Below are 57,671 nucleotides of genomic sequence, written 5' to 3'. Positions count from 1 at the left end.
TCGAGCGCGCCGTCTTGCCGATCGGCGACTGGTCGACGAACACCACTTCGTTCACCTGCTCCGCGCCGACGAGACGCCGGAACGCGCCGGGCGATTCGGTGGCGACGCCCAGGTGGCGCGCCAGCGCCGGATAGAGCACGTCCTGCACCAGCGTCGACTTGCCCGAGCCTGACACGCCCGTGACGCAGACGAGACGCTGCAGCGGAATCTCGACGGTCACGTCCCGCAGATTGTGTTCGCTCGCGCCTTCCAGCACGATGCGCGGCGTGTCCTTCTTCACCGGCCGGCTCGACCAGTGCGAGACGTCGGCCACGTGACGGCGTCCGCCGAGATATTCGCCGGTGAGGGTGCCGGAGGAACGGATGTCGTCCGGCACGCCGTCGTAAATGATCGTGCCGCCACGCTCGCCGGGACCGGGACCCATGTCGATCAGGCGGTCCGCCGCGAGCATCACGGAAGGATCGTGCTCGACCACCACCAGCGTATTGCCCGCATCGCGCAGGCGATGCATCGCCTCGACGATGCGGTTCAGGTCGCGCGGATGCAGCCCGATGCTCGGCTCGTCGAGCACGAACAGCGTTTTGGTGAGCGAGGTGCCGAGCGCCGTGGTGAGGTTGATCCGCTGCACCTCGCCGCCCGACAACGTACGGCTTTGGCGGTCCAGCGTCAGATAGCCGAGCCCGACGTCGCACAGATACTTCAGGCGCGTGCGCACCTCCGCCAGCAGCAGCTTCAGCGCGTCGTCGAGCAGCGCGCTGGGCAGGCTCAGGTCGTCGAAGAAACGGCGGATGCGCTCGATGGGCAGCAGCATCAGATCGTGCACCGTCAGGCCCGCCAGCGCTTCGAGCTGCGTGCGGTTCCAGTCCACGCCGCGCGGCATGAAACGCAGCGCCGGCTCGAGCACGGCATCTGCATTGGACTTCGTGCCGAGGCGCCACAGCAGCGATTCGGTCTTCAGACGCGCGCCGCCACAGGTCTCGCACGGCGTGTAGCTGCGGTACTTCGACAGCAGCACGCGAATGTGCATCTTGTACGCTTTCGATTCGAGGTATTCGAAGAAGCGCTTCACCCCGTACCAGTGGCTCTGCCACTTGCCGTTCCAGTCGGGCGAGCCGTTGATGACCCAGTCGCGCTGCGCCTGGGTCAGCTCCGCCCAGGCGGTATCGCGCGGGATGCCGGCCTTGGCCGCGTAGCGCATCAGGTCGTCCTGGCACTCCTTCCAGGCGGGCGTCTGCATGGGCTTGATGGCGCCGCCGCGCAAGGTCTTGCGCCCGTCCGGAATCACGAGGCCGAGGTCGACGCCGATCACGCGCCCAAATCCGCGGCAGGTCTCGCACGCACCGTAGGCGGAGTTGAACGAGAACAGCGCGGGCTGCGGATCGGCGTAGCGCAGGTCGCTGTCCGGGTTGTGCAAGCCGGTGGAGAAGCGCCAGATCTGCGGTTCGGCGGACGGTTCGACCAATGACGCGGCGGACGGCTCGGCGGACGGCGCTTGCGGCAGCACGTAAACGTTGACGCGGCCGGCGCCGCGCTTCAAGGACGCCTCAATGGCTTCGACCGCGCGCCCTTTGTCCACCGCGCTCAGGCGGAAGCGGTCCGCGACCACGTCGAGCAGCTTGCGCGGGCCGGTGGGCGACTGCACCTCGCGCTGCGCCTGCACGCGCGTGTAGCCGCTCGCCGACAGCCATTGCTCGACCTCCTGTTCGCTCGCGGACTCGGGCAGTTCGACCGGGAACGTGACCGCGAGGCGCGGATCGTCCTGCGCGGTGCGCGCCACCAGTTCGGCGTAGATGGTCTCCGGCGAGTCGTGCCGCACGGCCTGCGCCGTCTTGCGGTCGAACAGCTCGGCCGCGCGCGCGTAGAGCAGCTTCAGATGATCGTTGAGCTCGGTCATCGTGCCGACCGTGGAGCGCGAACTGCGCACCGGATTGGTCTGGTCGATCGCGATGGCGGGCGGCACGCCGTCCACACGGTCCACCTGCGGGCGGTCCATCCGGTCGAGGAACTGCCGGGCGTAGGCGCTGAACGTTTCGACGTAGCGCCGCTGCCCTTCCGCGTACAAGGTGTCGAACACCAGGCTGGATTTGCCAGACCCCGACGGGCCGGTGACGACCGTCATCTCGCCTGTGCGCAGGTCGAGATCGAGGTTCTTGAGGTTGTGCTGACGCGCTCCGCGAATGCGGATTTTTCCTGTAGATGACAATTTGTCCGACCGTCTGAATGAGTTGGCCATATCTTACGGCCGCTTGACGACCGTACAGATTCACCGCGCCCGACCATACGGATCAATCGCCGCAGGGCGGATTTGAAGGGAACACTATACTGTATATTTATACAGTTTTCCATCGACGCTGCAAGCGCGAACTGCCGGCACCGCGAGATCACGGCGTAAGGCCCCGATAGTTTTGGAAAGCCCCATCAAGACAAGGACTTGCTACGATGCGCGCGATAAACACGGGGGACCACAACCATGAGTCGCGTGATCAAGGTGCTAGTGCTGGCGGGGTTGCTCAATCTGCAGGGCTGTGCGTCGTCGGTCGAGACGTTTGCGACCGGCGTCGTGCTCGGAGCCGTGGCCGGCGTGACCGCCATGACCTGCGCGGTTGTTTGTCACTGAGCGGGCACTGAAAGGGCACTGAGAGGACACCGGGCGCTCAAAGCGCCTCATCGGGATCGCCGCCGTCCTGTTCCGCCGGCTGTCCGGTCATCACCGAACGCTTGCGCCGCACGTCATAGGCCGTCAACAGCCCATGCGCCACCATATCGAGCGCGGGCTTCACGAGCCCGTTCTTGTCGGTCCACACCTTCGGCGTGAGCGCGCCGCTCAACGCCACGCTATCGGCATCGCTCAACGCGAGCAAACCGGTCTGCACGTCGTCGTCGAAAGCGATCACATTGACGAACAGCGTGTCGCCGTCGCCGGTGGTCGCCCGTACCTTGCATGTCACAAAACGCTTGCCGTTCTGTCCCGTGCGGATCTGGGCTTCGCCGTAGAGCCGCCCACCTACCAGTCCATCGATCATCTCATCCGCTCCGTGTTGGCTTTGCCTGGTCTCGCCTGATTTCGTTCGGCACGCGAGGCGTCGGCGCCTCGCGAAAGCCGTATGATCCCACGAGCGGATACGGAACCTGCGTTAAAACGCGCTCTTCACGACGCCGCCATCGGCGCGCAACGCGGCTCCGGTCGTCCCAGAGGCCAGCGGACTCGCCACGTAGGCGACCAGCGAAGCGATTTCCTCGGTCGATTCGAAGCGCTTGATGAGCGAAGTCGGCCGCACCTGCTCGAAGAATTCCCGCTCGACCTGCTCAACCGATTTACCATCGGCCTTCGCCAGACTCTCGACGAAGTCGCCCACGCCGCGCGACCGGGTCGGCCCCGGCAGCACACTATTGACGGTGATTCCAGTGCCCGCGACGGACTCGGCAATGCCGCGCGCCACCGCAATCTGCGCGGTCTTCGTCACGCCGTAGTGGACCATTTCCGCCGGAATCTGCAGGCCGCTTTCACTCGAAATGAAAATGATGCGCCCCCAGTTGGCGCGCTTCATGGACGGCAGAAAGAGACGCGCCAGACGCACACCGCTTAATACGTTGACATCGAAAAAGCGCAGCCAGTCTTCATCCGGAATCTCTTCGAAGGGTTTCGGCTCGAAAATGCCGAGGTTGTTGACGAGAATCTCCACGTCCGGATAGCGTCGTGCGAGTTCGTTGGCCGTCCCGGCCTGGCTCAGATCGCCCGCGAACCCCAGCGCGTCCGCGCCGGTCTGCGCTTTCACCTGCGCGAGCGCCTTATCCACGGCCTGTTGCGAGCGGCCATTGACGATCACGCGTGCGCCTTCCTGCGCCAACGTCGTAGCGATAGCCAGTCCGATGCCCGCGGTACTGCCGCTCACCAGCGCCAGCTTGTCTTTCAGTTGCAGATCCATGCTCTTTCCTCTCTATCGGTTAGCCGCGGACAAGCCGCCATTCAATCGCGGGTGGACAGTGTGCCGCAGGACGGCAACATGCGTGCAAGGCGTGACGGGATCAGCCCCGGTGCCAATTTACAGCAGGACGCCAACCTCGACAGCGGAGCGCGCACGCCAAACCCCTCGCGAAGGTCCGGCGAGCATGCCATGATGGGAGACGAAGCAGCGGCGGCATCCGCCTGCCGCTGCACCCAACCGAGGCACTGGAGTTGTCCATGACCGAACGCGAGACGCTGCATCCGTTGCGCCCCATGCTGAAGAACTTCGTGTGGGAGCATGGCCGAATCGGCACGCGCTATCTCGACTGCAGCAACGGCGAAGTGAAGTTCGACGACGGCAAGAAGTCGCGCTTCGCTGCTGAAAAATACGTGTACGTCCCGCTCGGCAAAGATGCCGTGGACGATCCCAAGGTCGAAGGCCCCACCATCCGGGAAGCCGCGCTCGACCGTTTCCTGCGCGCGGCGCAGTTGGGCAAGCCGGAGGAAGCGGGATCGCCCGCGGACGTGCAGCGTGCGGCGCAAGACTGCATGGAGCTCGCAGTGTTCAGCGCCTATCAGCAGGACGCCCTGGACGCGCAAGCCCGCTATGCGGAAGAGGCGATGTTCGACGATGAGATCCGCGCCGCGGTGGTCGCCGATATCCGCCGCATGTATGCAGGCATGCGCGAACACCTCGCGCTGTACGACTTCACCGTCCTGTACGGCCTGCCCGCGCCGCTGCTGTTCAGCGACATGCCCTTCGTCGACTGGCGGGTGCGCGTGAAGCCCGCGCTGCCGCTCGTCTCGCTGCCGCTTGGTCCTTACGCCTTGCTGGTCGGCACACCGTCGGGCAGAACCAGCCGCGTGGCGCCGGTGGCCTGGAAAACCGCCGTGTCGATGGGCTCGCTGAAGGACCATAATCGCCTGCAGGTGGAGCGTGCCCGTCTGTGGCTGGTAGCCACCTCCGACGATCAGCTCGTGGCGGTGCAGCCGCGCTTTCTGCCGCCGGAGCCCGACGCCCCGCAACCGTAACGTCTGTCTCCGCGCACTCTTCCATCCGCACGCCGTTGCCGCTTCAGCCGGCCCCTGACGCTCACCCTGCCTGGGCCTCAGGGGCGAGACGCCTCCTTATTACCTGCGATGTAATTGAACTCCTGCGTACGATCGCTACCATGGCAGTCATCTCCTCTCGACGCCGGTGCAAAAACGCACCGCCACGGAGATACCCATGCAGTCATGTTCGATTCGTTCATCAAGGAGTTAGGAATGCCAACTTTTACCGTTCACACCATCGAATCGGCCCCGGAACAGTCCAGGCCGACCCTGCAGGCGCTCACGCAGAAATTCGGTTTCCTGCCCAACGTCATGGCGACCATGGCCGCCAACCCCGTTCTGCTGAACGGATTCGCCGGCAGCTTCGGCAGTTTCCACGGCGGCAGTCTCGACGAATGCGAGAAGCAGGCGCTGCTGCTTACCAACGCGGTCACCATCAAGTGCCCGTGGACCGTGGCGGCGCACTCGACCTTTGCCCTTGAGGACGGCATGGCCGAGAGCGACGTCAAGGCCATGCGCGAGGGAAGGTTGCCCGCCCACCCGAAGTACGCGGCGCTGTCGGCCCTCACCCGTGCCCTGATCGAAAAGCGCGGCAATGTAAGCGGCGCGGAACTCGAACGCTTCACGTCGGCGGGCTATTCGCAGAGCCAGATCTTCGAGGTGATCGCCAGCATCGGCATTTCCACGATGGCCGCCACCACGACTAATATGGCAGGCACGCCGGTCGAGGACCGCTTCAAGGCGCAAGCCTGGAACGCCGCTTAAGGGAAACCAGGCCGAACGCGCGCGCAGGATTCGTTTCACGCCGGATCCTGCGCGCGCCCCTCTGCCGGACTAAAGATGCACGGCCCATGAGCCGAACCCTCTTGCGAAGAAAAACGCGATGACTGTACCGAGCCTCAATGCCAAACTGCCGGCCGGCGAACTGGGCGTGCTGCTGCGCCACTGGCGCGACACGCGCGGCAGGAGCCAGATCGACCTTTCGCTCGATGCGGGCGTGTCGCAACGGCACATCAGCTTCATCGAAAGCGGGCGCAGCGTGCCGAGCCGCCAGATGTTGCTGGACCTGGCGCAGGCGCTCGACGTGCCGCTGCGCGAACGCAACACCTTGCTGCTCGCGGCGGGCTACGCCCCCCTCTACGCGGAAAGCGCATGGAACGCGCAGGACATGCAGAGCGTCACCCGCGCACTTGAACGCATCCTGCGCCAGCACGAACCGTTTCCGGCCCTGGTGATGGACCGCTACTGGAACGTGCTGATGACCAACGATGCCACGCCGCGCTTTTTCAACTGCTTCATCGACATGGCGGCCCGCACCGGGCCGCGCAACATGCTGCACCTGATGTTCGATCCGCACGGCATGCGCCCGTTCGTCGCCAACTGGGAAGCGGTCGCGCAAAGCCTGCTCCAGCGGGTGTACCGCGAATCCGTCGGGCGCGCGATCGACGGGAAAACCCAGGAACTCCTAAGCGCCCTGCTCGCCTACCCGGATGTGCAAAGCGAGTGGACAAGCCCCAAGGTGCTGGGCGCGATACCGGTGACGCCGGTGCTGCCCGTCATCCCGCTCAGCTTTACCAAAGACGGTCAGGTGCTGAACTACTTCTCGATGGTCACGACGGTCGGAACGCCGCAGACGATCGCCGCGCAGGAACTGCGCGTCGAATGCATGTTCCCGGCGGACGACCAGACGGAAGCGCAGCATGCGCGCATGATCGGCGGCGCTGCGCGCAGCGGCGAGCAAAGCTAGCCGCATCCGCGATCACGGCTCGATGACCGTGATGCGGAACGGGCCGCCATGTTCCGCCGCGTGCACGACCGCCTCGTTGGTTTGCTCGAGCGGAAAAGCGCTGACCTCGAAGCTCTCCAGCGACAGCAGCCCGGACCGGATCAACGCGGCGAGCCGCGCCGGCGCATCGCGGGGGTACATGTACTGGCCACGCACGGTGATGCCATTGCGCATCAGATGCACGTACGGCAATTCCAGACCCACGCGGATACCGCCCATCAGGACGACGGTGCCTTGCGGCCGCACCGTCATGGCCGCGGCGCGGGCCGGCGCCGCGTCGGGCAGCGGCGGCATCAGATCGAGCACCTTGTCGATCGGGCCCGGCGCGGCGGCGCGCATGCGAACGGTGTCCTCGCTCTCGCTGCCGGTCAGCGCGACGGTCACCACGCGCGGGCCGAAGCGGCGCGTCAGATCCGCGAGCGCCGCCGCGTTACGGCCCGGCGCGACCACACAGCCCGCGCCCATCGCCAGCGCAACCGCCACACCCGCACTGCCGAAGTGACCTGTCGCGCCGCTGATCAGCACGGTCTCCCCGGCTTGCAAGTTGGCTGCGAGCAAACCGCCGTAGGGCACCAGCATCGTCATCAGGCCGCACCAGCGTCCCGCGTCCGCCGGATCCAGCGCGCCGAGCGGCACCGCGTTCTCCATAGGCGTGAGCATCTGCTCGGCGAACGGTCCGTGGCGGAACACCGTCTGCAAGCGTTGCGCGCCGGCGCTGGGCGCGATCCAGCCTTGCAGCATGACGTCGGGCGAGACGGCGTCGTCGCGCGAACGCACCGTCGGATCGCAAAACACCCAGTCTCCGACAGCCAGACGCGTCGCATCCGGCCCGACGGCGCGCACCCGCCCGATCGCCCCGACCCCAGAGGCGAGCGGCAGCGACAGCGGATATTGCCTGGCACCGCTAAACACCTCATTCGCGTAAGACAGGACAGGGGCGGCGGCGATGTCGACCACGACATCACCCGCGCCGGCTCCTGGGTCCGGCAGGTTTTCAATCACCAGTGGCGCTCCGAACGCCTTCAGCATGGCGGCCTTCATGATGTCCCTCCAACGTGGAAAGAACGCATCGTAAGCGCGGCTGTGCGTCGTATTCAGGACTGGTACTATCCCAGGATTAGCCAGTCCCTCCCAGAGCGTCTCAATGAGCGACCTTACCGATCCGAGCAGGGCCGAACTCGGCAATTTTCTGCGCGCCCGCCGCGAGCGGCTCGACCCGCTCGCGCTCGGCATTGCCAACGGCCGGCGTCGGCGTACGCCCGGACTGCGGCGCGAAGAAGTGGCCGAACTCGCGGGCATCGGAGTGGACTGGTATATCCGGCTCGAGCAGGGGCGCGACGTCAGCCCCTCTTCCACCACGGTCGATGCACTCGCTCGCGCGCTGCGCCTCGAACCCGCCGAACACGCCCATTTGCGGGCGCTGGCGCGCGTCGCCGAACGGCGTCCCTTCGTACTCGAAAGCGTGCCGGATACGGTGCGCCGGGTCGTCGAACATCTCGACCAGCCCGCCTACATCACGGGGCGCCGCTGGGACATCCTGGCGTGGAACGCCGCAGCGGTCGACCTGTTCAAGGACTTCGGCAGGATCCCGCTAGCGCAGCGCAATATCCTCATCTATATGCTGACGGACCCGGATGCGCGCAGCCTGTTCGGCACAAGCTGGGCCCGCGAGGCGAAGCGCATGGTCGCGCAGTTTCGCGCAAGCCACGATCTGTGGGCGGGCGATCCGGCGTTTATCGAACTGCAGGATCGCCTTAGCCGCGGCTGCACGGAATTCAGCGCCTGGTGGCAAAGCCACGACATCAGCGCGACCGTCGCCGGACGCAAGCGGCTGCATCATCGAACGAGGGGGATGTTGTCGGCCGAGTACGCCACGTTTCAGGCCAATGACGATCCCTCGTTGAAGCTCGCGATCTACAAGGTAGAGGAAGTGACGCGCTAAGGTCCGCTGCGCGTGTCGGGCATGCCGCGCCCCTTCAACGCGCCCCGCACGATAAACTAGCCGCGCACCTACCGGGAACCGCTCACTTGGCAAAAGTCTCCACGATCCGCGACGTCGCCGAATTGGCCAACGTATCCAAAGCGACCGTCTCACGCTACCTCAACGGCACGCTCACGCTGCCGGCGGAGACGAAGAAGCGCGTCGACGACGCCGTGATCGCCCTCAACTACCGGCAGAACAGCCTCGCGCGGCGCCTGAGCATCGGCAGCAGCGAGACCATCGGTCTTGCCATGCCCGATGTCGCCAACCCGTTTTTCGCCGAACTCGCCGACGCGGTCGAGGAAGCCGCCTCGGAGGGCGGCTTCGGCCTGTCGCTGTGCATCACGCGCAACCGGCTCGAACGCGAAGCGCTCTATCTGAGCTGGCTCGACACCCAGCATCTCGACGGCCTGATCTTCGCCACCAATCGCCCCGACGACGGCTCGCTCAAGCGGCTGATCGGCGAGCGCAGCAACATCGTGCTGATCGACGAGGACGTGCCGGGTGTCGACGTGCCGAAGGTCTTCGTCGACAACGTCGAGGGCGGTTATCTGGCCACCCGCCACCTGATCGACGCGGGTCATACGCGCATCGCCTACGTCACCGGTCCGGAGACGCTCTTCAGCGTGCGCGAGCGGCTCGAAGGCTACCGGCGCGCGCTCGACGAGGCCGGCCTTCCGTTCGATGCGTCGCTCGTGCTGTACGGCGCCTATGACCGCCGTTTCGGCGAAGCGGCCGCCGCCGAACTGATCGCGCGTGACGTGGTCCCCACCGCCGTATTTGCCGCCAGCGACTACCTCGCGGTCGGCATGCTGAAAACGCTGCGCGAGCGCGGTCTGGACGTGCCGGCGGATATGTCGATCGTCGGCTTCGACGACATGGAGTTCGCCAGCCTCCTCATGCCGCCCATCACCACGCTGCGCCAATCGGCCCGCGAACTGGGCCGCGCAGGCGTCGCGATCCTGCTCGCCATGCTCGCCGGCGACCCAGCGGCCACCGCACTGGCCTCGGCCTCGGCGGCGACGTCCGGCAAACCGGAGCACCGCCTGCCGGTCAGCCTGATCGAGCGCGCCTCGGTGGCGCCGCCGCGCAAGCGCTAGGCGGGCCGCGGCGCGCGCCGCACCCCGAGCTTGCCGGGTGCCGCTCGCCCCACTCCGCATCCGCCGCCCCCGTACTTTCCCCTGGTCTTTATTGAAACGGTTGACAGCGAAATACTCGCCGCTTACTTTTGATAAACCGGTTTACAAGAAGGCGGGCGCAATGTCGGTTGCGTCCTTGAAAGTCTTTTCCACTCCCGGGGCGACGCCTTGCAGCGCGCCGCTCCGCTTACTCAGAAAAGGGATTTCGATGAACGCAGCACTACCTTTGCGCCGGCTCGCCGCCACCCTCCTTGCGCTGTCGGTGTTGAGCGCCGCCGGGTCCGCGTGCGCCGCGGACAAGAAGAAGATCGCCCTCGTGCAGATCAACCAGGAAGCGCTTTTCTTCACACAGATGGACCAGGGCGCGCAGGCCGCGGCGAAAGCGGCCGGCGTCAATCTGGAGATCTACAACTCGAACAACGACCCGAACGCGCAAAACAACGCGATCGAGACGTATATTCAGCAGAAGGTCGATGCGATTCTGGTGGTCGCGATCGACGTCAACGGCATCAAGCCCGCCATCACCGAAGCGAAGAAGGCCGGCATTCCGGTCGTCACCATCGACGCCATCGTGAACGGCGACAACTCGGTGCAGGTGGGCGTGGACAACAAGAAGGTCGGCGTGGATATCGGCAAATACACGGCGAATTACATCAACAGGAGCCTCGGCGGCAAGGCGCAGATCGGCGTCGTCGGTGCGTTGAATTCGTTCATCCAGAACGTGCGGCTCGATGGCTTCAAGGAAGGCGTGGCGAGTGCGCCGGGCGCGAAGATCGTGTCGACCGTCGACGGCCAGAACGTGCAGGATCAGGCGCAAACGGCGGCTGAGAACCTGATTTCGGGCAATCCGAATCTGCAGATCGTCTACGCAACGGGCGAACCCGCACTAATCGGCCTGGTGGCGGCCGCCCTCTCGCAAGGCTCGACCGATCACCTGAAGATCGTCGGCTGGGACTTGAGTGCGCAGGCCATCAAGGGCATCGACGCGGGCTTCGTAACCGCCGTCGTGCAGCAGGATCCCGAGGGCGAAGGCAAAGCGGCCGTCGGCGCGGCGCTCAAGCTGATCGCCAGACAGCCGGTCGACAAGAACATCTCAGTGCCCGTCACGATCGTGACCAAGGCGAATGTGGACAAATACCGCGCTATCTTCAAGTAAGCAGCCGGTGCCGTTCAGGACGAGGAAACCCAGATGAACAGCGATGCCATCCCTCCACGCGTACGCATGGAAAACATCACCAAGAGCTACGGCGCTGTTCAGTCGTTGCGCGGGGTGACTCTGGAAGTGGCGCCGGGTGAAGTGCTCGGACTGGTGGGCGATAACGGCGCGGGCAAATCCACGGTGTCGAAGGTGCTGGCGGGCGCGGTGATTCCCGATAGCGGCCGCATCGAAATCGACGGCGAGCCGGTGCGTTTCGAAGACCCCGGCGACGCCCGCAAGCATCGCATCGAAATGGTCTATCAGGACCTGTCGCTCTGCGATACGGTGGATGTGGCCGGCAACCTGTTCTTCGGCCGCGAGCCGATGCGGCGCATGCTGGGCATCCCCATGCTCGATCACGCGAAGATGCATCACGACGCCCGCGAGATGCTCGACGGTCTGGGCATCCGCATTCCGAGCACGCGTCTCGATGTCGAAAACCTCTCGGGCGGCCAGCGTCAGGCCATTGCGATTTCGCGCGCGGTGTCGTTCGACCCGAAAGTGCTGATCATGGACGAGCCCACCGCGGCGCTCGCCGTGGCCGAAGTCGAAGCGGTGCTCGAACTGGTGCAGACCATCAGCCGCCGCGGCGTCGGCGTGATCCTGATCAGCCATCGCCTGCAGGACCTGTTTCTCGTCTGCGACCGCATCAGCGTGATGTACGAAGGACAGAACGTGGCGGACCGCAAGATCGGCGAGACGAATCTCGAGGAGATCGTCGACCTGATCGTCGGACGTAAATTCAAAGCGCGCTCGGCGCGGGCTCTTGCGGAGAACTGATCGTGGAAATCGCCATGCAAAAGGAAAAGGACCCGAAGGCGCCGCACCGCTCGCTGCAGAACCGGCTCGGCGGCAACGCGGGGGTTGCCAGCATCGCGGTGTTCTTTGTGTGCTGCGCCGTCGCCTTCAGTTTCGCCACCGATACCTTCCTCACCGCCGGCAACCTGCTGAACGTGCTGCGCCAGAGCGCACCGCTCCTGATCGTCGCAACCGCGATGACGCTCGTGATCACCACCGGCGGCATCGACCTGTCGATCGGCTCGACCCTCGCGCTGGTGGGCGCGCTTGCCGCCATCGCGCTGCATGCGGGTGTGGCGGACGGCGTCGTGCTGATCGGCGGCCTCCTGCTCGGTGCGCTGATCGGTGCGATCAACGGTTACTTCATCGCCTGGGCGGGCATGCCGGCCTTCATCGTCACGCTCGGCACGCTCTCGGTGGTGCGCGGCCTTGCGCTGCTGATCACGCAGGGCTATTCCGTGCCGATCGAAAACGACGGCTGGTTCGTGCAACTCGGCCGCGGACATCTGTTCGGCGTGCCGATGCCCGCCGTAATCTCCATCGCGACGCTGTTTGCCGGCTGGTTTGCCTTGCGGCACATGCGCTTCGGACGCTACGTGGTCGGCATCGGCACGAATGCGGAAGGCGTGCGGCGGGCCGGCGTCAACGTGCGCATCGTGACGTTGAAGGTCTACATCCTCAGCGGCGCGGCGGCCGGGCTTGCGGGCCTCATCACCACCGCGCGTCTGGGCAGCGGTTCGTCGAATCAGGGGGTCGGCTTCGAACTCGCGGTGATCGCCGCAGTGGTGCTCGGGAGTACGAATCTGTTCGGCGGCCGCGGCACCATTCTCGGCACGCTGCTGGGCGCGCTCACGATCGCCGTGCTCGGCAACGGGCTGATCCTGATTCACGTCTCGCCGTTCTATACGCAGATCATCCAGGGCGCCATCATGCTGCTCGCCATCTGGATGAACACGCGCATTTTCTCGCCGCAACGCAGTCGCAAGGGCTAAGGAGCGTCAAGCGATGAGGTCGATTTTCCGCCACGCTTCCCCGCTGCCCATCGGCGTGGACAGCGGCTACGTGATGACCGTGCTCGGCCCGCTGCCGGTCGCGCAGATGGGCGTCACGCTGATGCATGAGCACATCCTGCTGGATGCGTCGGGCAAGTGGGTGCCGCCTTCATGTTGCGGCGATCGCGAGATCGGCGAGCAGAAGGTGCATATCGGCATTCTGGGCGCGCTGCGGATGAATCCGTTGATGAACCGCGACAACTGCCAACTGTTCGATGTCGAAGCCGCGATCGACGAACTGATGCGCTTTCGCGAGCTGGGCGGCGAGACGGTGGTGGATCCGACCAACCTCGGCATTGGCCGCGACCCGGCCGCGTTGCAAGTCGTGGCGCGGCGCACGGGGCTCAACATCGTGATGTCCACCGGCTTTTATCTGGAGCCCTCGCATCCCCGCTACGTCAGCGAGCGGTCGATCGACGATCTGGCCGAGCAACTGATTTTCGAAGTCGGCGGTGCGCACGACAAGCCCGACGTCGTGGCCGGCCTGATCGGCGAGATCGGGGTCTCCGCAGCCTTCACGCCCAACGAAGAAAAGTCGCTGCGGGCGGCCGCGCGCGCGAGCGCCGCGACCCGCGTGCCGCTCTCGATCCATCTGCCAGGCTGGGTGCGCCATGGACACCGCGTGCTGGACGTCGTCGAGGCCGAAGGCGCCGACCTGCAACACACCGTGCTATGCCACATGAACCCCAGCCACATGGACACGGAGTACCAGCACACCCTGGCGCGGCGTGGCGCCTGGCTCGAATACGACATGATCGGCATGGACTACTACTACGCCGATGAGGACGCGCAGTCGCCATCGGATGAAGAGAACGCGCGGGCCATCAAGGCGCTGATCGACGCGGGCTTCGTCGACCGGCTGCTGATGTCGCAAGACGTGTTTCTCAAGACCATGCTGACCCGCTACGGCGGCTATGGCTACGGTTACATCCTCAAGCATTTCGTGCCGCGGTTGCGACGCCATGGCGTGACGAACCCGCAGATCGAAACCATGATGATCGCCAATCCGGCGAAGGTCTTTTCGCGGCAACGCTGAATGAAGGCGCGCACTCCCGCCGCCCATTGGCGATTGCCGACTGAACGGTAAACCGGTTTAACGCCGCGTGTGCCGCCGCCGACACGGCTGGCACACGTGCCTTAAAGGAGATTTCGCATGACCCCATCCGCTCATTCCGCGCATTCGATCCTGCTTGCGGGGGAAAGCTGGACCAGCACGGCAACGCACATCAAAGGCTTCGACCAGTTTCCGACCGTGACGTATCACAACGGCGCGAAGCTGTTCCTTGATGCGCTGAAAGACAGCCGTTACACGATCCGCCATATGCCGAGCCATGAGGCGCAGGAGGACTTTCCGAGCACGCTCGAAGGCCTGCTCGCCTATGAGGCGATCATCCTGTCCGACATCGGCGCCAATACGCTGCTGCTGCACCCCGATACGTGGGCCAAAAGCCAGCGCACGCCGAACCGGCTCAAGCTGCTGCGCGAGTATGTGGCGGCGGGCGGCGGGCTGATGATGGTCGGCGGCTATCTGAGCTTTCAGGGCATCAATGGCAGCGCGCGGTTTCGCGGCACGCCCGTCGAAGAGGTACTGCCGGTGACCTGCCTGCCCTACGACGACCGTGTCGAAGTGCCCGAAGGCTTCACGCCGCAGGTGGTCGCCGCGCATCCGCTCGTCGATGGTCTCGGCACCGCGTGGCCGCATCTGCTCGGCTACAACGAAGTCCAGCTCAAGCCGGGCGCCACGCTGATTGCGACCGTGCCGGAGACCGGGCATCCATTACTGGTTGCCGGCACGTATGGCAAGGGCCGCACGCTCGCGTGGACCAGCGACATGTCGCATCACTGGCTGCCGCCGGAATTCTCGGACTGGGACGGCAACGCGCGCCTGTGGCTGAACTGCCTCGACTGGCTGAGTTCGGGTGGCGAGTAGATGACGCATCGCCAGGAACGCGTCTGCGTGGTCGGCAATGCGGCGATCGATCTGAGCTTGCGCGTCGCGCATCTGCCGCTCGCCGGCGAAACCTCGCTCGCCCTGCAAAGCGCCTCCGACTTCGGCGGCAAGGGTGCCAATCAGGCGCTGGCGGCGACACGCGCGGGCACATTCACGCAACTGTTTGCGGCGGTCGGCCAGGACGCGGACGGCGACCGGCTGATCGCCCATCTGAACGCCGAAGGCATCGACACGCAACATGTGCTGCGCGTGCCCCGCCCGACCGATCTCTCCATCGTCACCGTCGACGCTCAAGGCGAGAACACCATCGTCACGCGCAACGAAGCCGCAGCGGGGTTTCACCCCGAGCCCGGCGCCGTGCTCGACGCCACCCGCGCCGGCGACTGGATCGCCTTGCAAGGCAACCTGAGCGCCGACGTCACCGCCGACGTCTTATGCGCGGCGCGCTTCAACGCGCGCCGTACCTTGCTCAATCCCGGACCCGTCTGCTTCGATTGCATGCCCATGCTGGCCGACGTGGATCTGCTGGTGGTGAACCGCGTCGAAGCCGCGACGCTCACCGCGCAGGATGATGCCGCGCAGGCGGCCACTGCATTGCATCGCGCCGGCGCCCGCGAGGTCTGCGTGACGCTTGGCGCAAACGGCGTGCTCTGGTGCAACGACAACGGCATTTACCGTCTCGCCGCGATACCCACCCATGCCGTGGATACCGTCGGCGCCGGCGATGCATTCTGCGGCACGCTGCTCGCCGCGCTGGCGCAAGACCTCGCCATGCCGCTCGCGCTGCGCTGGGCCCAGACCGTGGCCGCCTATGCCGTCGCGCGACGCGGGGCGCAAGCCAGCTTTCCCGACCGCGCGACGACGCGCGATTTGCTGCACTCCTCCGTTCCTCCCCTTCAGGCAAGTTGAATCGATATGGAAACTTCTTCTGGTGTTGGCCGTGGACGTCTCGACTGCGTCGCGCAGATTTTTGGCCGCCCTCGCAGTGTGGTGATCGGCGTGATTCACTGCCCGGCGTTCCCCGGTTCGCCGCGCTATCAGGGCGCGTCGAGCGAAGCGTTGTATGCGGCCGCGCGCGCCGATGCGCTCGCTTATGCGAGCGGCGGCGTCGATGGCCTGATCATCGAAAATCACGGCGACGTGCCGTTCTCGAAGCCGGACGATATCGGTCATGAGACCTCGGCGTTCATGGCCGTGACGGCGGATCGCATCGCGCGGGAAACCGGCCTGCCGATCGGCATCAACGTGCTCGCGAATGCGGCGATTCCGGCGCTCGCAATCGCCGCGGCGAGCCAGGCGGCCTTCGTGCGGGTCAATCAGTGGGCCAACGCGTATGTCGCGAACGAGGGCTTGATCGAAGGCGCCGCCGCCAGCGCATTGCGCTACCGCGCGCGCCTGCGGGCCGACGGCATCAGCGTATTCGCGGATGCGCACGTCAAGCACGGCGCGCATGCGATTGTCGCGGACCGCGCGCTGGAGGAACTGGTGCGCGACGTGGAATTCTTCGATGCCGATGCGATCATCGCCACCGGCCAGCGCACCGGCGACGCCGCCAGCGCGGATTACCTGCGGCAGATTCGCGCCGCGACCACCTTGCCGTTGCTGGTGGGCAGCGGCTGCACCGAGCGCAACGTCGCGGAGATTCTCTCGATCGTCGACGGCGTGATCGTCGCGAGTTCGTTGAAGGTGGGCGGCGTCTGGTGGAATCCGGTCGACGAGGCGAAAGTCCGCGCCTTCATGCAAGCGGCGCGCTAATTCACGCCTGATGCGATTCAGGCCGGATCACAAGTTCCGGGAAACCTGAACGCGCATCGTGCTCGCGTGAGAAACGATGCTCGGGCAGCAGCGCCAGCAAGATCTCCGCCGTCGTGCGAACGCTGCAGCCGCGCGCCACGTGTCCGCCGAACACCTGGCCGCGCGCGTCGGCAACGGACATGTGCAGATGCGCGCCATCGGGCGAGATCGAACCGGCCAGCGTGAGAATTTCGAGGTCGCCGCGTAACTCGGTGGGCTGGTCGACACCGGCGAAGCGCAACTGCGCGACGCTCAGGCTGCCGATGCCCTGCAGCACGAAGGCCGCCGTCAGATTGCGTGCGCGCAGCACGTCTTCGAGCGCGCCGCGCAGGTCGTCGCCCGGGGAAAGGCGCACGGGGAAAGGCGCACGGGATGGGTTTGCATCGCTCGGCTCCTGGTTGGCAGGGTTCACGCGGGATAAGGCGGGGACGCTGCGCCTATTGTGCCATCCTGAGGTCCGGTCATTCGAGGCCGTGCAGATGCTCGACCAGGTAATCGATCAAGGCCCGCACCTTCAACGGCAGAAACCGGTTCGGCGGATAGAGCAGCCACACCGTGCCCACATAAGCCTGTCCTTCGAGCGCCCAGTCGGGCAACACCGGCACCAGTTCGCCACGCGCGAGCGCATCCGCCGCCGCGAATTCCGGCAGGTTGGCGATGCCGAAGCCCTGTTGCGCCGCTTCGAGCCGCGCGCCGGCATGATTGGCGATATAGCGCCCGCGCACCTCGACGGTCTGCGTGTGCGTGCCGCGCCGCAAACGCCAGCGGTTATCGTCCGCCGTTTCGCCCAGATAGATGCAGTCGTGCTGGGCGAGCTCGCGCGGCGCTTGCGGCGTGCCGCGTGCGTCCAGATACGCCTGCGACGCACACAGCAGCCAGCGCACCGTCCCTAGCCGCCGCCCTGCCAGGCCGGGTGGCGGCCGCTCGGTCAAACGGATCACGAGGTCGAGATCGTCGTCCAGCGGGTCGACGTCGTGGTCCGCATACAGCAGTTGGAGATCGACCTCCGGATAGGCGCGCAGGAAACCCGGCACGAGCGGGTGGATCACCGTGCGGGCGAACTGCGTCGGCGCGCTGACGCTCACCTTGCCCTGGGGGCGGCCGGCGAGTTGACCGGCGGCATCGACCGCGCCCGCGGCGGCGCTCACCATCTCCCGGCAGTAGCGCGCCACCTGCGCACCCGATTCGGTGACCCGCACCTTGCGCGTCGAGCGCTCCAGCAGGCGGGTGGCGAGCGCTTCCTCGAGACGCTTGATCTGCCGGCTGACTGTCGACGGCGTGCTGCCGAGCTGGCGCGCCGCCACCGAGAAATTGCCGGCCTCCACGACGCGCGCAAACACCGCCATATCGGGCAACAGGGCGAAAAGTTCGTTGGGGTTCATCGTGACCGTAGAAAGAGAAGCGCGGCTGGATTAATGCATGTGCGACACAAAAGCTATGCGTCGCGGCCCGATTATCACCCTGCACGCAAGGCTGGACAATACGCACCTGTCCTCCGAGGTTCGCCATGTCCAGACCCGAACGCCTGCAATTCCTGTCCGACCTGATGCTGCTCGCCGTCGCCGTGGTGTGGGGTACCAGCTATGGCGTCGCCAAAAGCGCGCTCGCCTATTACCCGGTTCTCGGGCTGCTTGCGTTGCGCTTCGGCATCACCTTCGTGGTGCTGTCGCCCGCGCTGCGGCCCCTGCGTCATGCCGACGCCCGCGCCTTGCGCGGCGTGCTCGGCGCCGGCGTGCTGCTGTTCAGCATCTTTCTGTGCGAGACCTTCGGCCTGCTGCTCACGCGCGCGGCCAACGCGGCGTTTCTCATCAGCCTGTGCGTGGTGTTGACGCCGCTGGTCGAGTGGTCGCTTCTGAAGCGCCGGCCGAGCCGCATCGAATGGGCGGCTGTAGCGCTGTCGTTGCTCGGTGCGTGGTTGCTGACCGGAGGCGACACCTTCACGCTCAGTCCCGGCGATGCGTTGATCCTCGCGGCCGCGCTTCTGCGTGCTGTGACCGTCTGCGTGACCAAGCGCGTGATGCGCGATGCGGCACTGCCGCCTTTGACCGTGACCGCCGTGCAATCCGGCGTGGTGGCATTCGGCAGCACAGCCGTGGCGCTGCTGTTTGCCCGCGACCAATGGCAACCCGTGCCGTCGTTTGCAGGGCATCCGACGTTCTGGGGTTGCGTGTTCTATCTGGTGCTCGCCTGCACGCTGTTCGCGTTCTTTGCGCAGAACTATGGGATCAAACGCAGCAGCCCGACGCGCGTCGCGCTGCTGATGGGTAGTGAGCCGGCGTTTGGCGCGCTGTTCGCGTGCCTGTGGTTAGGCGAGCGGATCGCGCCGATGGCGTGGGTCGGCGGTGGGTTGATCGTGGCGTCGTCGTTGCTGGCTACGGTGCGCTGGCGCAAGGGGGTGCCGGTTGAAGTACCCGCGGCGCCGCAACAGGCTTAAGGCTGGCGACGGAGTTCGCGGGACTGGGGCGGCCACCCATCACCGTAGCAGCGGCCGCAACCTGCCGGCGCAGCCCACCCCTTACCTCGACGCCACCCTTCCCCGCTGACTCACCACTTCGCCGCGCTGGAACACGTACTCGATGCGCTCGCCCTGCCCGGTCAACACGCCGATATCGCGCAGCGGGTCGCCGTCCACCACCAGCACATCCGCAATCGCACCGGCAGCGACAACACCGAGCTTGCCTGGCCGATCGACGATCTGCGCCGCAATCGTCGTGGCCGAACGCAGCGTCTCCAGATTGCCCAGCACCTCGGCGCGAATCCGCAGTTCGTCGCTCTGGAACGTATGCATCTCGCCGAGCAGGTCGGAGCCGAAACCCATCGGCACGCCGGCGCGCGCATAGATCTGCAGCGAGTCGCGGCCGGCTTGCCGCACCGTCTCGACCTTGGCGATCGAATCGGCCGGCAGGCCGTACTCGGCTCCGTGCTTCGCAAGTGCGTCGTAGGTCACCAGCGTCGGCACGACGAAGGCGCCATGCTCGTGCATCAGGCGCGCCGCCGCTTCATCCACGAGATTGCCGTGCTCGATCGTGCGCACGCCGCAGCGCACGGCACGCGCGATCGCGCGGCCGGTGTACGCATGCGCCATCACGTATGTGTTGGCCGCATGCGCCTCGGCGACGATTGCGCGGATCTCGTCTTCGGAATACTGGGTGTTGCCGATCGGGTCGGTCGGCGAGGCGACGCCGCCCGACGCCATGATCTTGATCTGCGTCGCGCCCTTCTGGATTTCTTCGCGCACGGCGAGTCGCACGGCATCGACGCCGTCGACCACCCGCGCAATCGCCCCGGCGCGAAAGCAGCACGAACACGGTTCGAGCATGTCGCCACGCGGGCGGAAATCGCCATGCCCGCCGGTCTGCGACAACGCCTTGCCGGATGGGAAAATGCGCGGCCCCGGAATCAGGCCGGTTGCGAGCGCCTGGGTCAGCCCCCAATCGGCGCCGCCCGCATCGCGCACGCTCGTGAAGCCGCGGCCGAGCATCGCCGAGAGAATCGGCAGCGCGCGAATCGCCGCGAGGATGTTGGGTTGGGTCGCGTTCGTGCCGAGGTTAGCGCTCGACGCGAGCACATGCACGTGACAGTCGATCAGGCCCGGCATCACCGTCTTGCCGCGCGCGTCGACCACACGTGCGCCCGGCAGATCCACCGGCCGGTCGGTGACTTCGACAATGTGACCGTCTTCGATCACAACATGATGATGTTCGAGCAACGTACCCTGCGACAGGTCCAGTACGTTGCCGCCGCTGATTACCGTGATGGTCATGAATAGCTTCCTGGAAGAAAGAACCGGCGTTACCCGCGCAGGCGGCGCGGGGCGCGTACGTAGAAGGTTCCGATGAGACTGATGGCCGCGGCGATCATCACGTAGATGGCCGGCGCCATGTTGCTGCCGGTGGAGGCGATCAGCCACGTGATGAAGAACGGCGCGAAGCCGCCGAAGATCGTCACGGCAAAGTTGTAGGCGACCGAGAGACCCGTCGACAGCACTTTGGTCGGGAACAGTTCGGCAAACGCGGCGAGAATCGGGCCGGTATAGGCGGCGATCAGCAGTCCGAAGATGCCTTGAAACACGAGCAGCGAGGCCAGACCCGGCGCCCGGTTGATGTACACGAACATCGGCCAGGCGAGCAGCAGGATCGCGGCGGCGGCGCCGGACAGGAAGCGCCGGCGGCCATACAGATCGGCCAGCTTGCCCACCACCGGCGAGAAACACATGATCATCAGACCGCCCAGCATCCCCGCCAGAAAGCCCTGCGACGCAGGCAGATGCAGCGTGCGCACCGAGTAGGTCGGCATGTAGAACAGCAGCACGTAGGTGCACGCGGTCCAGAGGATCACCATCGAAAAACTCGCGAAGGTTTCGCGCGGGAAGCGTTGCAGCACTTCGGCGAGCGGCGAGTCGCTTTTCGCTTCTTCCGCGACCGCGATAAAGGCCGGCGTCTCTTCCATGCGGCTGCGAATGAAGTAGCCCACCGGTCCGATCAGGATGCCGATCAGGAACGGCATTCTCCAGCCCCACGAATGCAGCGCATCGGCGCTTAGCCGCGCCGTCACGAAGGTGCCGACGGCCGCGCCGAGCAGCACCGCGAAGCCGATGCTCGACTGGATCCAGCTCGAGTAATACGCGCGCTTGTCCGGCGGGGCGTACTCGGTCAGAAACGCGGTGGCGCTGCCCATTTCGCCGCCGGCGGAAAAGCCTTGCAGCAGGCGCGCCGCCACGATCAGGAGCGGCGCCCACACGCCGATCTGGCTATAGGTGGGCGCGAGGCCGATCAGCGCGGTGCCGGCCGCCATCAACAGGATGGTCAGCGACAAGGCCGCCTTGCGGCCCACCTTGTCGGCGTAGATGCCCAGCACGATGCCGCCCACCGGACGCATGAAAAAGCCGACGCCGAAGGTCGCCACCGTCAGCAGCAGCGAAGTCAGTTCATTGCCGGTCGGAAAGAACAGCTTGGCGATGATGACCGCAAAGAAGCTATACACGGTGAAGTCGAACCATTCGAGGCCGTTGCCGAGCACGGTCGCGAGAATCGCGCGGCGCCGCTGCCGCGTGAGCGAGTCGAGCGGTAGCGCCACGTGGGGTGAAAGCGTTCCTTGCATGGTCTCTTTCCTCATCTGAATGAGCTGTCAGCAGCGCGCCGGTTCAGGATTGAGCGGCACCCCCGCATGCACAAGACCGATCCTAGGAGCGTTGTGGTTTTTTTCTGAAACGAAAGAATCGCATGCATGCATGCGCGTAGCGCATGCGAACGGGCGTTCCGGGCTTTCTATGCTTTCTTATGCCGCCGGCCGCGCCGTCTGTTGCGGCGTGTGCTGCATCGTCTGCCGCTCTGCCTGCTCGAACAACCAGTTTGTAAACAGCCGCCCCGCCTGGTTCTGCGAGCGGTCGTTCGGCGACACCACGTAGTAGCCGCCGCCGTGACTGGCCGAAGCGCGTGTGGCCCGCACCAGCAAACCTTCGGCGAGGCACGCATCGATCATGTGGCGCCAGCCGAGCACCACACCCTGGCCGAGAATCGCCATCTGCACCAGTTGCGGATAGTGATTCACCACCACCGACTTCGGCGAGCCTGGCATCTGCACGTCGTTCAGCCGGAACCATTCCGGCCACGACATCCATTGCCGCTGGCCGTCCTCCTGCATTAGCAAGGTCTCCTGAGCGAGGTCGGCGGGTTCGAGCTTGCGGCCGTCAAGGTAGCCCGGCGAGCAGACCGGATAGACCTCCTCGTCGAAGATCCGGCGTGCCGTGAAATGCGGTTCGGCGCGCTGTCTGATGTAGTACAGGCCGACGTCGAATTCCGCCGGCGAGAGCGAGGCGAGCCCGTCGCGCACGATCATGCGCAGATGGATGTTGGGGTACGCCGCGCGGAAGGCGCCGAGGCGCGGCGTGAGCCATAGCACGGCGACGCCGGACGAGCAGGCGATCGTCAACTCCTGGTCGCCGTAACGCTTCATCACGTCGAGCGTCGCCTCGGAGCAGTTGGCGAGCAGCCACTGCACGTGCTTCGCGTAGCGTTCGCCGGCGATGGTGAGCCGCAGCGAGCGATGCTCGCGCACGAACAGCGAGCGGCCCAAAAAATCTTCGAGCTGGGCGATCTGGCGGCTGATTGCGCTTTGCGTGAGATGCAGTTCGGCGGCGGCCTTGGTGAAACTGGCATGACGCATGGCCGATTCGAACGCGATCAGGCATTGGAGCGGTGGGAGCGGGGCGATACGCATGGTGACCGTGCATGAGGTTCGATTGGCGTCATCATAACGCCGGGGATTTTTGGCTCAGCGCCATCCCCTGCTAACCCCCGTGCCCACCTTCCCCGCCACCATCTAATTTTGTTAAGGTAATCTCGCGCGATTGCGACTCGCCTCCGGCGTGCCTGGGCAAAGGCAAAGGCCACAGCCCGGACGCGCACCGCGTAGCGACCCCGCGTATCCATTTCAACAAGAAAACTCACTATGAGACGACGCAGTTTTTTCGCTTCACTCGGCCTGCTGGCCTCCGCCCTCTCCACGAAGCACGCCTCCGCCCTGCCCACCAAGCCGGCAAGCGCCGCGGCCACCCCCGACCCAACCGGCGCCGTGCGAACCAGCCGTCACTACCTGGAACGGATCGCCGCGCTCGACCGGCAAGGTCCGCAGTTGCGCAGCCTCATCGAACTCAATCCGGATGCGTTGCAGATTGCTGCGACGCTCGACGCCGAGCGCGCGGCCGGGACCGTGCGCGGTCCGCTGCATGGCCTGCCGATTGTGGTCAAGGACAACATCGCCACCGGCGACCGGATGGCGACGACGGCCGGCTCGCTGGCGCTCGACGGCGTGCGTGCCACGCGCGACGCGCACCTGGTCGCACGCCTGCGTGCGGCGGGCGGCGTGATCCTCGGCAAGACCAATCTGAGCGAGTGGGCCAACATCCGCTCCTCGCGCTCGACGAGCGGCTGGAGCGGACGCGGCGGCCTGTCGCGCAATCCGTATGCGCTGGACCGCTCCACCAGCGGCTCCAGTTCGGGATCGGCGGCGGCTGTCGCGGCGAACCTCACGCGCCTCGCGATCGGCACCGAGACCGACGGCTCGATCGTCTCGCCGTCATCGATCATGGGCGTCGTCGGGCTGAAGCCGACGGTCGGGCGCATCAGCCGCGACGGCATCATCCCGATCTCGCATACTCAGGACACGCCCGGGCCGATCGCCCGCACCGTCGGCGACGCCGCCCTGCTGCTGGCCGCGCTGGCCGGCCCGGACCCGCAAGATCCGGCGACCCTCGGCGCGCCCGCACCCGACGACTATCTCGCGGCGCTGAATCCGAATGCGCTGCGCGGCGCCCGCATCGGCGTGGCGCGCGAGTTCTTCACCGGCCACGATGAAATCGACGAGCGCATCGAATACGCGCTGGCTCGACTGGTCCTGCAGGGTGCCGTACTGGTCGATCCAATCGATCTGCCGAAGGTCGGCTACGAGACCGAGGAACAGGCGGTACTGCTGCACGAATTCAAGCACGACCTGCCGCTCTGGCTCGCGACGTTTGCCCCACACGCGCCGATTCGCACGCTCGCCGATGTGATTGCGTTCAACGACACGCACCGCGAACGCGAGATGCCGTACTTCGGCCAGGAACTGCTGATCCAGGCGCAGGCCCTGGGCGACCTCGACAGCGCGGTCTATGTCCAGGCGCTGGCCGCCTGCCGCAAGGGTTCGCGCGAGGAAGGCATCGACCGCGCGATTCGCGAGCACAAGCTGGATGCGATCGTCGCGCCGACCGGCGGCACCGCATGGCTCACCGATTTCATCAACGGCGACAGCGGCGGCGACGGCTTCTCCACGCCGGCTGCAGTGGCCGGCTATCCGCATCTGACGGTCCCGGCGGGCCTCGTGCGCGGCCTGCCGATCGGCTTGTCGTTCGTCGGTCCGGCATGGAGCGAAGCGCGGCTGCTGGCGCTCGGCTATGCGTTCGAGCAGGCCACCCAGTGGCGCGAAGAACCTCAGTTCCTCAAACAATCGAGCATTCCGCCCCTGCGGGCTTGATGCGCTGTGCGGCATCCGGCGGCCGTCTCACGCCGCAGGGTGCCTCGAAGGTCAAGATCCGTCCGAGCGTTCGCAAAACGCGCTTCCGGTTCATGTAGGGAACACTTCAGCGCAATTCCACGCGTTCCGATGCCATAATCGGCACTTCGCAGGCCCTCCGCTGACCGTTTCACCCATGACACTTGTCCAGAAAGCGCTTCTTGCCCCGCTCATCGTCGCGTGCGCGATGTTCATGGAAAGTGTCGATGCGAATGTGATCGTGACCGCCCTGCCCTCGATGGCACGGGACTTCGGCCGCGATCCGGTCACCCTCAAGATCGCCGTCACCAGCTATGTGCTGGGCCTCGGCGTCTTCATCCCCGTGTGCGGCTGGCTCGCCGACCGCTTCGGCGCCCGCACCGTGTTTCGCACCGCCATCGGCATTTTCGTGGCCGGTTCGCTGCTGTGCGCGGCATCCAGCTCGCTCGCCACCTTCACCGTGGCCCGCTTCATCCAGGGCGTGGGCGGCGCGATGATGGTGCCGGTCGGGCGCATCATCATCTTCCGCGTGGTACCCAAGTCCGAGTTCATTCGCGCGATGAACTACCTGAGCGTGCCCGCCATGCTCGGGCCTGCCGCCGGTCCGCTGCTGGGCGGCTTCATCACCACGTATCTGCATTGGCGGCTGATTTTCTTCATCAACGTGCCGGTCGGCGTGCTCGGCATTTATCTGACCAATCGCCATATCGTCAACACCCGTGAACCGCATCCCGGGCCGCTCGACTGGATCGGCTTCTTTCTCTCCGCCGGCGGCGCCTCGCTGTTTCTGCTGGGGCTGTCGCTGATCGGCGGGGAGATGATGTCGAACAGCAATGCGGTTGGCATGTGCCTGTGCGGCGCGTTCCTGCTTGCCTGCTACGTACCGTACGCGCTGCGCATCAAACTGCCGCTGCTCGATCTGCGCTTCCTGCGCATTCCCACCTTCCAGGCCAGCGTGGCCGGCGGGTCGCTGTTCCGGATCGGCCTCGGAGCCTTGCCGTTCCTGTTGCCGCTGCTGTTGCAGGAAGGGCTCGGCAAAAGCGCGTTCGAGTCCGGGCTGATTACCTGTGCCTCCGCCTTCGGCGGCATGTTCATGCGGACCATCGCGTCGTCGGTGTTGCGGCGCTACGGTTTTCGCGACGTGCTGGTCGTCAATGCCGCGCTGTCCGGCATCGCCATTGCGATCTGCGGTGCGTTCTTTCCGGGCACGCCCACCTGGCTCATCTGGTTCGTCGTGCTGCTCGGCGGGTTCTTTCCGGCGCTGCAGTTCACCAGTCTGAACTCGCTGACCTATGCGGAGATCGCAAGCCGCGATGTCGGCCGGGCAACGAGCCTCGGCAGCGTCGTACAGCAGATGTCGCTTGGCCTTGGCGTAACGGTCGGCGGCATTGTTCTGCAAATTTCGCAACTGCTGCATCACCATACGCATGTGGCCTGGACCGACTTCTGGCCGGCCTTCCTCGTCGTGGGGCTGTGCTCGTTCGCGTCCATCCCCGTGACGCTGCGCCTGCCGCATCGCGCGGGCGAGGAAATCTCGCGCGGCAGCCGCGGCTGATCCGATCCGTTAGCACTCCCGCAGAGAGCGGGGTTTTCCCTGGCGAGCGGCCCGCTGGTCGCGCCTGTCATCCGAACGACACCCACGCGCGGCAACATGGCCGCAGACATCGCCATTCCGCGCGAGGGTGCCGCGCCGCCCGTCGAAGCGGATGCATGCGACACGCCTTCCCCATCCCATCGCAAGCGCAATAGCAACACACCACCAGGAGATTGGTATGCAAGACGTGGCAGATCCCGACCGGTTGCAACGCGCCAGTGTGAAATCCGTCCAGCAGTACATCGACGAGCGGCCGATGTGGCCCGACGGCACGCATCTGCCTTCCGTGCCGATGACCGGCATGCAATGGCGCATCTGGGCGCTGGCGGCCGCCGGCAAATTCTTCGAAGGCTTCGTCGTCTTCATGACCGGTGTGGCGCTGCCGCTGATCTCGCGCGAATTCGGCATCGGCGCGGCGCAAAACGGTCTGATCAGCGCGGCCAGCCTGATGGGGATTCTGGTCGGCGCCGTGGGTCTGGGCGGCATGTCCGATTACTTCGGACGCAAGCGGATGTTCATTGTCGAGATGGTCATCTTCTGCGCGTTCCTGGTGCTGCTGGTGATGTGCACCAACTTCGTTTCGCTCGTGATCTGCCTGTTCGGTCTCGGTGTCGCGCTCGGTTGCGACTATCCGACCGCGCACATGATCATCTCCGAAAGCATCCCCAGTACAAGCCGCGGCAAGCTGGTGCTCGCCGCGTTCGGCTTCCAGGCGCTCGGCGCCCTGGGCGGTACCGCCGTGGGCTTTCTCGTGCTCTCGACGATCCCGAACCTCGATGCATGGCGCTGGATGTACAGCACAGCGATCATCCCGGCGCTGGCGGTGACCGTTGGCCGTTTCTTCATCACCGAAAGCCCGAGCTGGCTGCATATCCGCGGCGCGGTGGATCGTGCCGAGGCGGCAGCGACACGCCTGCTGGTGCGCACGCCGCAGTATCCGACCAGCATCGCGCTGTCGCGCGAGATCGACAACGCCGCCACCGGCCACGGCGGCCAGGGCAGCTTTTTCGCGCTGTTCGCCAGGCGCAACCTGCGCGCCACGATCCTCGCCTCGGTGCCGTGGTTCCTGCAGGATCTGGGTACTTACGGGATCGGCATCTTCACGCCGACCATCCTCGGCGCCGCATTTGGCGCCAAGCAGGACCACGTGCGCAGCATCACCGACCTGATCCTCAACGACATCCTCGCCGCCAAGGGCGCTGCGCTGATCACGATGCTGCTGATTGTAGGGATCATCTTCGCGGTCATCCTCGCGGACAAGGTGGGACGCATCTGGCTGCAGGTGGTCGGCTTCATCGGTTGCGCGGCCGGCCTGCTGCTTGCTTCGTTCTCCGATGGATTCGAAGGCTCCACCCGGACCGTCATCATCTTCGCCGGGTTCATGCTGTTCAACTTCATGACTAACCTGGGACCGAACGCGCAGACCTATCTGCTGGCGGGCGAAGTGTTCCCGACCGCGATTCGCGGCACCGGCGCCGGTTTTGCGGCCGCCGTCGGCAAGATCGGCGCGGTGGCGACGGCGTTCCTGTTTCCCATACTGCTGACCGGTATCGGCACCGGCCCGCTGCTCTACATTCTCGTGGGTACGTCGATTCTCGGCGCCGTGGTGACGTGGATCTTCCGCATCGAAACGAATGGTGTGAGCCTCGACGAGATTGGGCACTAACCCGTCCACGCATCGTCCAGGCGGCTTCAACCACAAGATGGCTTCCCAAGTAATGCGACGGAGAGAGGCATGACTCACCACGTTAAGAATCCGGTACTGCGCCTTCGCTGGCGGCATTGGGCCGCAGCGCCGCTGTGCGTTGCAACGCTTGCGCTGATGACGGGCGCATTTGCCAATGCGCAGGACCTCACGCTGACCGAAACGGGCTCGACCCTGCTGTACCCGCTTTTCACGACCTGGGTGGATGCGTATACCCGGTCGCATCCGGGCGTCCACATTAACGTGGCGGGAACCGGCTCGGAGGCCGGTATCCAGCAGGTGCTGGCGGGCAAGGTGCTGATCGGCGCGTCGGATGCGTATATGTCCGATGCCGAGATGCGGCAACATCCGCAGATCATCAACGTGCCGCTGGCGATTGCCGCGCAGACCGTCAACTACAACCTGCCCGGTCTTGACGCAACGCATCTCAAGCTGGATGGACCAGTGCTCGCCGGGATCTACAACGGCGCGATTCGCACCTGGGACGCGCCGCAGATCGCGGCGCTCAATCCGGGCGTCGCGCTGCCGCATCATGCGATCGTGCCGATCCACCGCGCCGAAGGCTCCGGCGATACGTTCGTGTTCACACAGTTCCTGTCGTTCGCGACGCCGGACTGGGAAAACGACAAGGGCTACGGCACGACGATCGCGTGGCCAAACGTGCCGGGTAGCGCGACGGCCGTGGGTAACGCGGGGATGGTGCAGGCCTTGCAGTCGACGCCGTATTCGATCGGCTATGTCGGCGTCAGCTTCTCCGACAAGCTGGCCGCCGCGCAGCTAGGTACCGTCGCGCTCAAGAACGGCGCCGGCGAATTCGTGCTGCCCACCAAGGAGACGATCACGGCGGGCGCCGCGTCGCTGGGTCCGCGCACACCGGCTGATGAGAGGCTCAGTCTCGTATATGCGCCGGCCTCGGGTGCCTACCCGCTCGTCAACTATGAGTATGCGGTGGTGTCGACGAAGCAGGCGGATCCAGCGACGGCTGCAGCGTTGCGCCGCTTCTTGCTGTGGTCGATCGTGCCGTCAGAAACCAATGAAGCGTACCTCGATACGGTGCACTTCATTCCGCTGCCGCCGCATACGTGGGAACTGAGCCAGGCGCAGATTCAGTCGATCAGGTAAGCGGTTTGTGCTGTCCGGAGGGTGCGCTCGGTTCGGGCGCGCCTTCCGGCCCATACACAGTCACACGGCTAATCAGTGACCGCTGTGCAGATGCGCTGCCTTCTTGGCGGCATGCTCGGCGTGCTCGCTCGCATGCAGGCCATGACCGTGCGCGAGATGCGCATGATGGCTGGCCGCCTCGTGATCGCCCGACTCGGCATGCTTCGCCGCTTCGCGATGGTGCCTGGCGGCCGAATCGAGGTGCTTGGCTGCTTCGTGGTGATGGTGATGAACTTCGTGTTGATCGCTCATGGAAGTCTCCGGTATCTGCTACGAGGCCCGCTCCACGATAGGAGTGAGCCTGTCCACGATAGTGAAAAGCAGTGTCACTTGCGTGACCCCCGTCGCGGAATCCGACGGGGGGCGACTCTCCAGGCCAACGCGAAATGCGCAGCCGATACGACCCTACGTTACGACTGCGTCGGGCGGCCGGTCTTGACGGTTTCCAGCGCGGCAATCGCCGCCAGCAGACGATTCGACGTTGCGCCTTCGAGCAGCAGCAGACCCGCACGCAGCACTTCGCTCTTCTTCACCGACACGCCGGCGTCGAGGCATTTTTGCTTCAGGGCAGCGATTTTGTCGTAATCGGATTTGGGCATCGTGAAGCTGTCGCGGACGACTTTCTCTTTCTTCGTGACTTCTTTCTTTACGGTTTCCTTCTTCACCGCTTCTTTCTTCACCGCTTCTTGCTTCACCGCTTCTTTCTTCACCGCCTCTTTCTTCACCGCTTCTTTCTTCTTGCCGGCTTTTTTCGCGGTTTCCATTTTCGCAGCGTCCTTCTCCGCCGTGTCCTTCTTCGCGCGCTGGGGCTTGTCGGCCGCCACTACGCTAACCTCAGCCGCTTTCTCTTTCGCTGCGGTTCTGACTTTGGGCGCGGCCTTTTGCTTCGGTTCGGCTTTCGCCTTCGGGGCTGCCTTTTCCTTGGTGGCGGCTTCGGCCTTCGGTGCGGCCTTGTCTTTCGCTACAGCCTTCGCCTTCGGCGCAGCTTCTGCCTTCACAGCGGCCTTGCTGCCGCGCGACGCTTTCGGTGCTGCGGCCGCCTGCGCTTTCACGGTTGCTTCGACCGGTGCGGCGGCCTGGGCGTCATCCGTTGCGGTGGTCGCCGTTGCACCCTTCGGAAAGTGAAAGGCCTTCTTGGTCGGTTTTTTGATGCTGGGTTCGCTCATTGTCATCTCCATGTCATAAACAATATAAACAATATAAACAGTATATACGGTTTATATTGTTTGATCGATGCTTCGACATGTGGCAAACCCGCGCGCGCCGATTCGCAAGTTGTCCACACATTCTGTTCGTAAGGATGTGGATAACTCGCGGGCAAAGCGGGCAAGTGGTTGATCGCACTAGGATTGTTGGCGGTGCCTCAGACGCATCTCCGCATCCTGTCCGCCGCATCTAGCACATGGGCCGCGAAGCTTATCCGCAGATAACGCTCATTAATCTGGCGACAACCATCCCCTGCGCGATGTCCCTCGCGTTCCCCCACGACACGCTAGAACTGCGCCGTAGACTGCACCCCAACCGTCACACGCGAAGTCGGGAAGCCGCTGGGTTTGTAGACTGGCGTGCCGACGAACAGGTCATAGGAGATACCGACGAAGCGGGACGGCAAACCACCGCGGATGCCGATCACTGCACCCGCCAATTGTGTCCCGGCCAGAAACGCTGTGTTCGGTCCGAACACGCGCCCGTAGTCGACCCCGGCATACAGCGCCTGCCCGGTCTGGCAGATGGGCCATTGCAGTTCGTTGCGCCAGTAGAAACCTTTCTCTGCCGCCAGCATGGTTTCGCCGTCGAAGCCGCGCACGGTGTAGCGGCTGCCGATGGTGAGGTCGTCCAGATAGAACAACGCGTCGTTGGTGAATTGCGCGTGAACGCTCGTCACGTAGCGGACGCCCTGATTTGCGACGGAGAACGGCACCGACAGGTTCGCATCCAGCACGGCCATTTCGTAGCGGTAGGTCGGGCCGACCGGATACGGATCGGTGGTTGCGCCAAGTCCGCCGATGCCCTGACGGTACGCAAGCGTGCCGTCGAACTGGGACGCACCGAAGTAATGCCGGTCGGTCAGGCCCGCTTCGATGACCGTGTTATTGCGCCGCTGCTGCGGAATGTCGGTGTCGTCAATGAAGCTCTCACCGAAACGTTTCGATAGCTGGAACTCCACGCCGAGTACGTCGCTCTGGCTGCGGCTTAATACGCGCGCAAGCCTGACTGCGGCTGTCTGCGAATTACCGCTGGACACGAACGTCTGGTTCACGCCGGCAATGTTCTGGTAGTACGTGTTCGTGTTGCCGGACAGCGTGGCCGTCCAGTACCCCCATGGCACTGAGTACGAGCCGTTGAACCCATGCGAGCCGAGCGATTTGTTGCCGAACGATAGATCCTGGTTCGCGCCGACTGTGAATATGTCGTTCAGGCCGAGCGGATTGTCGATGCCGAGGCTCACGTTGCCCTGCCACTTGCCGGTTGCGTCCGTGCCTGAGTTATCGACGGATGCGACGAAGCTCCACGGTTTCGAGCGCTTCACGCTCACGACGACATCGCTTTCGCCTGGTGTGTCGGTCGGCTCGATCTTCATGTCCACGTCCTGCGACCCGACACGCTTCATCTGCTCCAGTCCCTGCTCAAGGTCGCGCAGGTCCAGCAGGTCGCCGTCGCTTACCGGGAATGCGGATTTCAGGGTGCCGCGCGTCGCAGGATCGGCTAAGCGGATCTGATGCACGACGCCAGGAACGAGCGCAAAGGTCAGCGTGCCGCTGGACAGGTCCTGCTGCGGGACGAGTATACGCGTGGTCACGTATCCACGGCTCAGGATCGCCTGCTGCAACCCCTTCGTCAGTGTGTCAATGCCGGCCTTGCCGACGCACTGGCCCCTGTAGTGGTCAAGCCATTCGCGCGCGAATGCAAACGGTTCCAATGATAGGGTTGAGGCTCCCTTGGTGCGTACAGCATCGGGCAGCGTCGTGGGGACATCGAGCAGAAATTTGCCGATACGGAAGCATGGTGTCTCGACCTGCAGCAGCGGATAGCCCTCGATCTCTGGCAGCGTCGAACGCACGGCGGGAGCCTGCACGGCTGCGTCACGCTTCTGTGCGTCGCGCTGCTGCTGGATCTGCTGGTTCTGCTCGGCATTGGCCCGTGCGGCGGCGGTTTCCTCGGCTGGCGTCGGCGCGTGCTGCGCGTTCGACGCGAGCGATACCAGGGCTGTGAGCGGCAGCGCCGCCAGCCTCTTTCGAATTTTCATAATTGATTGAATCTAGTGCTGACTACCAGCCGATACGTTTGCGTTCAAAAACCCAAGCTATGACGGCACAAAGGAGCGAGGCCAACTAAATAGGTCAGTAGATAACTCAAAAGCGCTTTCACGTCTCTCTCGAATCGAGGGCTCATTTTTTCTTCGGTAGGTACGGGGGAATGTTTCCGACACCAGCACTAACGGTCTCGGAGGTCAGGTTTGCGCTCGCTTCGTCGGCAAGTTTGGGACCTGTCGCCGCACGCGCTTTACCGTTCGAGGTAGTGTTTCCACTTGCACCTTGAGAGTCGTCACTGCCCCCACTAGAAATTGTAGCCGTGCTGGGTACATATCCCGATGTGACTTTCTCAGTGTGGTTTGGCCAACAACGAAGTGATGTCCTCGTCTGAGTCAACGGACAGGACGGGATCCTCATAACCTTCTATGTTGTCACTCAACCAGCGTTCTCCTGGTCGTTTGACATGGAACTTCGCAACGACACTAAATTCATCTGCGCTTACGATGGCAGTTAGGCATGTGGTCGGCCCCGACAGATTCCAAACACGAAAGACCTGTATTGCAAAGAGAACGGCTTGCGCAAGCGGCTGTTCCGCTTCGTAGTCTTCAATATGCAATGAATTCACGAAGCATTCGTAACCCGTGCAATCCCCCAAGGCCGACCTTGTAGCATTGGTTCTCGCTGAAAGGCTTCGAAGCACATGACAACCGTCATGAGTAACAAAGCCATTGTCTGCAATAGCCATTAGGGAAGGGTCAAGCGAACGATCCAACTGCAGACCGCTCAAGAGATTTCTCATGGTCTTATTTGTTTTCATCACGTACCTCCCAAGTACTTGTTAAGGCCTTTCTGGATTTCAGCATTGAAACCTGGATCGTTCAGGAGCTTGTTGACAGAGTTCGGTGCGTCTGGAAACGAGTTTGTACTAGGATCATATAGATACTTGTTCCCTAGACTGTCCTGATAGTGAATCTGCCCGGGGCGTTGGCCCGGATTCGGATTTTCCACATCGATTCGCTCTTTGCCATCCCCCTTCCAAATAGTTTTGCTGGCGAACTGTGCGCCGTCCGCACCAAGCATTGTATTGTTGCCTTCATTGGCGTTAGGCGATTGCCCGTCGTTTGCCAACGTTGCCGTATCGGGCACATACCCCGCCGGTCCAGGCACCGCAACCGGTGGCGACACAACACAACCGGCCGGACCACATGCAACCACCGGCGGCGTCACCACCGCACCGCGCCCCGCGCTCGCAAACTGGTCAGCAAGCCAGCTCCCGATGCCGGAGAGCACTGAACCCGTGCCACCCTCGCAACTGCCATTGTCGCAGTGTGCACGCGCGTTATACAGATCGACATTCGCACCACTGAACGAACCCGAATTCCCACCCACGAGTCCGCCCGCACTTCCGGCCAAGGCATTGGCCAGGATGTTGCCCAGCGTTCGGTTCGCATCGTCGTCACCGGTAGGATTCGCCCTGGTCACCGCGTTACTGATATCGTTTAGGTTCCCCGCCAGTACCGCCGACGTCGCCGCACCCGCGGCGCCACCCAACGCATTGCCGCCGCCGAGTGCGGCCACCAGTGCACCGCCTGCCGTGTGCATCGCCACGCGCGCGCTGCCACCCTCATCCCAGTTGCCAACTCCCGACACGAACTCCGTTGTCGAGAACGGCTTTGCCCCGACGCAATAACCACTTGCAAACGGATTTCGCCTGACACGGATCTGAGCCTGCAATTTTTTGCCCCGACGCGGGTTTTGGTCTAAAGACTCGAGTCTGCCAGAGGACACATTCCTCCCATCTCAATTACATCGCATCACGAACCAACTTCATCCCGCCAGGTTTGACGGCGCACGCAGTGCGACGGCAAACCCGGCGGAACTGGGCCGTCGTGTTGCGTCCACGCTGAACGCGAGGCACCGTATTTCGCGGATGTTTTCCAATGCCAGAGCCTCATGCTCAACTCAATGCAGTAGCGTAACGTCGTCCAACTTCGTCGATCTTGCTGCGTTCGCCTGTGGGACCCGAGTAGCAACGCCGCGCATTTGGCTTACCGGATATCGCGGATGCCGCTACCGTATTTCGCGGATGTTTTTGAGGCGCTAACCCCGGCAAGGCCGCGCAGCGCCCGTAGGGTTTGGCCTTGACGGCCACCGGTTTGACACGCTCGGACATGCGGTGCAAGACGACATGGCGGCTTGCGCCGCATGCAAAGCCGCGCTTTTGGTCGAGGTTGTTTTCCGTTACGCAGTAACGGCACATTTGGGGAGCCCCCTGGGGGCGGACGGGGAGGCAGGCTGCGAGCACGGAGCAAAGGCCGCACCGCGGCCGCAGCCCGAGCGGAGCAGATAGCCGGGTGGGCGGGGTTCACACCATGACTGGCCGCGGCGCGGCCCCTGACTTTTTCTTGCTCGTAGCGCCATGCCTGGCTTCGTTTGTACGCCAGGATTCCGGCCGGTTTATGGCCCTGACTGACTTGTGTGCGCAACGCTCACCCGGCGGGCCGGGGGCGCCAGACATAACGCAAATTAGCACCGTTTGGCGGGCCGGCAGAATGCAACGCATGGCGCGATGAGGGCCCGCCAAACGGTGCTAATTTCCAAGCAGTTATGGTAAATGGGCCGCAGGCCCATTTACCCCCGGCCCTCCAGGTTTCCGGCCGCAAGGCCGCGCTTGCCTTTTACGTTCTTCACTTCCTGCCAGCACAACCCGGCCGCGTTCGTGTCGATGGACGTTACCGCGTAACGCCCATCATTGCCTGACCGTTACCCGACCGTCACGCGCACGCCGGTCTACGTGCCGAAGTACGCGTCCCACTCCGGCGTGTCGAGTTCAATCCCTGCAAGCACGCGATCGTCTTCTGTCTTCACCAGCCGCTCCAGCATGTCCCGTTCCCACCCGGCCAGCGCGTGCGGATCGAGGTTCAGCACGGTAGGCTCGTCATCACGCCGGATTGAAACACGCCACAAACAGCAAACCCGGCCGTAGCCGGGTCTGCTGTTTCAGCAGTATGCGTTGTGGTGAATTAGCCCGCTTTAGGGCAAACAACGTGCTTCAGTTGCATTCGGCCTTCATGCTTGCGTGCTAACCAACCGAAGTCATTCACAACAATCGGCTGTCCGCAGACGAAGCACTGATTCGGCCATCCATGAGCACGCCAATTTGCGATTTCCTGGAACTCAACACCATGTGCATATGCAGTCCACTCTTGTCGAGACATACCTAAAGCCTCATGCACAGGAACATTCCGGCTCATATCTGTCAGGATCTCATTGAGAATGTCTTCGGCCTGCTCATCTGTGATCTGACCTTCAATAAGGTCTTGCAATACATTGTGTTTTTCCATGGCTTTAACGGTTATTCAGTTTTCGACCAGGAACGGCATCTTTGTACATATCACCCGACACTGGATCCATTGAACCCAAATGCACACCACGTTTGTTGTAAACCTCAATGTCGTTATGCGTGTAGTCCCATTCATAAAGCAGCTTTCCGTCTGTCTTTACACCGTTCCCAGCACTGTCAAGACCTTGCCAAACGGGACTGTCAGCTTTTGACGGATTAGCCTGACGAGCATCCCCCCCGTCGCTATCCCCGCTATTGAAGATAGCATTACCCGGCACGTACCCCGGCGTTCCCGGCGTTACAACCGACACGGCAGCACACAACGGCGGAACGGCACATACCGGAACCAGCGCTGCCGAACCACCGGCCGCCGGCGACTTCGAGTTGCCACCCGGCCCATTCAGATCGCTTGGATCAACATACGGCCCTTGCGGACCATTCGCGTTCACCAACGCCGCGAACTGGTTCGCCAGGTTCTCCGCGCCACGTCCCGCGCTCGCGAACTGATCGCCAATCCAGCCAAGCGCCGAATTCGCCGTGCTGCCCTGGCCGTCGCCGTTGCCCGTGCTTCGATTGTAGAGATCCGCATTGCTCGCCGTGAATGCGCCCGTGGTCCTGCCAATCAGGAACCCGCCCGTACCCGCCACAACGTTGGACAGCACATTACCCGTCATCTGCGCCGCATCGCCACCACCCAGCGCGTCACGCGTGCCGTTGGCCAGCGGGTTCAGATCCCCTGCCGCCGACGCCGCGATACCCGCACCCGCCGCACCTTGTGCCGCGCTTCCGATGCTGCCGCCACCCAGACCGGCGACGAGTGCGCCTCCGGCTATGTGCATCCCAATCCGGTACTTACCACCCTCATCCCACACCGCAATGCCCGCCTGATCGCCCGCATCCCGAGCCTCCTGCAGACGCCGGTTCGCATAGGTGCCGATCTGCGTCGCCACTGCCTGACCGGCCGCGCTCGCCGCATTCATCATGTCGGCCTGCCGCTCCATCAGGTTGTTCAGGTCCGGCGTTTTCGTAACCATCGCATTCGTGTCCGACGTGTCGCGGTTCAGGCTCGCCACGTCCTGCGTCTGATGGTCAGTGTCAGTGATATTGATCGCGCCGGCGCTCACGCCGCTGCGTGTCGTCGCGCTGTCACTGCCACTGTCGTGCTGGCTAAGGGCAGGCGTGATACCGCCCGAGTTCGGCACCGAGGCCGGTCCAACCACCTTGTCCGGCAAGCCCATTGAAGCGCCGGCCGAGATCCCGCCGCTTTTCGCGTGGTAGCTAGAGTTGTTCTCGATATCGCTGAAGGTCAGCGTGCCCGTTGTCAGATTGTTTTTATCTCGCGTCGCTGTGCTTGCAATCGTTGCCCCAGTCAGGTCGGTGTCGCCCTTGACACTGATGTTGAACCCGCCGTCACCCGCCTGGATGCCAGCCTGTTCGTTCACGCCCGCGTAGCTGCCGTTGGCGTTCGCGTTGGTATGGCTGAAACTCGCGCTGCCGCCGCCCTGGCTGATCGCAAATCCGCCACCCGTGCCTTCCTGACGCGCGGTGCTCGACATCATGTCCTGCACGCTCACGATGTTCAGGTTGCCGCCGACATCGGCGTTCACCTGGCGACCGTTGATGTTCGATCCGATTATGTTGGTGTCACCACCCGAAATGATCATCGCGGTGTTGGCCGCCGTCACATGCGTGTTGTTCTGCATGGCGGCATCGCGGTTGTCACTGCCATATGCCTTCGACATCGACGCGTCCACGCCCCAGCCCTGCGTGCCATAGGAGATACCCACGCTCGCGCTGCTGAACTCGTTGCTGCTGCGCGTCGAGTCGGTATCGGTCGTGTTCACGAGATTGACCTGATTCTTTGCCGCCAGGATCACGTCGTTCGCGTTCACATTCGAACCTGCAACTGTCAGGTTGCCGCTTCCCGGTGTGCCCGCGTTGTCACCCCCGCCGGTCGCGACGAACGCTGCCGTGCCGCCCGCCGTGACGCTTGAGCCGCGATGGGTCGTGCTGTCTTCCGTGTTGGTGTTCTTGCTGTGGCTGCTGCCGTAACTGAGTTCGATCTTTGCTTCCGGCTTCTCGCCGCCGGCAAGCGCGCCCGCTGCGGCCCCGCCTGCGCTGATTGCATCCACCGCGCTACCTGCCGTCGCCATGCCGTGCAACGCCGCAGCACGGTCATCCTGACTGTGGCTCGCCGCATGTGCCTGGTCAATCGTGTTGGACACCGCGTCAATCACCGGAGCCTTGATCACGAGCGTAAAGCCGCTCTGTTTGACCTCGTGCGTCTCGTCGTGGTGCATCGCATCGACGGCAGAGTCAATCGTGACGTTCGCGCCGGTGCCGGTGACATTCTGCGTGGCAACCAGATCACTACCCGTTACATGCAGTTCGTTGCCTGCGGTGATGTTCAGACTGCCGTTCAGCGACCCGACCGTGCTGCCCGTGTTCGTTACGTGTGCGTCATTGGCAGTGTCAGTCTGAGTCGTGCTGCCCACCGAAATACCGATCCCGCCGCCCGTGGCAAGGCCGGACTCATGCTTCTGGTAGTAGCTTGATGTGGTCTGCGTGTCCTGCGAGGTCGTGATATTCACGTTGCCCGCTGCCGCCAGACTCACGTCGTTCGTGCCTGCGATGGTCGAACCTTTCACGCTCAGGTCGCGGCCCGCGCTGACCGTGACCGTATCTCCGGACACGGTGCTTCCCACGCCGATGTTCGCCTGCGTGTTCTGCATCGTGTCGGTGGTCGAGCCATGCACAAAGCTGCCACGCTTCGATTCGGTGGCCGAGTACGAATCGTGCTCCTCGCGGCCTTCGCTAATGTTCACGTCACCCGTGGCCGCAATGGTTGCTGCACCGTTGCCCGTCGCCAGCGACGAACCCGTGAGCGTGACGTTACCCCTGCCGGGATCGGCGCTCAGGGCTGCGAGCGTCGCATTGCCGCCTGCGCTGATGTTGGTTCCGACTGCCTGCTCGTCGTAGCCGCTGTCAGCCTGCCTGCGGGTTTTATCGTCCGTTGCGACATTGTTGTAGGTTGCAGTGTTCGTGACGGTCGTTGCCGTCAGGTTACCGCCCGCGACCACGGCTATGTCACCACCCGCGCTGACCGTCGCCCCCTTGAGCGTCGTATCGTTGCCGCTCTGCATCGCAAGACTGCCGCCAGCGCTGATGCCGCTGGTCTGATTGAGCGTGCGGCTGGCTTCCCAATGATGGTCCGCATTCTTCGTCACCGACTGCGATGTGTCCGACTGCACGGTATCCACCGTGATGTCGTACCCTGCCGCGATCTGAGCATTACCACCCACAGCGATGCTCGCACCGTGAACCACGAGGTCATTGCCCGCCACGACAAGCAGATCGCCCGTCGATGCAATCATGCCCTGTGCACCGAGCAGGCTCTGGCTGACCTTGCTGTTGCCGACCGCCGAACTGACATCCACGGCATCCACCAGCGTCGTGTTCGCGATGTCATGACCGGCTAGCACGGCAACCCGGTTGCCGGTGATGCGTCCCGAAGCGTTCACCACGTCATTCGTCGCGGAAACCACGGTCGTGCCGGTGTCTGCGCTGCTGATCGAGCCGCCCCGGTTCACGATGTTGGTCGCAGCGACAACGGTTTGTGTACCACCCTTGATGACACCTGAGTTCGTCGCGCTGCCCGTAGCGTGAATCTCCACATCATCGGCAGCAATCAGCGCACCGGTCGGCTGCAGGTCGTTCGTGTGGGTCTGAGCCAGATAGACAACCGGGGCCAGCACCTGCTGCGTGCTGCCGTCCGGCAACGTGACGCTCTGGCTGACCAGCCAAACGATATCGCTCGTAAGCGCGTCCATCTGTGCAGCAGTCAGCGCCAGTCCCGGTTCAAGATTGAATTCCTTCGCGACGTTCACACCGTTGTTCATCAGCGCGCGATATTCGTCCTCGTTGCTGGTGTAGCCCTGCAGATAGACGCGCCCCGTGAGTCGCGTGATCTGGTTGCACACCATCTGTTCTTCGTACACGCCGTCGCCCAGCCTCTTGATGGTCTTCGACGGGTCGAGGCCGAGCGCCCCCAGCATGTAGTCGCTCGATATGAAACTCGTGTAACTCGTCAATCGCGGATCGGTAACGACGAGATATGACGCGCCTGGGGCCGTGTTGAACGTGTACAGTCCACTCGACGGCAGCGTGATACTGAGCGCGCCGCCCGGTCCTGCGATGGACTGCGGCGCGTTGATGGTCTGCGTCTGGCCGGTTGCAAGGTTGACCATCTGCGCGCCGCTGCCCGTGATGCCATCCACGGTGCCGTTCGCACCAAGCGTGCCGCCCGTCGCACCGGTCGCGGAGGTTGCCGCCGCTACGTTCGTGTTGTTAATGTCGGTCGCGCTGATCTGCACCGAGTTGTTCGCGATGATAGTGCCGCCCGTGCCGCCGATTGCAAACGGGGAGAGGACAATCGACGGCTCAACCACGGTGCTGACATCGCGCGAAATGTTCTCGTTCCATGCGTAGGTCGAAACGATGTCCTGCCTCTGGTACTGATAGAGCGTCTGGCCGATGTTGTTGACGAGTGTGCCGCCATAGTTGCCGCTCGCCACATCGCCGGTCGCGTCGGCGCTGCCAATCTGGATCGATCCGCCTGCGCCAATGGCGCTGTACTCATTGTTCAGCGTGCCGACGTTCGCGAGCACCATGTTGCCGCCCGCCATGATCTGCGCCTGCTGCGCCTGCGGCCCCGTTACCTGGTCCTGCTGCGTGGTGGTCGTCGTGTCGCGGGCGATCTCGACGCGCTGGTAACCCTTATGCGCGTCGTTGCGCGATGCGTATTCGGTGCCAGTATCGTAATTGACGTTCGGATCGTAGCCGTCCCAGTAGCTGACGGTGATCGTGCCGTCAGTGTTAGCCGTCAGCGTGTTGTAGTAGATCGTCTGCGGCTGGCCGTTAATGTTCACAACCAGCACCTTGTCGGTCGCATTCGGACCGGACGTCTGCGACACAACATCTGCGCTGGAGAAGGTCGTGTCGAGCGGCGCAAGATAGCCGTTGTCCCACATGGCCTGCGTACAGTAACCCTTGTCGGCATTCGTCGTTGTACAGGCCATGTACTTCGAGCGCTTGGTCTGGTGGACCGTATCGACACCGGTTGTCACCGTCTCGACGGTGGGCGCGGGGCGCGTGTTGGTCAGCGTCTGCGCGGCGACCTCGATGTTGGCCTGTGCCTCGATAGTGGACTGGTCGTTGGTAACGGAGTTGCTGCGGTTCGCGAGCAGGCCGTTCGCATCGCGGGTGGCGTCCGCAGCGATGTTGATGTCACCGAGGCTGAAAATGTTCGCGCCGCCCGTGTTGGAGATATCGCCAGGCGAGTACAGGTTCACGACCGACGCCGCCGCAATCGCAGCGGCCGCGCCCGTGTTGGCAATGGAACCGGCATTCAGCGTGACGGTGTTGCCGACAATCGTTGCGGTGTTGGTCAGGGACGCGCTGTGTGTCGTCACCGAATCGCCTTCGATGCGGCCCGCGTTGGTGATGGCGTTCGCCGCATTGACCGTGGTGTCTGACGAGTTCAGGTCCGCGCCGGTCTGGTTGTCCACGTTCGCTGCGTTCACCGTCAGCGCATTCACCGCACCGAGCGTGCCCTGGTTCGTGAAGCTGCCCGCAATCGTGAACGTCAGGTCGTGGTTAGCCTGAATCTGATTGCTGCCGGTGAGCGTGTAGTCGCCGTTGACCGTGACCGCACCGTCATTCCCGGCGATGATCCTGCCATCGCCCGTGAGCTGGCTGGTCGTGACGCTCAGGTTCCGGTCGCTGCCAATCGCGCCATTCTGGTTCGCCAGCGTGCCCGCATTGACGGATACCGAGCCGCCGCTGCCCGTGTCGTTGCCGATACGGCCCGACGTGTTATCGAGCGAAGCCGCGTTCAGCGCAATCGCACCGTTCCCGTGGATCGAACCGCCCGCATTACCGATGCTGCCACCCGATACCGACACATTTCCGTTGCCGACAATCAGGCCGTTGGCCGTGTTTGCGACCTCGCCGCTGGCGGCAACGGTCGTCGCACCGGTGCCACCGTTGGCGATGGAGCCGCCATCATTGGCAACCGACTGCGCGGAGACGGACAGCGTGTCGTCCGCCTGGATCCTTCCGCCCGCGTTGTTCAGCGCGCCCGTGTCCGTTACCGAAACGCTCCGTGCGCCAACATAGCCGCCCGCGCTGTTGTCCAATGAGGCAGCGTGGAGTGTCGCACCAGTCTGTGCGGCCAGCGTGCCGCCACGGTTCGATATGGCACCCGAATGGACATCGAGTGCACCATTTGTCGCAATCGTGCCGCCACTGTTCGAAAGCGTACCGGTATTGACCGACAGCGTGCCGGTGCCGGAACTGGCAATCGCGCCATCGTCATTGACCAGCGCAGCGGGGCCGAGTGCAAGGCCGTCGCTGTTGGTCTGGAGCGTGCCGCCCGAATTGTCGAGCGTGCCGGTTACATCAACGGTCGTCGCGCCGGTGCCCGTCTGCGTGATGCCGCCGCCGTGGTTGACGAGGTTCGTCGCATGCAGCGCGAGCTGGTCTGCACTGAGGTTGCCGTGGCTGTTGTCGAGGGTTGCCGCCGTCAGTGTCACAAGATGACCCGCCGCGATAGTGTTCGCATTCGTCAGCGTCGAACCTGCGGACAGCGTGACATTGCGGTTCGCAGCAAAGGTGCCGCTGTTGAACAGCGTCTGCACGGCGCTGGCGATCAGCGACTGCACCGCCGTGATCGAACCCGCGTTCACGATCTGTCCGGCCTGCACGGTCACATTGCCATTACCACCAATAGCGCCACCTGCGCCGTTGTTCAGCAGGCCACCCATCGCCAGCGTCAGCGCGTCCGCGCCCAGCGCTGCAACATGACCTCCCGTGTTGTCGAACGAACCTGCATTGACGGAGAGCGCGCCTGAGGACTGCGGCGTGCCGCTTTGGTCCTGCAAGTCACTTGTTGCTGCGACGTTGAGCGTACCGTCCGACACAATCTGCCCGTTACGGTTGGACAGAGCGCCCGCCGTGACGGTCTGCGCACCTCCTGAGGACAGTACACCGCCATCATTCGTGAGCGTCCCCGAGGCCCGCGTGTCCAGCGCGCCGCCCGCCGTCGTCGTTGCGCCCGACAGGTTCAGGTCGCCGTTGCCCGCCGCAAGCTGGAGCGAACCATTGGCCGAGGTACTGCTTCCGGCGAGATTGACTGACGAGCCATTCAGCACCGCATTGCCGCCCGCCGCGTTACGACCGGTCGCGGTAAGCGTGCCGCCAGCCGTCACAGAAAGGTCGCCCGCCTGCGCCAGACTGCCGTCGCCTTTCACACCCGCACCTAGCGTACCCGTCGATGCCACGCTGCCCGCATTGACGGTCGTGTTCTGCTGCGCGATCAGCATGCCACTGTTGGCAAGCGCGCCAGACGTGTTCGCCGTCACGCTCTGCAGCGCGTAGGTTGTCCCGCCATTGTCGATGCCGCCTGCTGCAGAGAGCGCCATGTTGCCGCTCGCATTGGTCCGTCCGGCAAGCGTCAGCAGCCCGTTGGTGCTCAGTACCAGGTCGCCTGCCTGCGCCGCGAGAACCCCTTTATTTGAGACGCCAACGCCATTCTCCGTGCCGACCAGAACAATCCTGTTCGCGTACATGCCGCCGAGCTGGCCCACGTCAATGGAGACACCCGGTGCCGGACCATCGCCCGCAATCGGCGTGGCATTGAGCGTCTCATGGCTGATGCTGTTCGCACCGGTCACGACATTCAGGTTCTTCGCATAGATTGCGGCGTTCGCCCGCACCGCGCGGGAAAGCAGGTCAACCTGATCGGTATCTCCCGCATTCAGCCCCGCGCCCTGGATGCTGATGTTGCCGCCCGCCACGTTAAAGCCCGAGAGCGAACCATCTGGCGCAAAGTTCGGGGTGCCCGTTGTCAGGATCGCGCGTGACGTATTGATAAAGCCGCCACCGTTCACGGAAATCCCGCTGCCGTTCGCGATCACGACTTCCGCGCGCTGGCCCGCTACTTCAAGATGCCCGTTGATCTGACTCGCCGCACCGCTGTTGACCTGGTTGACGATAATCTGCGCAGACTGCCCCGGCCCAAAATTCGGATTGCCTTCAATCGGACCGGCCTGCTGCGTCTGCGCGATCGTAGGCGAGTTGTTCAGAATGGCACCGTTCTTCTGCACGTCAAACTGGCCATACGTATTCACAGAAACGCCAGCGCCGGAGGGCCGGTTGATATTGACTTGAGGAAGACCATTCCGAGTCTGGATGACAGACGGACTACCCGGACCAGCAGGAACAATCTGGGCACTCGACCAGACTGGACTCAGCCCGAGTAAGACAAGGGCGGCGCGAGTAATCGGATGTAGCGTAAGGCGCGCGATGCAGGCACTGACACCAACGTAGGTGTGCCCGCAAGCGGCTATCTCTCCGAGCCCTTCGCATGCCGCCGAGGCCGTCTCCTCGACAGCAACAGGCATCTCTCTCACCCGGCTGAATACCAGCCGGTAATTGTTTTTATTCATTTACCAGTTCGTTATACGAATCAATCTGGCTTCGTAAACTACCGGCTATTCAGACCTCTCGTTAGTCCAGCGAGGTAAAGATTCGTCAAAAAACGCGTTTAAACAACGCCGATAGATGATTCAGATTTTTCGTATTTCACGGACGTACATTTCCGTGCAGGGCTGAAAGCCCCAAGAAGCGCGCAGCAAAGAAGCCAGGCGCCCATGCGGAAATGAAACGGGCGAAGGCTGGCGCGTGATGTTCGACAATTCGGAGAGGATAGATGCTTGCAGGATGCCCGCGTTGCGGGATTGATTTGTCCACAGTTTTCGTTCGTAAGGATGTGGATAACTCGCGGGCAAAGCGGGCAAGTGGTTGAAGCTAAGGGATATTTGCGGGGCGCGTTCGGGTTGCGCAGGGGGCGGCCCGCGCGGCTTATTCCTCGGCCAGCGTCAGCGCCGCAATCTCGCAGTTCCGCAAGCTGCGCAGCACAGCCGGTGCCAGCAGCAATTTGGCCGCACGCACACCGGCACCCATCACGACCTGCTCGCGCTCCATCACCGCCGCGTCGACGAGGATGCGCCAATCGTCCGGAACCCCGAACGCCGTGATACCGCCGAATTCCATGCCGCTATGTTCGACCGCGACCTCCCGCTTGGCGAACGAGAGCCGCTGCGCGCCGAGATGCGCCTTGACCGCACCGTTGATATCGAGCCGCAGCGAACCGAGCGTGACGATCGCGGCGTAGTGCTCGGCGCTGTCCTTCTTGTAGCGGATCACGATCGTGTTCGCGCAATCTTCCAGGCCGAAGCCGTAGCGCGCGCTGAAGGCGGCTGTGTCCGAAGCGTCGTCGCTGACGGCGAATACGATCACTTCGCCAGGCGGCAAATGGGCAATGACATGCGCCGGCAGATGCTCGGCAAGCTGGTCGGCTGCGATGACGTCCAGTTTCTGGAGGGATTCGTGTGAGTGCATGGCGGACAGGCGGTTTAACGTGACTCTATTCTAGCGGGTCGGTTTTCGACGTGCAGCGCGGGTCGTGCGTCACACATCATGATTGAGCGCCGGGCTCCCATACGCAGGAGATATGGCAACCGCCATTCACAGGTATTTTCAATTTGGCGCCGTGTCTCGTATCCTCGCCTTTGTCATCCACCTGGGCGACATGACGTTTTGCTGAACCCTGATCAAGAGGCGTTACGTGTTCTCGCTTAAAACTGCTTGCCTTCGCACAGCCCTCGTTGCCGCCACGCTTTGCGCGTTTGCGACTGCCACGACATACGCGTCCGATTTCGAACCGCATCACCACCACCCCGCGAACGAAGCAGCCATCGGCGTCGCATCGCAAGGCGGCGTACTGGTACGCGACCTGCCGCTCGAAGGCGGCGAGTTTCAACGCGTGCTGTACGACGCGCCGCCGTCGCAAGTGCGCGGCATCATCGTGATGCTTTCGGGCGGCGCCGACGATATCGGTATCGAGAAAGACGGCGTGATCAGGCACGGCGACAACTTCGTCGTCCGCTCGCGCGATCTTTGGACTGCCAGGGGTTACGGCGTCGTCCTCGTGGACGCTATCGATCACCAGTCGATGCGCGGCAAGCGCAGCACCGACGCCTATGCCGCCGTGACACGCGAAGTGGTCGCCTTCGCCCACGAGCAGGCCAACGCGCCCGTCTGGGTGATGGGCACGAGCCAGGGGTCGATTGCGGCCATGAATGCGGCCTCGCACGCGAGAGGCGAGGAACTCGCAGGCGTGATCCTGACCGAATCGGTATCGATCCTGGGCGCTTCGCACGAGACGGTATTCGATGCCCATCCGGAGGACGTCCACATCCCCGCGCTCGTGGTCGCGAACCGCGACGATCGCTGCAAGGTGGCCCCGCCGTCGATGGCTGACGCCATTGCGCAATCGATGCGCAACACCCACGCGACCGTCCTGTTCGTGCAAGGGGGCGAGGTACGCTCGTCGAACGAATGCGCGTCGCTGTCGCCGCACGGCTACTACGGTATCGAAGGCACCGTGGTCAACGATATCGCCGAGTGGATGGCACGCGTGGGCGCCTGACCGCAGTCGCGGCCGGCGCCCTCCTCGCCCAGCGGTCGACCAGCCTCAGCTATTCGACGGCGGCGCGTCCGCCGCATGCTGGTCCGGTTTGCAGTCCGTAGCATATTTCGCCATGAGCCGCGCGCGAGCGTCGGTGATGTCGAGCGAATAGTTGTCGATGGCCGGCCGGTAACCGACGGCCTCGAGTTCGGTCAGCTCGCGCATCATGTCACGGTGCGTCAATTCGCCGTTTGCCGGCTTGAACGGATAGCTGTTGCATTGGTGCGGGGTAAGCCGGTCCGAGGCCATGGCGCAGGCGCTAGCCATCATCAGCCCGAGGGGCAATGCGTACTTCAAGGGGGTCTTCATGAGCGTCTTCCTCCAGTTTGTCTGATCACACCCTTCGGCTAGACGGCCCGTGTTGCGCTAGCAAATGGGCCGGTGCAGAAGTTGCGCTTTCAGCATAGGCTGGACGGCTTGTCGTTGCCACTTCGAACGCGTGAAGGTTTTTTCATGTCCGCATAGGGGAGCAGGATTGCACCCGCCGGCATTACGTACCGTTGCTGACCGTAAAGACGGAAACCGCCCCGTCGAGGCGCGTCACCTGTTCGTCGAGCGACTGTGCGGCAGCCGCCGCCTCTTCGACCAGCGCCGCATTCTGCTGCGTCACCTGATCGATCTGACTGATCGCGACGTTGACTTCCTCGATACCGTGACCCTGCAAATCCGACGCCGTAGCGATCTCTTCGACAATGCCCGCGACCCGGCGTATTGCCTGTTGCACCTCCGCGGTGGCGCGACCCGCCTCTTGCGCCTGTTGTGAGCCCGACTGAATCGTGGCGACCGATTGCTCGATCAGATCCTTGATCTCCTTCGCGGCAGACGACGAACGTTGCGCAAGGCTACGGACCTCCGCCGCGACCACGGCGAAGCCCCGCCCTTCTTCGCCCGCGCGAGCCGCCTCAACCGCCGCATTCAGTGCGAGGATGTTGGTCTGAAAGGCCACGCCTTCGATCATCGAGATGATTTCCGCGATCCGCGAGGAGCTCGATGCGATTTCGTTCATCGTGCCGACCATCCGTTCGACCGCGAGATTCCCTTCATCGGAGATTCGCGTCGTGCTGATCGCAAGCGCATTGGCCTGGCGTGCGGCGTCGGCGTTTTGCTGCACGGTTGCCGTGAGCTCGCCCAGGTTGCTGGCCGTCTGTTGCAGCGACGCAGCCTGCTGTTCGGTCCGCGAAGACAGATCGAGGTTGCCGGCAGCAATCTGTTTCGACGCCACCCCGACCGCATCGCTCGACGAGCGTACCTCGGCGACGACGCCGGCCATCTGCTCGAGCAGGCTGTTCAATGCCGTTGCCGTGTGACCAATCTCGTCCATGCGCACCACGCTTGCGCGTTGCGACAGATCCAGCGACTCGCTGACCCGCTGCAGCGTGTCCTGCATCTGCCGCATACCCCGGCTGATGAGCCGATAGAGGCGCCCCCCCAGTATCCCGGTCAGCACGAGCGCTGCGCCGGCGATCGCGAGCATCAGGCTGAACGCGAGCCGGTACGCGTTTGCATTTTCTTCGCGCACGAGCTTGCCGCGCGCGATGTCCTCGCTCAGATGCTCGTGCAGGCCGTCGTTGAGCGCCAGCGCAGCGTTATGAACGGCGCCGCCGTCGTGAAGCATCGCGAGCGCGCCATCGCGGTCGCCCGCCTGCATCTTCTCGAAGAACGCGTCGCGGGCATCGCGGTAGGTGGCCATGCGGGCGCCGTCCGCCACGAACAGTTTTCGATCGGTGTCGTCGGAGACTTCCTGAGCCAGCGCGCGAGCCATCACTTCGTCGAACTGACGGTCCGACTCGGCAACCTCCCGCTTCATACCCGAACGGCTGGCGTCGTCGACACCGTCGACAACATAGCGGTAAACGGCAAGCCGCATGGCGGCAACGTCATCGAGCGCGGCCGATATCGATTTGAGGCTCGGTATCGTACGCGTCTCCAGCCCTTCGATGCGCTGATAGGACGCGTGAAGCTGCATCAATCCGTAGCCGCCGACCACCGCCAGCGCGAGCAGTGCGCCTCCGAGTGTCATGGCGAGCCAGCGAACAATCGTGATGTTTTTCATTGTCGTTACGCTCCTTCTTTTTTGTCCAGTCCGGTAACCGTCGCCACGTCAGCTTGACGACAGGCTCCGGCCGGCATGTCGTTCAGACTTCATCGGTTAAAGCGGCAGAGGCAACCGTTTCGGCCCACCTCGTTATCCACGACTCGATTCCGTCGGCGCTCAACGGCCGGCCCAGGTGATAGCCTTGCGCCACATCGCAATGCAAGGTTCGCAGCGTTTCGAGCGTCGTGGCGTCTTCTACACCTTCGGCGACTACGCGCAAACCCATGTTGTGCCCGAGCGCGATCGTCGAGCGCACAATAATTTCGTCGTCCGGATCGCTCACCATGCCCATCACAAATGAGCGGTCGATCTTGAGTTCATCGACAGGCATACGCTTCAGATAGGAAAGCGACGAATACCCGGTACCGAAATCGTCGATGGACAGGCGGATGCCGAGTCGATGCAAGCGATCGAGTATGGCGATTGCGTGTGCCGGGTCATCCATCAACGCACTTTCCGTAATCTCGAGCCACAGCCAGCGAGGCTCGACGCCGTGCTGCCGCAACAACGCTTCGAGTACATCGGGGAAATCCGCCTCGGCGAGATCGCGGGCGGAGACATTGACCGACACGCTGAGTGCGATCCCCTTTGCGTGCCAGGCTGCGCACTGGGAAATCGCTTCGCCTGCGACCCAGCGCGAGATCGAGCGAATGAAGCCGGTCTGCTCGGCGAACGGAATGAACTCTCCCGGCGGCACGACGCCCCTCACCGGATGCACCCAGCGCACCAGGGCTTCGACGTGCGACATGTCGTTGCTGGCGAGATCGACTTTGGGCTGGTAGTAGAGACGCAGCTCACCGTACTCGATTGCATGCCGCAATTCACTCATCAGCGACAGGCGTTCCTCGCCATAGCGCTCTTCGCTTTCATCGTACACAGACATGCCGGCATTGGTGCGCTTCGCCCGATACATGGCGACGTCTGCTCGCCGCAACAGTGAGTGCACGTCGCCGCCGTCGTCCGGGAAGATAACGATGCCGATGCTCGCGGCCACATCCACCACATGGGCCTCGATGACGATCGGCTCTTCGAGCGCTTTCAGCATCGCCTGGGCGATGCGCTGTGCAGTGCCCAGCTCGCCACCCGGCAGCAAGATGGCGAACTCGTCGCCGCCCAGTCTGGCAACCGTGTCTGTGTCGCCCGGGACACAGCGTATGAGGCGCTTGGCGACTTCGTGCAACAGCAGATCGCCGATGTGATGACCGAGCGTGTCGTTCACATATTTGAAGCGATCCATGTCCAGCATCATCACCGCAAGCGGACTGCGTTCCGGCGCGGCCATTTCGATGGCCTGCTGAAGACATTCGTTGAAAGCAACCCGGTTGGGCAATCCGGTCAGCCGGTCAACGTACGCCAGATCGGTGATGCGCGCCTCGCGCTCGGCGATGTCGTCGCGCATCTGACCGAATGCCGCCGCCAGCGCGCTGATTTCGTCTTTCTGCGCAATCTGGATCGGCGCGCTATAGTCGCCGCGGCCGATGCGTTGCGCGAAACGGGTCAGCTCGGCAAGCGGCCGTGTCACGCTACGCGCGGTCAGCGTCGCGCCGGCGATCGAGATGACGACACCGGCCAGCGTCAGCAGGAACAACGTCGATTGCAGCTTGCGATACGGCGCCATGGCTTCGTCAAGCGATGTCTGCAACACCGCAGCCACCGGCTGGTTCGACACCGCAAGCCAGACGATCCGCGATCCGAAACCTTCGTTGAGAGAGACACTCGCACTTTGCCGCTCGACCAGCGTCGCGGTGCGGCTTGCACGCTCAAGCGCGGTGCGTTGTTCAGCGGGCAGCGAGCTTGCGAGGACCGTCCATTGACCGCCGGCAGGCCGCGCGATGAACGACACGTGCAGCGATGCCACCTCCCGCATTTCTCGGGCAGCAATATCGTCGATCGCAAAGCCCATCGCGACCCATGCAATCGTCAACGGCGCTTTTACCGGAACAAGCACTAGTTCGTACGGCCGGCCATTGACTACGCCAATGATGGACGACGCATCTTTGTGCGTGGTGTGCTGAATCAGCAACGGAAACGGAAACGGCTTCCCCGCACTCGCCGGATCCCGGCTATCGGCGATCAGCTTGCCGTCGAGCCCGACCAGCATCACGATGTCGGCATGGATGCGGTCACCCTGATTCTGCAACGCTGACAGCACCGTCGTCTGATCGCGCAAGGCGACCGCTTCCCGGAAGCCGAAATCGGCTGCGACGACCGCCGCCGCCTGGTTCAGTTTTTCCGTATCCGATTGCAGGACCTTCCTGAACACGCGCTCGCCCATCGCCAACTGGGCGTCGACATGCGCGTGCGCCACCGACGCGATCACGCTACGGGTGGCCACAAACACCGCGGCTTGTATCGCCAGCATCAAGAGAACAAAGACGAGTGCGATTTTCGATCGCAACCTGTGTAAGCGCACAGGACCTCCGCGCAATACGCCGGTTATTCGGCGTCCAGTTTTACGGTGAACGTCGCCGCGCTGTTCGCGCTCGCGTCGATCGTTTGCGTGGGCCGCGCGTTCGCGTCGCTCTGCCGATAGTGCCAGACGGTCACGCGATAGCGATCGGTGGGCAAGTTGGCGAACGTCGCATTGCCGCTGGCGTCGGATTTGGCGAAGTACGGCGTATCGACAATGAGCAGGTACGCCACCATCATGTCGTGGATGTTGCAGCCGAGCACCACGAGGCCCGGTTTGTCGAACACGACCGGGTGCGGCGGAACGCCTCGATAGAGCTTCAGTTCGAAGCGTTTGGGTGCGGAGAGCGAATAGACGTCATGCGCAATATCGTCGAGATTCGGCAGCTTGACCGATGCGCCGGTCTGAATCACCGAGACGAGCGGTACGAACATCTTGTTCTTCTGTGCGATGACCGCGCCGGCCGGCGGACGCGCCGGCAACCGGCCATCCACTGGAGTCGCGTAAATCACCGCGTCTGCGATGGGAGCCCCTGCCTGGTCTGCGACATGGACCGCAAGCGTGGCGGCGTTGACATTGGCTGCCGGCACGGCGCCGCTCATGGCTGCCACACAGGCGGCCGCCATCATCCACAAGGTCTTCCCCGTTTTCATCTTTTCGTAATGTTGGTGTTGGTTAGCGGTCAGCAATGACGGGTTGGAGTGCTTGCCTTCAACACGTGCCGCGAGCGCCCTTGTATAACGGCATAACCTGGACGGTTATTCCGTGCGGCCAACATCAAATTATTTAAAGGGGGTGATAGGTCAGAGCTATGTGTTGTGCGCCGCGGCCTGGTGCAGTGAGGAGTGTTGATGATGTGCGTGTTGATGGGGTCCGGGTTCGCGCGTGTTGGATGGCGGCGGGTCGATGATGGGGCCGCTGATGGGCCAGAAAAACAAAAAGCCGTTGAATCTTTGCTGGATTCAACGGCTTTTCACTTGATCAATATTTTGGCGGAGAGACGGGGATTCGAACCCCGGATAGGTTATTAACCTATACACGCTTTCCAGGCGTGCGACTTAAACCGCTCATCCATCTCTCCGGCGGGAGTCGAATTATAGCAAACTCTGGGCCGCGCGCCAGCCCTGTCCGAAAACACCGGCAAAACGCCCCTCGAACCACCCTGAAACCCCCGCCCAGCGCCCATCCAGCCACCCTCACGGATGCCGGATATAGTCCACCAACGCCCGCGTATAAGCATCCGGCTTGCGATCCACGAGACTCACCAGGATCGCCACCAGAAACCCCGCCGGCACGCCAAACACGCCCGAACTGATCGGCTCGATGCCAAACCACCGGGTCCCGACGAACCCAGTCATCTGCGTAAAGAACGGGTATGTGGAGACGATGTAATAGATGCACACCACGAGCCCCGCCACCATCCCGGCCACCGCCCCAAGCCGCGTCGTGCGCTTCCAGAACACGCCGAGCACCAGCACCGGAAACAGGCTGGAGGCCGCTAGCGAAAACGCCGCTCCCACCAGAAACAGGATGTTCCCCGTATTCAGCGACGCCACATACGACGCAAACAGCGCCACCCCCAGCAGCAAGATCTTGGAGATCGTCACGCGCCGCTGGCTCGATGCCGCCGGATCGACCATGTGATAGTAGACGTCGTGCGAAAGCGCATTCGCGATGGTCAGCAGCAAACCATCGGCGGTCGAAAGCGCGGCCGCCAATGCCCCCGCCGCAATCAGCCCCGACATCACATACGGCAGCCCCGCAATCTCCGGCGCCGCCAGCACGATCATGTCCGGCTGCATCTGGATCTCGCTCCACTGCACGATGCCGTCGCGGTTCGTATCGACGACGCTGATCAGGTTCGGCTCGATCCTGAGCCACTGCGTCAGCCACTGCGGCAGATCGGCAAACGGGTGCCCCACGAGATTCGTCAGGATTTCGTACTTCATGAGCACGGACAGCACCGGCACCGTCAGATAGAACAGTGCGACAAAGAACAGCGTCCAGCCGACCGAACGCCGCGCCGACGCCACCGAAGTGGTCGTGTTATAGCGCGTCAGAATATGCGGCAAGCTCGCCGTCCCAAGCGACAAACACAACAACAGCGACAGAAAATTGCGCTCGTGGGTGCGCCGGTCTTCACCGCTGATGGGCGGAAACGGCTCGGACATCGGCACCGGCGCCGAGGCGCGCGTCAACAACACCTCGCGCTGTTGCGTCCATACGATCTTCGCGGCCGCGGCATCGTGCGGAAAACTTTCGAGCGCGCGCTCGCTCGTGTTGATGTCGCGTAGCGGGCCGTTGTGCCGGCGCAAATCCGCCACCTTCTCGGTGAGCCCCTGCTTCTCGTCGATGAACGACTGCGGCAGCCCGTCGATCTGCACCTGCAGTTTTGCTGCCTGCTTCCGGTAGTCGTCGCGCACGCTCTGATCCAGCGGCGCGTCGCGCACCTGACGCTCGAGTGTCTCCACGCGTTCCATCAGGTGTCCATAGTTAAATTGCGGCGCCCAGCCGAGGCCGTCCTTATGCGCGATCATCGACACCGGAATCAGGATCGCCAGGATCAGGATGATGTATTGCGCCACCTGGGTCCACGTCACCGCGCGCATGCCGCCCAGAAACGAGCACACCAGAATGCCCGCCAGTCCGCAAAAAATGCCCACGGCAAAATCGACGCCGATAAAGCGCGTCGCAATCAGCCCCACGCCCTGAATCTGCGCGACCAGATACACGAACGAACAGAGGATCGCAGCCAGGGCCGCGAGGCCGCGCACCGCGTTGCTCGAGAAACGCGTGCCGAGGAAATCCGGAATCGTGTAGCGCGCGAGCTTGCGCACATACGGCGCGAGCAGGAACGCCGTGAGGCAATAGCCGCCCGTCCAGCCCATCAGATACGCGAGGCCGTCGTAGCCGGTCGCGTAGATCGAACCCGCCAGACCAATGAAGGATGCCGCCGACAACCAGTCGGCAGCGGTCGCCATGCCGTTGAAGGCCGACGGCACGCGCCGTCCCGCGACGTAGTACTCCACCAGATCGGAGGTTCGCGACAGCAGGCCGATCACCGCATACACGGCAATCGGCACGAACAGGAACACATAGCCGATCCACACGCCCGGCCCGGTCACGGCTTCGATGCGCCACATCACATAGATGAAGGCCAGAAACCCGAGCGTGTAGAACGCGTAGGAGCGGATGAGCCGATGCGTGAGCGTCATCGGCTCAGTTTCCGCGCGCCGTTGCTGCGGCGTTCGCGTCCGCTACGAACGCGCGTTGCAGCGTGCGGTCGGCGCGCTGCATCAGCACGATGTAGGCGAGAATCAGTGCGACATAGACGAGGATTGCGCCTTGCGCGCCAACGTAGAACGGCAGGCTGAAGCCGGCGAAGCGCACCTTCGATAGCGAAGGGGCGGCCAGCGGCACGACAAACGAGACCAGAAAGCCCACCGTCATCAGCACGGCGATGCAAATGAGATTGAAGCGCCAGTAGCGTCGATGCGCGCGCGCCATCGCCTCCGAGACCGGTGGCGGCTCGGGCAGCGGGTTCAGCGCGGGTTGGGCGGAGGTATGCGGCGTGGTCATGCGCCTATTTACCAAAAAGACACCGTGCGGGCAATCGGGATTGTCCGTGGCGCCACCGCCATGCGCGAATAATCATCGGGAGGCGGTAAGCGCTGAGCCGCGTGCCTGACAGCGAAGCGGCAAATCGACTGGGCAAGACCGTCAACCCGTCTGAGGGGTAAACCTGTCGATTTGAGCGTCGTTCTCGTGAAAGTCGTACATCACATTGCCCTTGGCGTCGCTTTTATAGTTTGCGATCGGCAGTTCGCCTCGTTCGTAAAGCGTGCTGACCGAAATCCGCCCTCGCGCGTCCTTGCGAATCAGCGCGAAGGCTGTGCCGATTGGCGCCCCTTTTACGTCCGGCTGAAAATAATCGTGAATATGGGTCCCCTGCGCCGCAGGTCCGGCCGCTCCGGTAATCCGCGTATCGGCCTGCGCTCCACTCTCACCGTGTTTTCCATAATATATGACGGAGGCAAATGGATATTGCTTCGCCACGTCGATCAGATCGTTGTTTTCCGGGTGCGTCAGCGCCTTCCTTGTTGCATCTGGTTTTAACTGTTCATGCGCCTGGCGGAGAAGACGCACGCCGTCCTGAGCCGTCTTCCAGTTACGCGTTGGAGTCGAAGTTCCAACGTGGTATGCGTAGAAATGAGCGTTGTCGGCCGCAAACATTACGGTGCATCCACTCAGGCCGCCGGCGGTCACCAGCAGAGACCCTTTGGGTGGAATATCCGCGAAGGCTATCCTGACCGCGCCCACACCCTCCTTGCCATTAGCTAGTTCAATGACATCCGTCTGGGAGCTCAATTTACGATTGCCGCGCCCCCATCCACCGTAGTACATCTTCCCACCCTGACATAGCGAGGTAATCCCCTTGCCATTTCCGGTGTACAGAACCTCCCTCGTTTTTTCAGTTCCAGCATTCGAAGATTTAACTGGCTCCGGCATTTTTACATCATTGTCGTAACGATAAAAATCAAAATTCGTCCTGATCTCCGATTTCTCACCCACGTAAATCGCACCTTTATTTTTAAGTGCCTCGATCTTTCCATTTCTTATCCGATGGGCGTCGCTGGAGAATTTCGCCTTGATCGCCGACACCAGCTTCGCGGCGCCGCCCTTCTGTTTTGAAGGGGGCGTCGTGCTCGTCCCGGGAACCGGTCTGGTTGCGCCGGTACTCGTCGCGCCGGTGCTCGAAGACGCGCCCGCTCCACCGCTTCCCTGGGTTTCCTTCTTACCCTTCGCGTCAATCGGCAATTTTGGAGGATGGGTCGGGCTGGCAGGATAGCCGACACGGCCACCCTTTATTCGCGTCGGAGGTTTGTACCTCGGGCGTCTCGCCCCACCCTCCGTCGCCAGGCGTTTTACAGGAATCGCGACGCTGTCCGCAGACGGCAAATCGTTGATGCTGAAGAGCAAATCGTCCGCCTGATCCAGGGTTAACGGCTTTTTTTCCTCCAGCGTGTGAAGCGCACCGGCATTGACAGAGACTAGATTCATCGCCGCACCAACAGGATGAAAATTTCGCAGACCTACCATAATCGAGTCGATCTGCTTGAAGTCTTCCGCAATCTGGGCGCGCTCCCATTCGGCGATATTTCTATCGTGCACCAGAACATGGTGCATGTCGGTCGTACTGGCGGCGAAGGCACCCACGGGATGTCCAAGCGCATCTTTAACGATCCGCAATACCTCTTCCAACGTGTACTTCGACTTGATCCGAACACCGCCCACATATTCGACCTTGTCGGGTCCGTTATGGGCGGGTGCTTCCTGCTGCGGCTTGGACTGCCCCGCTCCACCCGGTGAAATGATGGAGCGGCTGATGCGGGAGCCGCCCGGCTTCACGCCAGCATGTGCCGCCTCGTTCACTGTCTGTTCAAACCCGCTGTAGATGGCAAGACTGCGATCAACTTTCATCAATGACCTCCCGATAGATGGTGGTCAGACGTAAGCCCTCGGATTTCACTCACGCAGAAACCGTCCGCAGTGCGTCCGCCTGGCCGTATCCGATGGTGACCTCATGGTTTCGCGGGAGGCATTACCCCAATACTTCGAGACGTTCGCGCGCAAGCCTTCGCGGTTGCGCAGTCCAGAGCGCTGTGTGTGTCTCCGTCGGAACTACTGGAATAATGCCCCGCTCATACCCTTGAGGGCACAATGACGATTGCCGGGTGGACTGCTCAAACGATGCGCCATGGTGAACCGTGATGGGCGTGACGTGGCAAAGACCGGACTCGGCGAGACGATTCAATTGATTAGCTATCCTTTTCAGTTGATCAATTCCGCGCAGCGAACCTGCGGCGCCAGGAATCGTCCTGAAATGCTTGAATATCCTCGTGATTGGGGAAGGTGCTTCGGACATCCGGTTCGCCGGTTGGTCCTTTTCTGGAGGGTTGGTTGTGAGAGTGAATGCTCAAAATGGATCAGCCTACGACCATTCCGGTTCTGCACCGGTAGTCAACGGCGCAGATTCGACGGGTACGGGTTCGGCGGTGGCACAGGTCCGAAACGCGCCTGCGTCAGGCGAACCCGTGAAGGACGGGTTGACGTTACCGATTGTCGACCCGCGCGCCTTATGGGTGCGTCTTCAGGGTTTCGAGAAAGGTGTATGGAAAATTGAGCAAAAGCAACGCGCAGGGGCCTCACTCTCGGACGCCGAGCGATGGGCACGTGAGGTGTACAACGAACTGCGCCGCGATCCATTGTTTGGGAATCCGGATGCAAGTCGGGATCGGCGTGCCGTGGGCAATCCCGGTAACGTGGAAACGACCACACCCGTCTCCGCTCCCAAAACGAAAGATGGTCCGCGTCGAAAGTATGTGGGTGGCGTTCAGATCAAGCGCGACTACACGCTCGACGAAGGCACTGCGATCTTCGTGGACGCGTTGAGCAAGCCGTTTTCCTCTTTCGCGAAAAGTGCGACGGATTCCTACCGGAAGCTGAACCAGGGACATCCCATATCAAAGGAGGAAAAGCAAAACATCGACCGATACACCCGTTTTGTTGATGCCGCTTATTCGGTGACGCCTCAGGGACAAGCCATGCTTGCAACGGCCCACGCGGTGGAGGCCGCCAATCAGGCGAGAAAGGGCCAATTGCCCTCGCCGGACTCCATGCAGGGTGCACTCCAGTCGACTACCGGCACGGGTGGCTCGCCCCCTTCCCGCCGACCGCCGCGGACCAGGCAACCGCCGGCCTTCAGGCAGCCGACCCGTCTCCCCGACG

45 protein-coding genes and 1 tRNA gene (2 of these 46 cut by a window edge) are annotated in these 57,671 nt (G+C 63.3%); 20 read left to right on the top strand and 26 right to left on the bottom strand.

All coding sequences use genetic code 11. The annotated features are described in order from the left end of the window. Positions 1–2,233, bottom strand: partial view of an excinuclease ABC subunit UvrA gene (uvrA, locus tag P3T42_RS21490; RefSeq protein WP_429307187.1) — the start only. The gene continues 3,722 nt to the left of window position 1, outside the view; the window shows 2,233 of its 5,955 coding nt (coding positions 1–2,233); the start codon lies at positions 2,231–2,233; the stop codon falls past the left edge of the window. Positions 2,234–2,470: 237 nt separating this feature from the next. Between uvrA and P3T42_RS21485 the strand changes: the two genes are divergently transcribed. Then, positions 2,471–2,617: a hypothetical protein gene (locus P3T42_RS21485; RefSeq protein ID WP_171991675.1), complete on the top strand. Its 147-nt coding sequence runs from the start codon at positions 2,471–2,473 to the stop codon at positions 2,615–2,617. A 37-nt stretch (positions 2,618–2,654) separates the two neighbouring features. Here the strand turns inward: P3T42_RS21485 and P3T42_RS21480 are convergent, their stop codons facing one another. Both P3T42_RS21480 and P3T42_RS21475 read right to left on the bottom strand, forming a co-directional pair. Next, the gene (locus P3T42_RS21480; RefSeq protein ID WP_074297782.1) at positions 2,655–3,023 is read right to left on the bottom strand and encodes a single-stranded DNA-binding protein; all 369 of its coding nucleotides are present in this window, start codon (positions 3,021–3,023) and stop codon (positions 2,655–2,657) included. Positions 3,024–3,134: 111 nt separating this feature from the next. Further along, the gene (locus P3T42_RS21475; RefSeq protein WP_074297780.1) at positions 3,135–3,926 is read right to left on the bottom strand and encodes an SDR family NAD(P)-dependent oxidoreductase; all 792 of its coding nucleotides are present in this window, start codon (positions 3,924–3,926) and stop codon (positions 3,135–3,137) included. Positions 3,927–4,183: 257 nt separating this feature from the next. Between P3T42_RS21475 and P3T42_RS21470 the strand changes: the two genes are divergently transcribed. From P3T42_RS21470 to P3T42_RS21460, 3 genes are all read left to right on the top strand, one after another. Beyond that, entirely contained in the window at positions 4,184–4,978 is a 795-nt protein-coding gene (locus P3T42_RS21470; RefSeq protein ID WP_429307186.1) for a hypothetical protein, read from the top strand. Positions 4,979–5,212: 234 nt separating this feature from the next. Further along, on the top strand, positions 5,213–5,764 hold the full coding sequence (locus P3T42_RS21465) for a carboxymuconolactone decarboxylase family protein (RefSeq protein ID WP_429307185.1): 552 nt from the start codon (positions 5,213–5,215) through the stop codon (positions 5,762–5,764). Positions 5,765–5,882: 118 nt separating this feature from the next. Next, the gene (locus P3T42_RS21460; RefSeq protein WP_429307184.1) at positions 5,883–6,746 is read left to right on the top strand and encodes a helix-turn-helix domain-containing protein; all 864 of its coding nucleotides are present in this window, start codon (positions 5,883–5,885) and stop codon (positions 6,744–6,746) included. 12 nt (positions 6,747–6,758) lie between these two features. Here the strand turns inward: P3T42_RS21460 and P3T42_RS21455 are convergent, their stop codons facing one another. Continuing rightward, positions 6,759–7,826 carry an alcohol dehydrogenase catalytic domain-containing protein gene (locus tag P3T42_RS21455; RefSeq protein WP_429307183.1) on the bottom strand — a complete coding sequence of 356 codons (1,068 nt, stop codon included), beginning with the start codon at positions 7,824–7,826 and terminating at the stop codon, positions 6,759–6,761. A gap of 103 nt (positions 7,827–7,929) precedes the next feature. Between P3T42_RS21455 and P3T42_RS21450 the strand changes: the two genes are divergently transcribed. From P3T42_RS21450 to P3T42_RS21410, 9 genes are all read left to right on the top strand, one after another. Further along, the gene (locus tag P3T42_RS21450) at positions 7,930–8,727 is read left to right on the top strand and encodes a helix-turn-helix transcriptional regulator (RefSeq protein WP_074297772.1); all 798 of its coding nucleotides are present in this window, start codon (positions 7,930–7,932) and stop codon (positions 8,725–8,727) included. A gap of 86 nt (positions 8,728–8,813) precedes the next feature. Next, entirely contained in the window at positions 8,814–9,866 is a 1,053-nt protein-coding gene (locus P3T42_RS21445; protein ID WP_429307182.1) for a LacI family DNA-binding transcriptional regulator, read from the top strand. 247 nt (positions 9,867–10,113) lie between these two features. Then, complete coding sequence (locus P3T42_RS21440; RefSeq protein WP_074297768.1) at positions 10,114–11,061, top strand: substrate-binding domain-containing protein; 948 nt, start codon at positions 10,114–10,116, stop codon at positions 11,059–11,061. A 33-nt stretch (positions 11,062–11,094) separates the two neighbouring features. Continuing rightward, positions 11,095–11,883, top strand: a complete 789-nt coding sequence (locus tag P3T42_RS21435; RefSeq protein ID WP_429307181.1) for an ATP-binding cassette domain-containing protein — start codon at positions 11,095–11,097, stop codon at positions 11,881–11,883. 14 nt (positions 11,884–11,897) lie between these two features. Then, a complete protein-coding gene (locus P3T42_RS21430; RefSeq protein WP_429307180.1) occupies positions 11,898–12,893 on the top strand; it encodes an ABC transporter permease in 996 nt (331 codons plus the stop codon). Positions 12,894–12,906: 13 nt separating this feature from the next. After that, positions 12,907–13,989, top strand: coding sequence for a phosphotriesterase family protein (locus tag P3T42_RS21425; RefSeq protein ID WP_074297765.1), 1,083 nt, complete (start codon positions 12,907–12,909; stop codon positions 13,987–13,989). 117 nt (positions 13,990–14,106) lie between these two features. Further along, positions 14,107–14,883: a glutamine amidotransferase gene (locus tag P3T42_RS21420; protein ID WP_429307179.1), complete on the top strand. Its 777-nt coding sequence runs from the start codon at positions 14,107–14,109 to the stop codon at positions 14,881–14,883. Further along, on the top strand, positions 14,884–15,813 hold the full coding sequence (locus P3T42_RS21415) for a ribokinase (protein WP_429307178.1): 930 nt from the start codon (positions 14,884–14,886) through the stop codon (positions 15,811–15,813). It begins immediately after the preceding gene. Positions 15,814–15,819: 6 nt separating this feature from the next. Next, positions 15,820–16,659 carry a BtpA/SgcQ family protein gene (locus P3T42_RS21410; protein WP_429307177.1) on the top strand — a complete coding sequence of 280 codons (840 nt, stop codon included), beginning with the start codon at positions 15,820–15,822 and terminating at the stop codon, positions 16,657–16,659. A gap of 1 nt (position 16,660) precedes the next feature. Here P3T42_RS21410 and P3T42_RS21405 read toward each other — a convergent pair whose 3' ends face one another. After that, the gene (locus tag P3T42_RS21405) at positions 16,661–17,053 is read right to left on the bottom strand and encodes a PPC domain-containing DNA-binding protein (RefSeq protein ID WP_429307176.1); all 393 of its coding nucleotides are present in this window, start codon (positions 17,051–17,053) and stop codon (positions 16,661–16,663) included. 106 nt (positions 17,054–17,159) lie between these two features. Continuing rightward, on the bottom strand, positions 17,160–18,080 hold the full coding sequence (locus tag P3T42_RS21400; RefSeq protein WP_429307175.1) for a LysR family transcriptional regulator: 921 nt from the start codon (positions 18,078–18,080) through the stop codon (positions 17,160–17,162). A gap of 125 nt (positions 18,081–18,205) precedes the next feature. Between P3T42_RS21400 and P3T42_RS21395 the strand changes: the two genes are divergently transcribed. Beyond that, entirely contained in the window at positions 18,206–19,132 is a 927-nt protein-coding gene (locus tag P3T42_RS21395) for a DMT family transporter (protein ID WP_429307174.1), read from the top strand. A gap of 81 nt (positions 19,133–19,213) precedes the next feature. On the opposite strand, the gene P3T42_RS21390 is transcribed toward P3T42_RS21395, so the two are convergent. From P3T42_RS21390 to P3T42_RS21380, 3 genes are all read right to left on the bottom strand, one after another. Next, positions 19,214–20,461: an amidohydrolase family protein gene (locus tag P3T42_RS21390; RefSeq protein WP_429307173.1), complete on the bottom strand. Its 1,248-nt coding sequence runs from the start codon at positions 20,459–20,461 to the stop codon at positions 19,214–19,216. Between the two features lie 29 nt (positions 20,462–20,490). Beyond that, positions 20,491–21,798: an MFS transporter gene (locus P3T42_RS21385; protein ID WP_429307172.1), complete on the bottom strand. Its 1,308-nt coding sequence runs from the start codon at positions 21,796–21,798 to the stop codon at positions 20,491–20,493. A 177-nt stretch (positions 21,799–21,975) separates the two neighbouring features. Next, positions 21,976–22,917: a LysR substrate-binding domain-containing protein gene (locus P3T42_RS21380; protein WP_429307171.1), complete on the bottom strand. Its 942-nt coding sequence runs from the start codon at positions 22,915–22,917 to the stop codon at positions 21,976–21,978. Positions 22,918–23,148: 231 nt separating this feature from the next. Between P3T42_RS21380 and P3T42_RS21375 the strand changes: the two genes are divergently transcribed. The 4 genes from P3T42_RS21375 (at position 23,149) to pstS (ending at position 29,150) form a co-directional block, all read left to right on the top strand. Beyond that, positions 23,149–24,711, top strand: a complete 1,563-nt coding sequence (locus tag P3T42_RS21375; protein WP_429307170.1) for an amidase — start codon at positions 23,149–23,151, stop codon at positions 24,709–24,711. Between the two features lie 175 nt (positions 24,712–24,886). Beyond that, entirely contained in the window at positions 24,887–26,284 is a 1,398-nt protein-coding gene (locus P3T42_RS21370; protein ID WP_074297735.1) for an MFS transporter, read from the top strand. A 217-nt stretch (positions 26,285–26,501) separates the two neighbouring features. Beyond that, a complete protein-coding gene (locus P3T42_RS21365) occupies positions 26,502–27,989 on the top strand; it encodes an MFS transporter (RefSeq protein ID WP_429307169.1) in 1,488 nt (495 codons plus the stop codon). Between the two features lie 69 nt (positions 27,990–28,058). Then, positions 28,059–29,150 (top strand): phosphate ABC transporter substrate-binding protein PstS, encoded by a 1,092-nt coding sequence (gene pstS, locus P3T42_RS21360; protein ID WP_429307168.1) that lies wholly within the window; start codon positions 28,059–28,061, stop codon positions 29,148–29,150. 72 nt (positions 29,151–29,222) lie between these two features. Here the strand turns inward: pstS and P3T42_RS21355 are convergent, their stop codons facing one another. The 9 genes from P3T42_RS21355 to P3T42_RS21315 form a co-directional block, all read right to left on the bottom strand. Further along, on the bottom strand, positions 29,223–29,441 hold the full coding sequence (locus tag P3T42_RS21355; protein WP_074297731.1) for a hypothetical protein: 219 nt from the start codon (positions 29,439–29,441) through the stop codon (positions 29,223–29,225). A 158-nt stretch (positions 29,442–29,599) separates the two neighbouring features. After that, positions 29,600–30,355: a hypothetical protein gene (locus tag P3T42_RS21350; protein ID WP_429307167.1), complete on the bottom strand. Its 756-nt coding sequence runs from the start codon at positions 30,353–30,355 to the stop codon at positions 29,600–29,602. Between the two features lie 326 nt (positions 30,356–30,681). Beyond that, entirely contained in the window at positions 30,682–32,436 is a 1,755-nt protein-coding gene (locus P3T42_RS21345) for a ShlB/FhaC/HecB family hemolysin secretion/activation protein (protein ID WP_429307166.1), read from the bottom strand. Between the two features lie 356 nt (positions 32,437–32,792). Then, positions 32,793–33,260: a hypothetical protein gene (locus P3T42_RS21340; RefSeq protein WP_429307165.1), complete on the bottom strand. Its 468-nt coding sequence runs from the start codon at positions 33,258–33,260 to the stop codon at positions 32,793–32,795. Beyond that, positions 33,260–34,231 carry a hypothetical protein gene (locus P3T42_RS21335; RefSeq protein ID WP_429307164.1) on the bottom strand — a complete coding sequence of 324 codons (972 nt, stop codon included), beginning with the start codon at positions 34,229–34,231 and terminating at the stop codon, positions 33,260–33,262. The genes P3T42_RS21340 and P3T42_RS21335 overlap by 1 nt, the downstream gene beginning before the upstream one ends. Before the next feature lie 1,002 nt (positions 34,232–35,233). After that, entirely contained in the window at positions 35,234–35,371 is a 138-nt protein-coding gene (locus tag P3T42_RS21330; protein ID WP_429307163.1) for a hypothetical protein, read from the bottom strand. Between the two features lie 95 nt (positions 35,372–35,466). Beyond that, positions 35,467–35,787 (bottom strand): hypothetical protein, encoded by a 321-nt coding sequence (locus P3T42_RS21325; RefSeq protein WP_201107746.1) that lies wholly within the window; start codon positions 35,785–35,787, stop codon positions 35,467–35,469. Positions 35,788–35,791: 4 nt separating this feature from the next. Further along, a complete protein-coding gene (locus P3T42_RS21320; RefSeq protein ID WP_429307162.1) occupies positions 35,792–44,293 on the bottom strand; it encodes a hemagglutinin repeat-containing protein in 8,502 nt (2,833 codons plus the stop codon). A 415-nt stretch (positions 44,294–44,708) separates the two neighbouring features. Beyond that, the gene (locus tag P3T42_RS21315) at positions 44,709–45,248 is read right to left on the bottom strand and encodes a YbaK/EbsC family protein (protein ID WP_429307161.1); all 540 of its coding nucleotides are present in this window, start codon (positions 45,246–45,248) and stop codon (positions 44,709–44,711) included. A 226-nt stretch (positions 45,249–45,474) separates the two neighbouring features. On the opposite strand from P3T42_RS21315, the gene P3T42_RS21310 reads away from it, so the two are divergent. Beyond that, a complete protein-coding gene (locus tag P3T42_RS21310; protein WP_429307160.1) occupies positions 45,475–46,338 on the top strand; it encodes an alpha/beta hydrolase in 864 nt (287 codons plus the stop codon). 45 nt (positions 46,339–46,383) lie between these two features. Here P3T42_RS21310 and P3T42_RS21305 read toward each other — a convergent pair whose 3' ends face one another. The 8 genes from P3T42_RS21305 to P3T42_RS21270 form a co-directional block, all read right to left on the bottom strand. After that, positions 46,384–46,686 (bottom strand): hypothetical protein, encoded by a 303-nt coding sequence (locus tag P3T42_RS21305; RefSeq protein ID WP_074297725.1) that lies wholly within the window; start codon positions 46,684–46,686, stop codon positions 46,384–46,386. Between the two features lie 181 nt (positions 46,687–46,867). Further along, positions 46,868–48,430 carry a methyl-accepting chemotaxis protein gene (locus P3T42_RS21300; RefSeq protein WP_429307159.1) on the bottom strand — a complete coding sequence of 521 codons (1,563 nt, stop codon included), beginning with the start codon at positions 48,428–48,430 and terminating at the stop codon, positions 46,868–46,870. Positions 48,431–48,512: 82 nt separating this feature from the next. After that, on the bottom strand, positions 48,513–50,834 hold the full coding sequence (locus P3T42_RS21295; RefSeq protein WP_429307158.1) for an EAL domain-containing protein: 2,322 nt from the start codon (positions 50,832–50,834) through the stop codon (positions 48,513–48,515). A gap of 74 nt (positions 50,835–50,908) precedes the next feature. Next, positions 50,909–51,535 (bottom strand): methylamine utilization protein, encoded by a 627-nt coding sequence (locus P3T42_RS21290; RefSeq protein ID WP_429307157.1) that lies wholly within the window; start codon positions 51,533–51,535, stop codon positions 50,909–50,911. Positions 51,536–51,872: 337 nt separating this feature from the next. Continuing rightward, a tRNA-Ser gene (locus P3T42_RS21285) sits at positions 51,873–51,963 on the bottom strand. A 115-nt stretch (positions 51,964–52,078) separates the two neighbouring features. Beyond that, entirely contained in the window at positions 52,079–54,097 is a 2,019-nt protein-coding gene (locus tag P3T42_RS21280) for a sodium:solute symporter family protein (protein WP_429307156.1), read from the bottom strand. Positions 54,098–54,101: 4 nt separating this feature from the next. Continuing rightward, positions 54,102–54,461, bottom strand: coding sequence for a DUF4212 domain-containing protein (locus tag P3T42_RS21275; RefSeq protein WP_429307155.1), 360 nt, complete (start codon positions 54,459–54,461; stop codon positions 54,102–54,104). A 141-nt stretch (positions 54,462–54,602) separates the two neighbouring features. Beyond that, complete coding sequence (locus P3T42_RS21270; protein ID WP_429307154.1) at positions 54,603–56,363, bottom strand: cytotoxic necrotizing factor Rho-activating domain-containing protein; 1,761 nt, start codon at positions 56,361–56,363, stop codon at positions 54,603–54,605. A gap of 407 nt (positions 56,364–56,770) precedes the next feature. Here P3T42_RS21270 and P3T42_RS21265 point away from each other — a divergent pair, with 407 nt between their 5' ends. Further along, positions 56,771–57,671: the 5' portion of a cytotoxic necrotizing factor Rho-activating domain-containing protein gene (locus P3T42_RS21265; RefSeq protein ID WP_429307153.1), read on the top strand. 1,163 nt of this gene lie beyond the right edge of the window; the window shows 901 of its 2,064 coding nt (coding positions 1–901); its start codon is at positions 56,771–56,773; its stop codon lies off the right edge, out of view.

This window comes from Paraburkholderia sp. GAS38, assembly GCF_050434965.1.
GTDB classification, from domain to species: Bacteria; Pseudomonadota; Gammaproteobacteria; order Burkholderiales; family Burkholderiaceae; genus Paraburkholderia; species Paraburkholderia phenazinium_A.
Note: the sequence above shows the minus strand (reverse complement) of the source record. Positions and strands in the feature narration are given on the sequence as shown.

What these genes read in the sequence shown, in the direction of transcription:
- P3T42_RS21460 (WP_429307184.1), top strand. Translation starts at nt 5,883, where the DNA reads ATGACTGTACCGAGCCTCAATGCCAAACTGCCGGCCGGCGAACTGGGC.
- P3T42_RS21345 (WP_429307166.1), bottom strand. Translation starts at nt 32,436, where the DNA reads ATGAAAATTCGAAAGAGGCTGGCGGCGCTGCCGCTCACAGCCCTGGTA.
- P3T42_RS21275 (WP_429307155.1), bottom strand. Translation starts at nt 54,461, where the DNA reads ATGACCACGCCGCATACCTCCGCCCAACCCGCGCTGAACCCGCTGCCC.
- P3T42_RS21315 (WP_429307161.1), bottom strand. Translation starts at nt 45,248, where the DNA reads ATGCACTCACACGAATCCCTCCAGAAACTGGACGTCATCGCAGCCGAC.
- P3T42_RS21410 (WP_429307177.1), top strand. Translation starts at nt 15,820, where the DNA reads ATGGAAACTTCTTCTGGTGTTGGCCGTGGACGTCTCGACTGCGTCGCG.
- P3T42_RS21390 (WP_429307173.1), bottom strand. Translation starts at nt 20,461, where the DNA reads ATGACCATCACGGTAATCAGCGGCGGCAACGTACTGGACCTGTCGCAG.
- P3T42_RS21455 (WP_429307183.1), bottom strand. Translation starts at nt 7,826, where the DNA reads ATGAAGGCCGCCATGCTGAAGGCGTTCGGAGCGCCACTGGTGATTGAA.
- P3T42_RS21380 (WP_429307171.1), bottom strand. Translation starts at nt 22,917, where the DNA reads ATGCGTATCGCCCCGCTCCCACCGCTCCAATGCCTGATCGCGTTCGAA.
- P3T42_RS21435 (WP_429307181.1), top strand. Translation starts at nt 11,095, where the DNA reads ATGAACAGCGATGCCATCCCTCCACGCGTACGCATGGAAAACATCACC.
- P3T42_RS21415 (WP_429307178.1), top strand. Translation starts at nt 14,884, where the DNA reads ATGACGCATCGCCAGGAACGCGTCTGCGTGGTCGGCAATGCGGCGATC.
- P3T42_RS21305 (WP_074297725.1), bottom strand. Translation starts at nt 46,686, where the DNA reads ATGAAGACCCCCTTGAAGTACGCATTGCCCCTCGGGCTGATGATGGCT.
- P3T42_RS21355 (WP_074297731.1), bottom strand. Translation starts at nt 29,441, where the DNA reads ATGAGCGATCAACACGAAGTTCATCACCATCACCACGAAGCAGCCAAG.
- P3T42_RS21350 (WP_429307167.1), bottom strand. Translation starts at nt 30,355, where the DNA reads ATGAGCGAACCCAGCATCAAAAAACCGACCAAGAAGGCCTTTCACTTT.
- P3T42_RS21370 (WP_074297735.1), top strand. Translation starts at nt 24,887, where the DNA reads ATGACACTTGTCCAGAAAGCGCTTCTTGCCCCGCTCATCGTCGCGTGC.
- P3T42_RS21425 (WP_074297765.1), top strand. Translation starts at nt 12,907, where the DNA reads ATGAGGTCGATTTTCCGCCACGCTTCCCCGCTGCCCATCGGCGTGGAC.
- P3T42_RS21485 (WP_171991675.1), top strand. Translation starts at nt 2,471, where the DNA reads ATGAGTCGCGTGATCAAGGTGCTAGTGCTGGCGGGGTTGCTCAATCTG.
- P3T42_RS21290 (WP_429307157.1), bottom strand. Translation starts at nt 51,535, where the DNA reads ATGAAAACGGGGAAGACCTTGTGGATGATGGCGGCCGCCTGTGTGGCA.
- P3T42_RS21280 (WP_429307156.1), bottom strand. Translation starts at nt 54,097, where the DNA reads ATGACGCTCACGCATCGGCTCATCCGCTCCTACGCGTTCTACACGCTC.
- P3T42_RS21385 (WP_429307172.1), bottom strand. Translation starts at nt 21,798, where the DNA reads ATGCAAGGAACGCTTTCACCCCACGTGGCGCTACCGCTCGACTCGCTC.
- P3T42_RS21375 (WP_429307170.1), top strand. Translation starts at nt 23,149, where the DNA reads ATGAGACGACGCAGTTTTTTCGCTTCACTCGGCCTGCTGGCCTCCGCC.
- P3T42_RS21270 (WP_429307154.1), bottom strand. Translation starts at nt 56,363, where the DNA reads ATGAAAGTTGATCGCAGTCTTGCCATCTACAGCGGGTTTGAACAGACA.
- P3T42_RS21475 (WP_074297780.1), bottom strand. Translation starts at nt 3,926, where the DNA reads ATGGATCTGCAACTGAAAGACAAGCTGGCGCTGGTGAGCGGCAGTACC.
- P3T42_RS21320 (WP_429307162.1), bottom strand. Translation starts at nt 44,293, where the DNA reads ATGAATAAAAACAATTACCGGCTGGTATTCAGCCGGGTGAGAGAGATG.
- P3T42_RS21465 (WP_429307185.1), top strand. Translation starts at nt 5,213, where the DNA reads ATGCCAACTTTTACCGTTCACACCATCGAATCGGCCCCGGAACAGTCC.
- P3T42_RS21295 (WP_429307158.1), bottom strand. Translation starts at nt 50,834, where the DNA reads ATGCTGGCGATACAAGCCGCGGTGTTTGTGGCCACCCGTAGCGTGATC.
- P3T42_RS21450 (WP_074297772.1), top strand. Translation starts at nt 7,930, where the DNA reads ATGAGCGACCTTACCGATCCGAGCAGGGCCGAACTCGGCAATTTTCTG.
- P3T42_RS21420 (WP_429307179.1), top strand. Translation starts at nt 14,107, where the DNA reads ATGACCCCATCCGCTCATTCCGCGCATTCGATCCTGCTTGCGGGGGAA.
- pstS (WP_429307168.1), top strand. Translation starts at nt 28,059, where the DNA reads ATGACTCACCACGTTAAGAATCCGGTACTGCGCCTTCGCTGGCGGCAT.
- P3T42_RS21300 (WP_429307159.1), bottom strand. Translation starts at nt 48,430, where the DNA reads ATGAAAAACATCACGATTGTTCGCTGGCTCGCCATGACACTCGGAGGC.
- P3T42_RS21400 (WP_429307175.1), bottom strand. Translation starts at nt 18,080, where the DNA reads ATGAACCCCAACGAACTTTTCGCCCTGTTGCCCGATATGGCGGTGTTT.
- P3T42_RS21340 (WP_429307165.1), bottom strand. Translation starts at nt 33,260, where the DNA reads ATGAAAACAAATAAGACCATGAGAAATCTCTTGAGCGGTCTGCAGTTG.
- P3T42_RS21325 (WP_201107746.1), bottom strand. Translation starts at nt 35,787, where the DNA reads ATGGAAAAACACAATGTATTGCAAGACCTTATTGAAGGTCAGATCACA.
- P3T42_RS21430 (WP_429307180.1), top strand. Translation starts at nt 11,898, where the DNA reads ATGCAAAAGGAAAAGGACCCGAAGGCGCCGCACCGCTCGCTGCAGAAC.
- P3T42_RS21365 (WP_429307169.1), top strand. Translation starts at nt 26,502, where the DNA reads ATGCAAGACGTGGCAGATCCCGACCGGTTGCAACGCGCCAGTGTGAAA.
- P3T42_RS21480 (WP_074297782.1), bottom strand. Translation starts at nt 3,023, where the DNA reads ATGATCGATGGACTGGTAGGTGGGCGGCTCTACGGCGAAGCCCAGATC.
- P3T42_RS21440 (WP_074297768.1), top strand. Translation starts at nt 10,114, where the DNA reads ATGAACGCAGCACTACCTTTGCGCCGGCTCGCCGCCACCCTCCTTGCG.
- P3T42_RS21395 (WP_429307174.1), top strand. Translation starts at nt 18,206, where the DNA reads ATGTCCAGACCCGAACGCCTGCAATTCCTGTCCGACCTGATGCTGCTC.
- P3T42_RS21470 (WP_429307186.1), top strand. Translation starts at nt 4,184, where the DNA reads ATGACCGAACGCGAGACGCTGCATCCGTTGCGCCCCATGCTGAAGAAC.